A 57671-nucleotide genomic window follows, 5' to 3' on the forward strand; every position below is an offset into this window, starting at 1 on the left:
GGGTGGACTGCCACTGGCCCCGGTGGGGGCCCCCCCCCCCCCCCCCCCCCCGCGGGCCCCCGGGGCCCCCCCCGCGGGGCGCCCGCCCCCCAGGGGGGCCCCCCCCGCCGAGCTTCGTTCGGTTGCGGCCTTCGATGTCTCAGTGCCTCAGCGCCTCGGTCCCGCGGTGCGCCACGGCTGCCGCCGCCCGCTCCGCGGCGACCCCGTGCCGGCGGTCGCTGTCGAGTTCGACCCGTTCGTCCTCGGTGAGCCCGCCCCATACGCCATACGGCTCGCGCACCTTGAGGGCGTGCGTGGCGCACTGGCGACGGACCGGGCACCGCATGCAGACTTCCTTGGCCGAAGCCTCTCGGGCGACCCTGGCGGCGCCGCGCTCGCCTTCGGGATGGAAGAACAGTGCGCTGTCGACTCCGCGACAGGCTGCCGAGAGCTGCCAGTCCCACAGATCGGCGTTGGGGCCGGGGAGTCGCGAGAAATCAGCCATGACTCGTCCCTCTTGCTTATCGCGTACGAGTTGTCGGTGAGCAGGGTTGCCACCTCGGGTGCAGACCGTGCAGAACAGTCGTGATCAAGCGATCAGAAGTAGGTGCGACTGTGTCACGAATTGATCAGTTCCAATCCTAATTCCCACTTATGCACCTAAAGCAGAAAAAATTACTCACTCTGGTGGCGTATAGGGGCGTAGGGGGGCGTGAGTGGGCGCAAACCGGCGGGATTCGGAGCGAGGACGCCGTGGAATGTGACGGTGGGTGCGCGAGGGATCACCCCTGCGTGTCCTCGGGGTCGGTCGTGTCGTTGTCGTAACGGCGGAGCGGAACTCCCCCCGTAACCCTTTCGAGTGATGCTCGTTGGGGTGGGTGAAGCGGTTGGCGACGAAGGCGGTCGGGGTCGAACCCCGTGCCCCGTCCTTCGGGACCGCCGCAAAGGAAACGGTACGTACAGGCGTGGAGGCTCAACGTGACGCGGATCCACTGCGGAGGCCGGCGATGACGACCGTCCTGGTCTGCGACGATTCCCCGCTGGTCCGGGAGACCCTGCGGCGGGCGGTGGCCACGGTCCCCGGCGTCGAGAGGGTGACGACGGCCACGAGCGGCGAGGAGGTACTGCGGCGCTGGGGCGCGGAGCGGTCCGATCTCGTCCTCATGGACGTGCGGATGCCCGGGCTCGGCGGCGTCGAGGCGGTGCGCCGCCTCCTGGCCGGCGACCCCGGCGCACGGGTGATCATGCTGACGATGGCCGAGGACCTGGACGGTGTGGCCCTCGCGGTCGCCGCCGGGGCTCGGGGATATCTGCACAAGGACGCGTCGCGCGCGGAACTGCGCGCGACCGTCTCCCAGGCGCTCGCCGATCCGACCTGGCGGCTCGCACCCCGGCGACTGCGCTCGCCGGACATGGGCGTGGCGCCGACCCTGACGGCACGTGAGATCCAGGTGCTCGAAGGCATGAGCCACGGGCGCAGCAACGCCGAGATCGGGCGTGAGCTGTTCCTGTCGGAGGACACGGTCAAGACCCACGCACGCCGGCTGTTCAAGAAGCTGGGCGCATCCGACCGGGCCCATGCGGTCGCGCTCGGATTCCGGTGGGGACTCGTGCGATGACGCACGTACGCGAGGACTCCCCCGGCCGTGGTGGCCCGGGGAGTTGCTCCCCGGGTGGGCACGGTCGGTGGGGACTTGTGCGATGACGCGCGTGCCGGCGGGCCCCGACGGGCGAGGGTCCGTGCGGTGATTGCCGTTGCCCGGGGGGCCGGATGAGTCCCCCGGGTCGGCATGGCCGCGATTCGGTCGCCGATCCCTGCATACTGAATGGCATGGGTGGGACCCCCGAGCGAATGCCGGACGAGCCGTACGAAGCACACGCGCAGGCCGACGACGGCATGCGTGCCGTCGTGGTTCGCGCGGTTCGAGGGGACGTGCAGGCGACCGACGAACTGCTCGCGTACGTCCGACCACTGGTGTTGCGCTACTGCCGGGCCCGGCTGGGTCGGGTCTCCGGCGCCGAACACGCGGCGGACGACGCGGCGCAGGAGGTCTGCCTGGCGGTGTTGTCCGCACTGCCGCGCTATCGCGACGAGGGCCGTCCGTTCGAGGCGTTCGTGTTCGGCATCGCGGCACACAAGGTGGTCGACGTGCAGCGCGCCGCGATGCGCGGCGCGGTGCCCACGTGCGATCTGCCCGAGGCGGTGGACGACCATCCGGGCCCCGAGGATCAGGTGGTGCGGCGCAGTGACGCCGCCCACGCCCGGGCCCTGCTCGGTCGGCTGCCCGACAACCTGCGCGAACTGCTCGTGCTGCGGGTCGCCGTCGGGCTCTCCGCCGAGGAGACCGGGCGGGCGATGGGCATGTCGCCCGGTGCGGTGCGAGTCGCGCAGCATCGTGCGCTGACTCGCCTGAGGGCGTTGGCGGGCGAGGAGAAGACCGCGTGAGCGGCGGCGGTGTGCGGCTCGGCGGCCGATCCGGCACCGCCGACCTGGGCCTGCTGCGTCAGGACGACGAACTCGTCGAGCAGTTGCGCAGGCGCCGCCCCACCCCCGCCCAGGACCGGGTCGCTCGGCTGTTCGGCGCGCTGCTCGCCGAGGTCGACGGCACCGCGGCGAACCGCCGTCGGGCGGTGCCCGACCGCTGCTGAGGTGGGCCGGGAATGGCGCGGATGCGGTGGATGGTTGTGCTCAGCATCGGCAAGCGGGCTCGAAGCACCGCGCGGGGCCAGTAGCATGAACCCTCAATCCACCCATCCGCTTGCCGAGAGCGCGTTCCGCCGTACCCGGGGACCCGCCCCCCGTCTTTTCGAGGAGCGGGCCGGCGGGGAGCGGGCCGGCGGAGCGGTCCATCGGAATACCTTCGGAAGGTGTCATGAGTCTCACGGCCGACGGCGTACCCGAGAAGTTCGCGATGCTCGGGCTGACGTACGACGATGTCCTGCTGCTGCCGGGCGCGTCCGACGTCGTGCCGAGCGAGGTGGACACCTCCGCCCGGGTCACCCGCAACATTCGCGTCCGGATCCCGCTGCTGTCCTCCGCGATGGACACCGTGACCGAGGCCCGGATGGCGATCGCCATGGCCCGTCAGGGCGGCGTCGGCGTGCTGCACCGCAACCTCTCGATCGAGGACCAGGCCGCGCAGGCGGACACGGTCAAGCGCTCCGAGGCCGGCATGGTGCTGGACCCGATCACCATCGGCGCGGACGCCACGCTCCAGGAAGTCGACGCGCTGTGCGCGCGGTTCCGGATCAGCGGCGTCCCGGTCACCGACGACAGCGGTCGCCTGCTGGGCATCGTGACCAACCGCGACCTGCGCTTCGAGGTCGACCACTCGCGCCGGGTGCGCGACATCATGACCCCGATGCCGCTGGTCACCGGCAAGGTCGGCACCACCGGCGACCAGGCGATGGAACTGCTGCGCCGGCACAAGGTGGAGAAGCTGCCGCTGATCGACGACGCGGGCAAGCTGCGCGGGCTCATCACGGTCAAGGACTTCGTCAAGAGCGAGCAGTACCCGAACGCGACCAAGGACGCGGACGGCCGGCTCGTGGTCGGCGCCGCGATCGGCACCGGCGACGACAGCTACCGCCGGGCGCAGGCGCTGGTCGAGGCCGGCGTCGACTTCATCGTGGTGGACAGCGCGCACGGCCACTCGCGCAACGTCCTGGAGATGATCGCCAAGGTCAAGGCGAACACCAAGGTCGAGGTGATCGGCGGCAACATCGCCACCCGCGACGGCGCGCAGGCCCTGATCGACGCGGGCGTGGACGGCGTCAAGGTCGGCGTCGGCCCGGGCTCGATCTGCACCACCCGAGTGATCGCGGGCGTGGGCGCGCCGCAGGTCACCGCGATCTACGAGGCGGCCCAGGCGGCCCGCGCGGCGGGTGTGCCGGTGATCGGCGACGGCGGCCTGCAGTACTCCGGCGACATCGCCAAGGCGATCGCGGCCGGCGCCGACACGGTGATGCTCGGCAGCCTGCTCGCGGGCTGCGAGGAGAGCCCCGGCGACCTGATCTTCATCAACGGCAAGCAGTTCAAGTCCTACCGGGGCATGGGCTCGCTCGGCGCGATGCAGTCGCGCGGCCAGGCCAAGTCCTTCTCCAAGGACCGCTACTTCCAGGACGACGTGCTCTCCGAGGACAAGCTGGTCCCCGAGGGCATCGAGGGCCAGGTCCCCTACCGGGGTCCGCTCTCCGCCGTCGCGCACCAGCTGATCGGCGGCCTGCGCGCGTCGATGGGCTACGCCGGCGCCGCCACCGTCGCCGAGCTCCAGGACAAGGGCCGCTTCGTGCGGATCACCTCGGCCGGGCTCAAGGAGTCGCACCCGCACGACATCCACATGACCCAGGAAGCGCCGAACTACCACTCGCGCTAGTCCGGGTGCGATCCGCCGGACCGGGCCGGATCGCACCGCACCCCGAGGGGCTTCGTCCGTACCGCGGGCGGGGCCTCTCGGCGGTTTGCCCGCCCCGTACCCTGGGATACGGGTTTTCCCATCCACCGATTCCAGCAGGAGAGGCGCAACGTGACTGAGGTCGAAATCGGCCGGGGCAAGCGTGGCCGGCGTGCCTATCACTTCGACGACGTCGCCATCGTCCCCAGCCGGCGGACCCGGGACCCCGAAGAGGTCTCGATCGCGTGGCAGATCGACGCGTACAGGTTCGAGTTGCCGTTCCTGACGGCGCCGATGGACAGCGTCGTGTCGCCGCAGACCGCGATCGAGGTCGGTCGCATGGGCGGCCTGGGCGTGCTCAACCTCGAAGGGCTGTGGACGCGCTACGAGGACCCGACGCCGCTGATCGAGGAGATCGGCGCGCTGGACGAGGACGCGGCCACCCGGCGGATGCAGGAGATCTACGCCGAGCCGATCAAGGAGGAACTGATCGGCGCGCGGATCAAGCAGATCCGCGACTCGGGCGTGGTCACCGCCGCCGCGCTGTCGCCGCAGCGCACCGCGCAGTACCACAAGGCCGTGATCGACGCGGGCGTGGACGTGTTCGTGATCCGCGGCACCACGGTCTCGGCCGAGCACGTGTCCGGGCGGGCCGAGCCGCTGAACCTCAAGCAGTTCATCTACGACCTCGACGTGCCGGTGATCGTCGGCGGTTGTGCGACCTACCAGGGCGCCCTGCACCTGATGCGGGCCGGCGCGGCCGGTGTCCTGGTCGGCTTCGGCGGCGGCGCGGCGCACACCACCCGCCGCGTGCTCGGCGTCGCGGTGCCGATGGCGACCGCGGTGGCCGACGTGGCCGAGGCGCGCCGCGACTACCTCGACGAGTCGGGTGGTCGGTACGTGCACGTGGTCGCCGACGGCAGCGTGGGCCGCAGCGGCGACATCGCCAAGGCCGTCGCGTGCGGCGCGGACGCGGTGATGATCGGCTCGGCGCTGGCCCGGGCGAGCGATGCCCCCGGCGCCGGCCACCACTGGGGCTCGGAGGCGCACCACCCCGAGCTGCCGCGTGGTCGGCGGATGAACCTGGGCGCGGTGGGCACGTTGGAGGAGATCCTGCTCGGTCCCTCGCACGTGTCCGACGGCTCGATGAACCTGTTCGGCGCGCTGCGTCGGGCGATGGCCACCACGGGCTACTCGGAGCTGAAGAAGTTCCAGCAGGTCGAGGTCACGGTCTCGCCCGCGCACTGACCGAAGTCGAACGGCCCCGAACACCCTTGGTGTTCGGGGCCGTTCGCGGTTGCGGCGGAGATCCCGGTGGGCCGGCATCGACGCCCGAACGCACTCGGGACGACGGGGCGCGTGGTCCGGCCCACGGGCATTGGGTAGACGGGGGAGGGGCGAGTCGCCCGATCGGTGTGGTCCGGCAGGTGGGGATCGGTTTCGGAGGTGGCTGATGCGGACCACGGCGATGGGACCCGCGGAGCGTACGCGGGCGCTGCGACGGATGGCCGAACGCGAGTCGGACGTGGTCGTGGTGGGCGGCGGCGTGGTCGGTGCGGGTACCGCCCTCGACGCGGCCACGCGCGGCCTCTCGGTGGGCCTGCTGGAGGCGCGCGACTGGGCGTCCGGCACCTCCAGCCGGTCCAGCAAGCTGATCCACGGCGGCCTGCGCTACCTGGAGATGCTCGACTTCGCGCTCGTGCGCGAGGCGTTGCGCGAGCGCGGGCTGCTGCTGCAGACGCTCGCGCCGCACCTGGTCAAGCCGGTGTCGTTCCTGTATCCGCTGCGCGGGCGGGGCTGGGAACGGCCGTACGTCACCGCCGGGGTGACGCTCTACGACGCGATGGCGGCCTCCGCCGGACGCAGCCGCGGGCTGCCCCGGCACCGGCAGCTGACTCGACGTCAGGCGCTGCGCCTGGCCCCGGCGCTGCGCAAGGACTCGCTGGTGGGCGCGGTGCAGTACCACGACGCGCAGATGGACGACGCGCGCTACACGTTGACGCTCGTGCGCACCGCCGCCGGCTACGGCGCGCAGGTGGCCTCGCGCGCCGCGGTGACCGGATTCCTGCGCGAGGGCGAGCGGGTGGTCGGCGTGCACGTGCGCGACATGGAGACCGGCGGCACGTACGACATCCGGGCCGGGCAGGTGGTGAACGCGACCGGGGTGTGGACCGACGAGACGCAGGCGATGGTGGGCGAGCGCGGGCAGTTCCACGTGCGCGCGTCCAAGGGCATCCACCTGGTGGTGCCCAAGGATCGCATCCACTCCTCGACCGGCCTGATCCTGCGCACCGAGAAGAGTGTGCTGTTCGTGATCCCGTGGGGCCGGCACTGGATCGTGGGCACCACGGACACCCGTTGGGACCTGGACAAGGAGCACCCCGCGGCGAGCCGGGCGGACATCGAATACCTGTTGGAGCGCGTGAATCGGGTGCTGGCGGTGCCGCTCACCCGCGAGGACGTCGAGGGTGTGTACGCGGGCCTGCGCCCGCTGCTGGCGGGCGAGTCGGACGCCACGTCGCAACTCTCGCGCGAGCACACCGTGGCACACCCGGTGCCCGGCCTCGTGGTGGTCGCGGGCGGCAAGTACACGACGTATCGGGTGATGGCCTCGGACGCGGTGGACGCGGCCGTACACGGGTTGGACCGCAAGGTCCCGCCGAGTTGCACCGAGACGGTGCCGCTGGCGGGAGCGGAGGGGTATCCCGCGCTGTGGAACGCGCGGGCCTCGATCGCGGCCCGGGCCGGGTTGCACGTGGCCCGGGTGGAGCACCTGCTGAACCGGTACGGGTCGATGATCGAGGAACTGATCGCGCTGATCGCGGACGAGCCGGAGTTGGGCTACCCGCTGGACGGCGCGGACGACTATCTGGCCGCCGAGGTGGTCTACGCGTGCACCCACGAGGGCGCGCTGCACCTGGACGACGTGTTGGATCGACGGACCCGGGTGTCGATCGAGATGTTCGACCGCGGTGCCCGGGCCGCGCGCGCGTGTGCCGCGCTGATGGCCCGGGTGCTCGGGTGGGAGGAGGAGCAGCAGCGACGGGAAGTGCACTACTACCTCAAGCGGATCGAGGTGGAGCGCTCCTCGCAGGAGCAGATGGACGACCACACGGCGGACGCGGTGCGGCTGGGTGCGCAGGACATCGTGCCCGGGTGACGGCGCTGCTCCGGCCGGGAACCGCCCGGCCGGAGTCGGGTCCGACCGCGCTGCGGATCCGGGCGGTCGGGCCCGCCGCGGTTGATCGTCCGGCGGCGTGGGCACCTTCCCGGGCGTCGCCGCGTTCCACCGATACGCCGGCCAGGTGTCTTTCGGCGATGTTCGTCCCCGAACCGGTGGACCCCACCAGCCGCCGGACTGGAGTATGGGAAAGGCAACCACCCGATTGCGCGGCGGGGCCGCGGCTGCATGGGGAGCGAGAGATTTGACCGACCCGGAGGCACCGGAGCGTTTGGTCGCGGGGCGATACCGCCTGGGTGATCAACTGGGCCGGGGCGGGATGGGCACGGTCTGGCGGGCCGTGGACACCATGCTCGACCGCGACGTGGCGGTCAAGGAGATGCGGCTGCCCCGCTTTGTGGACGACGACGACCGCAGCACGCTGAGTGCGCGGATGTTGCGCGAGGCCCGGGCGGCGGCCCGGATCGACCACCCGAACGTGGTGACCATCTTCGACGTGGCCGAGGAGGACGGGCGGCCGTGGATCGTGATGGAGCTGGTCCGCGGTCTCTCGTTGGCCCAGGAGTTGGACAAGGAGGGGCCGATCCCGCCCGAGCAGGTCGCCGAGCTGGGTCTGCGGCTGCTCGCCGCGCTGGAGGCCGCGCACGAGGCCGGTGTGCTGCACCGCGACGTCAAGCCCGCCAACGTGCTGCTCGCCCGCAACGGCCGGGTCGTGCTCACCGACTTCGGGGTCGCCTCGGTCGAGGACAGCGCGACCCTCACCCAGGCCGGCGCGATGGTGGGATCGCCCGAATACCTGGCACCCGAGCAGATCGCCGGCGAGCCGCCCGGACCACAGGCCGACCTGTGGTCGCTGGGCGCCACCCTGTTCGAGGCGGTCGAGGGCCGTCCGGCGTTTCGCCGCAACACGCACGCGGCCACCCTCGCCGCGGTCGCCGCGGGCCGTTTCCCGGAGGTCTTCCTGGCCGGTCCGCTGACCCCGGTGCTCCGGGCGCTGATGGTCAAGGACCCCGCTCGTCGCGCGTCCCCGGAGCACGTGCGCGATCTGCTCGCGGAGGTCGCCGAGGGCGCGCCCACACCGGCCGGCGGCCTGATCGCGGAGCGCTTCGTACCGGACCGCTCCCGGCCCGGCCCGGTCCGTCGGCACGGCGTGCGGGTGTCCGGCCGACCGCAGACGGCGATTCGCTCGCAGACCCCCCGGCCGCCGGGCAAGGTCGGCACCGGCGCCTCGCGGCCGCACCGGGGCAGCCTGCACGAGACCTCGCCCAACGTGCGACTGCCCCGCGAGGGCGGCGTCTTCCGGGCCCGCTACCGGCGCTGGCCGCGCTGGTGGTTCCGGCACTGGACGACCATCCTGACCTCGGTGGGCATCGCCACCGCCGCCGGCGCGCGCTGGCTGGCCGCGTTCGGCAGCTGGACCGGGATGTACACGATCGTGCTGCTCGCGCTCGCGTTGAGCGTGTGGCTGGTGCTGCCGCACCGGCGGATCTCCCGGTCCGTGCCGGTCGCGATGTTGCTCGGAGTGATCGCCGGTGGTGCCCTGGAGGCCGCGAAAATCAATCCGAATCCGATCGTCGTGGGCGCCCTGATCGGCGGCTGCCTGGTGGTCGGCCCGCTCGTGGACAACAAGGTGATACCGCGACTGCGCCGTCGGCGACGCACCGATCTGGGCTTCGCGCTGCCCGTCCCGGAGGGCTGGACCTGCACGGACAGCCCCAGCGGCCTGACGGTGGCCGATCCGGACCGGCTGATCTCGGTGACCGTCACCGTCGACCGGGGCATCGTGATGGCCCCCGAGGAGTCGGTCGCGCACCGCGAGCACGGCAGTATCGGCGGCCGGGAACGGTTGGACGGCGAGGACTACGAACGCCTGCTCCTGCGGGTCACCGACTACCGCGGGCACGAGGCCGCGGAGTGGGAGTACGTCTGGCGCGGACAGGACCTGACCACCTATCACGGCAAGGACCTGGTGGTCCGCACCACGTCCGGCGTGCGCTACTGGCTGACCGTGCGCGGGCGGGACGACCTGTGGGGCACCGCCGGCGCGTACTACGAGCACGCGCGCGGACACCTGTCGATCGCGGGTTGAGTCGCGGGTTGATCCGGGGCGACCCGGGAAGGATCGGGTCGGCACGCGCGTTCGGGCGACCGTCGTCCGGGCCGGCCGCCGACCCCGGGGAGCACGCACCGCACGATCGACACATGCCCTTGTTCCGGGCCGGACCCGGGACTTCCGGATCGTTGGCCCGGACTCCGGTTCGGCGCCGGTGCGTTCGGTCCTCGTCACGGCCCGGAGCGATTTCGCCGGGTGGCCGAACACAATCCCTCGGGCGGAACCTTCGGAGCACGCCGGACGTCCTACACGTGACGCCAATGACGCGCCGACAAGGCGGATCGGGAGATGTCCACGGTCTTGGGGAGGACCACGTGGCACACGACAGCGACACGCACGGTCGCTTGGTGGACGGGCGCTATCGGTTGGGCGAACCGCTCGGTCGGGGCGGGATGGGCACGGTCTGGCTGGCCTTCGACGAGCTGCTGCGCCGGGACGTCGCGGTCAAGGAGGTCCGGATACCGGACGACCTGGACGAGATGGAGACCCAGGGGCGCTGCGAGCGCGCACTGCGCGAGGCCCGCGCGGCGGCCCGGATCACCCACCCGAACGTGGTCACCATCTTCGACGTCGCCGAGGACGACGGGCGCCCGTGGATCGTGATGGAGCTGGTCCGCGCGCCCTCGCTCACCGACGTGCTGGACGAGGGCCGGATGGCCCCGCACGAGGCGGCCGAGGTCGGCCTGGCGGTGCTTGCCGCGCTGCGCGCCGCGCGTGCCGCCGACGTGCTGCACCGGGACGTGAAGCCCAGCAACATCCTGATGGCGCCCGGCGGCCGGATCGTGCTGACCGACTTCGGCATCGCCACCGTGGCCGGCTCGGTCACCCTCACCGCGACCGGGATGCTGGTCGGGTCGCCCGAATACCTCGCGCCGGAACGTGTGCTCGGCCGTCGGCCCGGGCCCGCCTCGGACCTGTGGTCGCTCGGGGTGACGCTGTATCAGGCCGTGGAGGGCTTCTCGCCGTTCCGGCGCACCGGCGCGATGGACACGCTCACCGCCGTGCTCACCGACGAGCCCGCGCCGCCGCGCCGGTCCGGCGCGTTGTGGCCGGCGATCGAGGGTCTGCTGCGCAAGGACCCGCTGGAGCGCGCCGACGAGGACGAGACCGAACGACTGCTGATGGCGGCTCTGGTCAGCGGCGGTGTGCCGGCCTCCGAGGCGCGGGGTGTGGAGCTGCCGATCCCGCCGGGCACCGCGACGGTGGAGGACCCCGCCGGTGTGCGGGGCGTCACGCACTCGTCCCGGCAGCCCGCGCCGCAGCCGACGCCCACCCCGCAGACGCCGCGGGTGCCGCCGGCGCCGGTGTGGCAGCAGGAGCCGCCGGTGACCCCGGCGCCGCCGTTCGGCGCGGTGAGTCGGGCCGATCCGGACGGGCCGACCGGCGGCTACCCGACGACCGGGGAGCACGCCTACTCGCCCGCCGACGCGCTGCACGGTTCGGCCACCGCCGACGACCGGCCGAACCCGGTGCTGATCGGCGCGGCCGGCGGGTCCGGCGGCTCCGCCGGGTCCTCGGCGCCGAACGCCGCAGCCAGGAAGCGGCGCCGCACCATCGCGCTCGGAGCCATGGTCGTCGCCGCCGTGAGCGCGCTGGCGATCTGGGTGCCGTCCGCGCTGGGTAGGCAGGGCGACGGCGAAACCGGCTCGGACTCGCCCGGGAACGGCGGCGTGTCGCAGGGCGCCTCGGTCGCCCCGAACGCGCCGGGCAGCCAGGGTCGCAGCAACGTCCTGCACACCACCGGGACCTCCGGCGGCGCCGGGCAGAACGACACCGGGACCTCGGGCAACAGCAGCCAGGGCGGTGGATCGACCCGCACCGCGCGGCCGACCCACACCACCGACCCGGGCACGGCCCGCCCGTCCACCACGGCCCCGACCACGTCGCGCCCGCCGACCACCAGCCGGCCGCCGACCACCAGCCGGCCGCCGGTGACCACACGTCCGCCGACCGACGCGTCCAAGGGCGGCAGCGGTGGTGCGCAGAGCGGTGCGCCGCGCAACGAGGGCGGTGCGGGTACCACGAACTGACCCGGGAAAGGCACGTGCGAACCGCCTGTCGGCCGACCCGCCGGCTGTCGTGGGCCGGGTCGGCGCTCCGCCGGCGCGTACCCGGGCGGGCGATCGGCGCCCCCGAGGTTTCGATCCGCCCGCCGCACCCCGGGGCCGTCGCATCTAATGTGACGGGTTCTAGTCTGGAGATGGCCGGCGGGACAGTCGGTTGACGCGGGGAGGGTAAGTGGCACAGACCGGGGGCACGCGCGGCCGGATCGTCGGCGGGCGCTACCGGTTGGGCACCATGCTCGGCCGAGGCGGCATGGGCACGGTGTGGCGTGCCGTCGACGAGATGCTGCACCGAGACGTCGCGATCAAGGAGTTGCGGCTGCCGGACCACCTCGACGACGAGGAGAAGGAGCTCGCCCGCGAGCGCACGCTGCGCGAGGCGCGCGCGGCCGCCCGGATCGGTCACCCCAATGTGATCACCATCCACGACGTGGTCGAGGACGGCGGCATCCCGTGGATCGTGATGGAGCTGGTCGAGGCCCAGTCGCTCGCCGAGATCCTGGAGACCCAGGGCACGCTGACCCCGGCGGATGCCGCCGAACTCGGTCTCAAGGTGCTCGACGCGCTGCTCGCCGCCGACGAGAAGGGCGTGGTGCACCGCGACGTCAAGCCCGCGAACATCCTGGTCACCACGCACGGGCGGGTGGTGCTCACCGACTTCGGCATCGCCACCGCGACCGGCACCGCGACGCTGACCACGACCGGCATGCTGGTCGGCTCGCCGGACTTCCTGGCGCCCGAACGGGCCGAGGGCAGACGTCCGTTGCTCGCCGCCGACCTGTGGTCGCTGGCGGTCGTGCTCTACATGGCGGTGGAGGGCCGGAACCCGTTCCGCCGGGGCACGATGATCAGCACGTTGAACGCGATCCTGACCGACCAGGCCGATCCGCCCCGGCACGCGGGCGCCCTCGAAGCGGTGATCGACGGCTGGCTGATCAAGGACCCGGACCAGCGGATGGGCGCCGAGGAGGGGGCCCGGATCCTGCGCGAGGTGGCCGCCTCCACGCCGTCCCGGCAGTTCGACGCGGTACCGCCGCCGCCCACGCACAGCCTCGGGGCGCCGGAGCAGCCGACCACGCCGGCCGGGGCGTACGACCCGCACCAGCACGCGCAGCCGGGATCCGAGAGCGGCGCGGCCCAGCACCCGGGCGGCAACACCCCTCCCGGCGCGTGGTCGCAGCCGGGGTATTCGCCCGCCGACCCGGGAGCGTCGGCGACCCGCACCTCCTCGATGGCCGGCGCGCCGCCGCATCCGCCGCAGACCCCGCCGGAGCCGTATCGCCCGGTGCCCGAACCGCGTCGCCGCGGCACCGGTCGCGTCGTCGCGGTCGTCGCGCTCGTGGTCGCGCTGATCGTGGGCGGGGTGGTGGTGGGGATCCTGGTCACCAAGGACGACGGCAAGGACGACACGGCCGCGAATCCGACCGCGCCGCAGACGGGCGCGCCGAGCACGCCGGGCCAGTCCTCCGGCCCCACCACGTCCACCGGCGCGTCCGTGGTGCCACCGGCCCAGCCGCCGTCGCCGGGCAGTTCGAGCGGCGGCACGGCCGCGCCGGCCACGCTGCCGGGCTATGTGTGGACCAGGGACCAGATGGGCTTCAGCCTGTTCGTGCCGACCGGCGCCAAGCGTGAGGTGACCGGGGTGGAGAAGGACCAGATCGACTACCGCACCGCCGACGGCAAGGTGCTGATCCGGATCGGCCTGACCAAGGTCGGCGGGAACCCGCTCGCCAACTTCCGCACCAACGAGAAGAACTTCAAGGCCGCCTACTCGACGAGCTACAAGCAGATCCAGCTCGACGACTACGCCGGATATCGGCCGGGCTGGCAGGCGGCCGTCTGGGAGTTCACCTGGACCGGCGACCCGCTCGCCACCGGCACCAAGAAGCCGGCGCACGCGATGGACCTGGGCATCGTCACCGACAGGAACACCGACTACGCGATCTACGTCGCGTCGTACGAGACCGACTGGACCAAGGCTCACGACGCGTTCCAGAACGTCGCGAGCTACTTCCGGCAGAACTGAGCGGTTTCCGGCCGACCGAGCGGTTCGCCGGCGGAGCCGAGCCGGCGATCGGAACCAAGCGGTTTCCGGCCGACCGAACGGCAAGCCGGCGGAACCGAGCCGGCGATCCCGCACGGCGGCGGACGGGACCGACGGATCGACCCGACCGGGTGATCGGCGGAACCGGACGGCCGCCGGCACCCCGCGCGCGGCGCCGCTCGCCGAATCATCGGATCCGGCGGGGTACCGTGCGAATTACCCGACCCACCCGGAGGTACCCGTGAGCCCGCAGTCCCCCGACCCCATCGACGTCGACGTGATCGTGCTCGGTCTCGGCGTCGGCGGTGAGGCCGTCGCCGGCAACCTGGCCGCGGCCGGGCTGGAGGTGGTGGGCATCGAGGACGGCCTGGTCGGCGGCGAGTGTCCGTACTGGGGCTGCATCCCGTCCAAGGCGATGGTGCACGCGGCCGACCTGGCCCGGTTCGAGGCGCGGCCGGACTGGTCGAAGGTCGCCGCGCGGGTGCGCGAGCTCACCGCCGACTGGAACGATCGGGCCGCCGTGGACCGGCTCGTGGACAAGGGCATGACCTTCGTGCGCGGCGCCGGCCGGATCACCGACGTGGACACGGTCGAGGCGACCGACGCCGACGGCGTCGTGCGGCGCTTCCGGGCCCGGCACGCGATCGTGGTCGGCACCGGCACGAAGGCGTTCGTCCCGCCGATCGAGGGCCTGGCGGACACCCCGCTGTGGACCAATCGCGAGGCGATCGAGGCGGCTGCGGCACCGCGCTCGCTCGCGGTGCTCGGCGGCGGCGCGATCGGTCTGGAACTGGCCCAGGTGTTCGTCCGGTTCGGCACGGACGTGACGATCGTGGAGAACGGCGACCGGGTGCTGGCCGTCGAGGATCCCGAATCCTCGGACCTGGCCGCGTGGGCGCTGACCGAGGACGGCGTGCGGATCCACCTGGGGGTGCGGGCCGAGCAGGCCGCGCACGACGGCAGGACCTTCACGCTCTCGCTGTCCGACGGGCGCACGATCGAGGCGGAGAAGCTGCTGGTGGCCACCGGCCGCCGGGTGGACCTGGTCGCCCTCGGCGCCGAGGCGCTCGGCGTCGACCCGCACGCGCACGCGCTGCCGGTGGACGGGCAGTTGCGGGTGCAGCCCGGTGGCGAGCCGCCGGCGGTCTGGGCGGTCGGCGACGTCACCGGACAGGGCGCGTTCACCCACGTGGCGATGTACCAGTCGGCCATCGTGACCAAGGCGATCCTGCACACGACGGGCCGCGGTGCGGCGGGTCCCGACGCGGACCACAGCGCGCTGCCGCGGGTGACGTTCATCGACCCGGAGATCGGCGCGGTGGGCCTGACGGAGCATCAGGCCCGGGCCGCCGGCCTCACCGTGCGGGTCGGCATCGCCGATCTGGCCGCCTCCTCACGCGGGCACATCACCGGCGCGCGGGGTTTCGTGAAGGTGATCGAGGACGTCGACCGGGGTGTGCTCGTCGGTGCGACCGCCGCGGGTCCGGCCGGCGGCGAGATCCTGGGCGCACTCGCGGTGGCCGTGCGCGCGGCGGTCCCGGTCGCCACGCTGCGGGACATGATGTACGCGTATCCGACCTACCACCGCACGATCGAATCGGCGCTGGCGGACCTCGACACGGACTGAGTACGGACCGAGCACGGACCGAGCACGGCGGGGCGGGCGAGGGCTTTCGGCCGGTCGTTCGGGGCGGGTACGCGGATTGTGCCCGCCCTTGCGGCGAGCGGTCCTTGTTACCGGAAAGTAGTGCTGTCTACGCTGGCGCCATGACGGACATCGCAGCGCCCGCGCCCGCAGCAGCAGCACCCATCGACCTGCCGAGCCTGCCCGTCGAGCGGCTCGCCCGGCGCGTGGTGACCGGCCCCGTGCCGACCATGGTGACCACCAGGAGTCCGTTCGACGGATCGCCGATCGCCGAGCTCCCCGAGTCCACGCCGGAGAACGTCACCTCCGCCTTCGCCCGCGCGCGGCTCGCGCAGACCGCGTGGGCCAAACGTTCCGTGCGTGAGCGGACGGCGGTGTTCCTGCGCTTCCACGACAGGGTCCTGGAGCGTCAGTCGGAGATCCTGGACATCATCCAGACCGAGACCGGCAAGGCCCGCAAGCACGCGTTCGAGGAGGTCCTGGACGTCGCGCTGTGCTCGCGGCACTACGGCCGGCGGGCCGTGGGTTATCTGCGCGAGCGCCGTCGCGCCGGGGCGCTGCCGGTGCTGACGAAGGCGATCGAGGTGCGGCACCCCAAGGGCGTGGTCGGCCTGGTCTCGCCGTGGAACTATCCGCTGGCGCTGTCCATCGGCGACGCGATCCCGGCCTTCATCGCGGGCAACGCGGTGGTGATGAAGCCGGACACGCAGACCGCGCTCACCGCGCTGTGGGCTCAGGACGTGCTGATCGAATGCGGCCTGCCCGAGGACCTGTGGCAGATCGTGCTCGGCGACGGCCCGGTGGTCGGCACCGCGGTGGTCGAGGGTGCGGACTACGTCGGCTTCACCGGCTCCACCCGCACGGGCCGCGAGGTGGCCCAACGAGCCGCCGCACGCCTGGTCGGCGCGTCGCTGGAACTGGGCGGCAAGAACGCGATGATCGTGCTGGCGGACGCGGACCTGGACCGGGCCGCGGAGGGCGCGGTGCGCGCGTGCTTCTCCTCGGCCGGCCAACTGTGCATCTCGATCGAGCGGATGTACGTGCACGCCGACATCCACGACGCGTTCCTGGACCGCTTCCTGGCCCGGATCCAGACCATGCGGCTCGCGGCCGGCTACGCGTGGGACACCGACATGGGCTCGCTGGTCTCGCGCCGCCAGTTGCAGGCGGTCACGCGCCACGTGGACGAGGCCCGGGCGGCGGGTGCGCGGGTGCTGATCGGCGGCACCGCGCGACCGGACCTGGGGCCGCTGTTCTACGAGCCGACGGTGCTCGCGGACGTCACACCCGAGATGGCGGTCTGCGCCGAGGAGACGTTCGGCCCCGTGGTGTCGGTGTACCGGTTCACCGAGGAGGAAGAGGTCGTCACCCGCGCGAACGAGACCGCGTACGGGCTCAACGCGAGCGTGTGGACGCGGAACACCCGACACGGCGGCGCGCTCGCGCGGCGGCTGCGTGCGGGCACGGTGAACGTCAACGAGGGCTACGCGGCGGCCTACGGCAGCGCGGGTGCGCCGATGGGTGGCATGGGCGACTCCGGGCTCGGTCGGCGGCACGGCGCCGAGGGCATCATGAAGTTCACCGAGGCACAGACCGTTGCGACCCAGCGGCTGTTGCCGATCGCCGCGCCGTTCGGGATGAGCGACGAACAGTGGGCGCGGTCGCTGACCCTGTCGCTGCGGGTGATGAAGGTGCTTCGGGTGCGGTAGCGCTTCGCTTGGGGTGGGTTTTCGTGCCCACCCGCCCGACCGTCGCGTGAGGTGGGAAGGTTGCGGATTTCGGGCGGGGGTGGGCGGACCGGGGCCCCGTGGCCGGGGGCGGGGGTGCCTGTCCCCTTCGGGGCCGCGGTGGGCGGTCGCTTCGTGCCGGGTGCGGTCGGGGTGTGGGGGCGTGAGGTGCGGCTCGCGGGGCGTGCGGGTGCGGAAGGGTGAATTCCGGGCCGCGAGCGGGGGCGGAGTGGGTGACGCCAAGTCGGGACAAAGTGACATCTATCGACCGGTTAATGATCATCATTTGCGCTAACCGGACGCCTTTGGCTCGGGTTCGCGGTTCGGCGGAACCGCCGATGCGGGGCGGGAATCCCGCTACTCTTGGCGCTGCCGGCGGCAATGGCGTGAAAGATCCGCTTCGCGGTGAATGCTTTGCGGTGAATGAGGCACGTCGGAGTTCGGTGCGTTCGGGGCGATCCACGGATCGGCCCCAAGGCGCGGGGGGGGGGGGGGGGGGGGGGGGGGGGCGCGCGGGGGGCGGGGGCGGGGGGGGGGGGGGGGGGCGGCGCGCGGCCGCGCCCCCGGCCGGGGGGGGCGCGGGGCCCCCCCCCCCCCCCCCCCCCCCCCCCCCCCCCGGCGGGGTTGTGACCGGTTGCTGTCCCCTGCGTCCCGGTCACGACACCAACGCGAGGTCCCACGGCGCACTGGTCGAGCGCGCCTCATCGCGTCGGCGGCCTTGCGTGCCCGGCCCGCGCATCAAGCGGGCCGGCCATCAGTCACAACGACGGCCGACGCGGTGAGGTTACGCCTGCGGGCGGACCCGACCGCGACACAGTTCCAGAAGCGTCAGCGCCACGGTCGTCCCGGGCTTGCCCAACCCCTCGCGGTAGCGGGCGATGACCTCCATCTCGCGGGTCAACTGCACGCGTGCGCCGCCGGACGCGACGCGGATCCGCTGGATCTCCGCGGAGGTGTCCACCCGCTCGGTGATCAGCGCGATGATCCGTCGGTCGAGATCGTCGATGCGGGCCCGGCCGGCGCCGATCACGTCGTCGGGGGTCCGCGGGTTCGTGGTGGTGTCTTCCATCGATGGCCTGCTCTCCGGAGGGGGTCCGTGCTCCGGGGCGCCGAAGGAAAACGCGAAGACGCCCCGGGTACCGGACCCGAGACGTCTTCGTCTGCCTGTGGCTGTACTCGTTCAGGCGGTGACGGTGGCGCCGGGGATCCCGATGCCATAGGTAAAGCTGCGCGTCACGTCGAACGAGGACATGGTGCCAGTATGTCGAACCCGCCGGCGCGGACACCAGCCGGGGTCACCCGCGCGGCGCCGGTAGAATCGGCATCCACCCCTTTTTTTCGCTTCGCCGGAAGGCCCCTCGTGACCTTTGCCAGCCCGGACGGGGGCGGCACCGAGACCGTCCTCGTCGTCGACTTCGGTGCCCAGTACGCCCAGCTCATCGCCCGCCGGGTGCGCGAGGCGCGCGTGTACAGCGAGATCGTGCCGCACAGCATGCCCGTGGCGGACATGCTCGCGAAGCGGCCGGCCGCGATCATCCTGTCCGGCGGCCCCTCCTCGGTGTACGCGGACGAGGCGCCCAGCATCGACCCGGCGCTGTTCGAGGCCGGTGTCCCGGTGCTCGGCATCTGCTACGGCTTCCAGGCCATGGCGCAGGGTCTGGGCGGCGTGGTCGAGAAGACCGGTCTCGCCGAGTTCGGCGCGACGCCGCTGACGGTGACCGGCACGACGAGCACCTTGTTCGACGGGCTGCCCGCCGACCTGTCGGTGTGGATGTCGCACGGCGACTCGGTCTCCGGTGCGCCGGCCGGCTTCGCGGTCACCGCGACCAGCGCGGGCGCGCCGGTCGCCGCGATCGAGAACGACCGGGCGCGGCTGTACGGCGTGCAGTACCACCCCGAGGTGATGCACAGCGAGCACGGCCAGGCGATCCTGGAGCGCTTCCTGAAGGTGGGCGCCGGGCTCGCGGCGAACTGGACGATGGTCAACATCGTCGAGGAGCAGATCGAGCTGATCCGCGAGCAGGTCGGCGACAAGCACGTGATCTGCGGTCTGTCCGGCGGGGTGGACTCCGCGGTCGCCGCGGCGCTGGTGCAGCGCGCGGTCGGGGACAAGCTCACCTGCGTGTTCGTGGACCACGGTCTGCTGCGCAAGGACGAGCCCGAGCAGGTCGAGCGCGACTACGTCGCGGCCACCGGCGTCTCGCTCAAGGTGGTGAACGCGCAGGAGCGGTTCCTGACCGCGCTCGCCGGGGTCACCGACCCCGAGGAGAAGCGCAAGATCATCGGACGCGAGTTCATCCGCGTGTTCGAGCAGGCCGCGGCCGAGGTGGTCGCCGAGGCCGGCGCGCACGGCGAAGAGGTCGAGTTCCTGGTCCAGGGCACGCTGTACCCGGACGTGGTGGAGTCCGGCGGCGGCACCGGCACCGCGAACATCAAGTCGCACCACAACGTCGGCGGACTGCCCGAGGACCTCCAGTTCAAGCTGATCGAGCCGCTGCGCAAGCTGTTCAAGGACGAGGTGCGCGCGGTCGGCGAGCAACTGGGCCTGCCGTCCGAGATCGTCTGGCGCCAGCCGTTCCCGGGCCCGGGGTTGGGCATCCGGATCATCGGCGAGGTCACCGCCGACCGGCTGGAGATCCTGCGCGAGGCGGACGCGATCGCTCGCGAGGAGTTGTCCCGCGCGGGCATGGACCGGGAGATCTGGCAGTGCCCGGTCGTGCTGCTCGCCGACGTGCGCTCGGTGGGTGTGCAGGGTGACGGCCGCACCTACGGCCACCCGATCGTGTTGCGCCCGGTGTCCTCCGAGGACGCCATGACGGCCGACTGGTCGCGCCTGCCCTACGACCTGCTGGCCCGGATCTCCAACCGGATCACCAACGAGGTCCGGGAGATCAACCGGGTCACGCTGGACGTCACCAGCAAGCCCCCGGGCACCATCGAGTGGGAGTAGTCCCACCGACGGACCGCACGTGTTCGCCGCCGGCCCCCGCCCGATCCCGGGCGGGGGCCGGCGGCGTTCGCGGGGTTCGCCGAGACCCTGTCGAGGGGCCGGCGGGACGCCTTGTGCGGCACCGGGGTTGACGCCGCATCAGGTGTTCGGTCGACAAACCGTGCGATCCCTCGACCGGGCCCGTGCGACCCCCCTCGGATGCGGCACAATGTGCCGCTGAACGAGCTCGTTCGTATGTGGTGGTGGGGAGGGCGTGGCGAAGTGGCGCACGGTGTCGGTGTGCACGGACCGGACTGTCATTGCGTGGTCCGGGAGGAATACCGCAGGACCGTCGCCGATTTCGAGACGCTGAGGCGGGCCCTGGCCCGCAAGGAGGGCGTGCCCTCGGCCGTCGCCCACTCCGACGGCGGCGCACGCCAGTGGATCTCCGACGAACTGCGCGGCAAGGCACAGGAGTTGGCCGCCGTACGCCGGGCCCAGGGGCGGGCGTGGCTGCAAGTGCTGGGCGGGCGCGCGCTGATCGTGTTGTGGCTCCTGGTCGCCGTGCTCGTCCTGGTCCAGGCGCTCACCGCGATCGGCGCCGGTTGGACCGGCGCGCGCACCGCCGGGATCGTGGCCGCCGTGGTGGTCGCCGGAGCGCTCAGCGTGGTCGGGTGGGCGGCCCGGGCGAGTGGTGGCGTGTTCGCGCCCGTACGCGGCCTGGACGGCCGCCTGTCCACCTCCAAGGCGGTCGCGGCGCTGTGGATGGTGGCGCTGATGTACTGCTTCGCCTTCCTGGGCATGCGGCTCGCCTCGGCCTCCGGGGACGGCGAGCGGGACCGACTGCTGGATCGACTCGGCAACGTCGCCCTGGACCAGATCACCCTGGTGGCCGCGCCCCTGCTGGCCGCGGTCGCGGTCCGGCGCATCGTCGGCGACAAGGTCGGCCGGCGGGTGCTGCAGAAGCTGCGCGCCGACCAGGCCTCGCTGCGCGACCTGGTCACCGACGACGCGGGCCGGGCCTCCTTCGTGGACGCGCAGTACGTCCTGGTCAACCTGGTCGCGGTGGGCTTCGTGGTGGTCGGTCTGGCCCGCGACCCGGACCGGCTCCCGGACATCCCGGCCACGCTGGTCGCGCTCGCCGTGGTCTCGGTGGTCACCTACCTCGCGGGCAAGCTGGCCGAGAACGACCGCCCGGTGATCCTGTCCGTGGTCCGCGTGCGCTCCCGCGGCGACCTGGACTCCGCCGTCCGCCAGGGCGACGACATCGAGGTGCGCGGGATCAACCTCGCCGCGGGCGGCTCGCACGAGGCGGACCTGCTCGCGCGGGTGGTGGTCAAGTTCGGCGCGGTGCACGTACACGTCCCGCTGATCCCGGCCGACACCGGCTTCGCCAACCCGTCCGACGCGTGCGTGATCGTCCCGGTCCCGGTCGACGTCGAGCCCGGCCGGGTGGAGCTGTGCGTGGTCTCGGCATCCGGTGTGGAGTCGGCGCCCTACGAGATCCAGATCACGGCCTAGCCGTATTCACCGGTCCGGCGGTGCCGGGGGCGTGGGCCGCCGGGATCCGCCGACCGGGCAGGCCCGGTGGCGTGCCGACCGGATGTGGGGGGGGGGGGGGGGGGGGGGGGGGGGGGGGGGGCGCCGCCCCCCCCCCCCCCCCCCCCCCCCCCCCCCCCACATCCGAGGGGTCTCGCCGCTACAACTTCTGCACCGGCGCGTAACGCAGCAGCAGGGTCTTCTCGCCGCCGGCGCCGAAGTCGATCGTGGCCTTGGCCTTGTCGCCGGTCTCGGCCGTGGAGACCACCGTGCCCAGGCCGAACTTGTCGTGGGTGACCCGGTCGCCGGGGGACAGCGCGACGATCGGCCGTTCCTTGATCTGCGCGCCCTTGCCGAAGCCGCCGCGCGAGCCGACGGTCGACTTGGTCGCGGAGAGCGCCTTGGCCGCCGACGGGGACGTGCCGCGCCAGTCGACCAACTTCTCGGGCAACTCGCCCAGGAAGCGCGACGGCGGGTTGTACGACGGCGCGCCCCACGCGCTGCGCATCTTCGCGAGCGTGACGTAGAGCCGCTCACGGGCGCGGGTGATGCCGACATAGGCGAGCCGGCGCTCCTCCTCCAGCTCCTTCGCGTCGCCCAGCGAGCGCATGTGCGGGAAGACGCCGTCCTCCAGGCCGGTCAGGAACACCGTGGGGAACTCCAGGCCCTTGGCGGTGTGCAGGGTCATCAACGTGACCACACCGCCGTCGTCGCCGTCGGTGGGGATCTGGTCGGAGTCCGCCACCAGGGAGACCCGCTCAAGGAAGTCGGCCAGCGTGCCGCCACCGCCCTCCTGGGCCTGGGCCTGTTCGAACTCCAGCGCGACCGCCGCGAGTTCCTGGAGGTTCTCGATCCGGGTCTCGTCCTGCGGATCGCTGGACGCCTGCAACTCGGCCAGGTAGCCGGTCTGTTCCAGGATCGCCTCCAGCACGGTGGCCGGACCCGCGCCGCCGTCCACGACCGCGGTGAGGTCGTCCAACAGCTGGACGAAGCCCTTGACCGCGTTGGCGGAACGCTTGGCCAGGCCCGGCGCGTCCTCCGCGCGACGCAGCGCCTGGGCGAACGGGATCCGGTCGCGGGCGGCGAGCACGTCCAGGCATGCCTCGGCCCGATCGCCGATGCCGCGCTTGGGCACGTTCAGGATCCGTCGCAGCGAGACCGTGTCGTCCGGGTTGGCCAGCAGTCGCAGGTAGGCGAGCACGTCGCGGACCTCGCGGCGCTCGTAGAAGCGCACGCCGCCGACGACCTTGTACGGCAGCCCGACCCGGATGAAGACTTCCTCGAACACTCGGGACTGGGCGTTGGTCCGGTAGAACACCGCGACCTGCCCCGGCTTGGTCTTGCCCGCGTCGGTGAGCCGGTCCACCTCGTCCGCGACGAACTGGGCCTCGTCGTGCTCGTCGTCCGCGACGTAGCCGACGATCGGGGTGCCCGCGCCGGCGTCCGTCCACAGGTTCTTCGCGCGCCGGTTGCTGTTGCGCTCGATCACCGCGTTGGCCGCGCTCAGGATGGTCTGCGTGGAGCGGTAGTTCTGCTCCAGCAGGATGGTCTTGGCGTTCGGGTAGTCGGCCTCGAAGTCGAGGATGTTGCGGATGGTCGCGCCGCGGAACGCGTAGATCGACTGGTCCGCGTCACCCACCACGCACAACTCGGCGGGTTCGATCTCGGCGAGACCGGCCTCGGCCGGGTTGACCAGGTCGCCGTCGATCGTGCGCCGCGGACCGCTGCCCGCCGCGCCGCCGACCAGTTCGCGGACGAGCATGTACTGCGCGTGGTTGGTGTCCTGGTACTCGTCGACCAACACGTGCCGAAAGCGCCGCCGGTAGTGCTCCGCGACGTCGGGGAACGCCTGGAGCAGGTGCACCGTGGTCATGATCAGGTCGTCGAAGTCCAGGGCGTTGGCCTGGCGCAGCCGCTCCTGGTACATCGTGTACGCCTGCGCCAGTATGCGCTCGGTCTCGTTGATCGCCTTCGCGGCGAAGTCCTCGTGATCGATCAGCTCGTTCTTGAGGTTGGAGACCTGCGCGTTGAACTTGCGCGGCGGGAACTTCTTCGGGTCCAGGTCGAGGTCGCGACAGACCATCGCCATCAGCCGCTGCTGATCGGCCGAGTCGTAGATCGAGAACGACGAGCTCATGCCGAGCTTCTTGTACTGCTGCCGCAGGATGCGCACGCACGCCGAGTGGAACGTGGACACCCACATGGCCTTGGTACGCGGGCCGACCAACGCCTCGACCCGCTCGCGCATCTCGGCGGCGGCCTTGTTGGTGAAGGTGATCGCCAGGATCTCGCCGGGATGCGCACCGCGGGCGGCGAGCAGGTGGGCGATCCGGTGGGTCAGCACGCGGGTCTTGCCCGAGCCCGCTCCGGCCACGATGAGCAGCGGGGACCCTTCGTGCACGACCGCGGCGCGTTGTTGCGGGTTCATCCCGTCGAGCAGCCGCGCCGGATCCACGACCGGGCGCGGGGCGCCGTTGCGGTAGTAGGCGTCGCGCGGCTCGGGGGGCGGCGCGTACTGCCCCTCGTACAGGTCGTCCGGATAGTCCTCCGGCAGGCCGTACACGTGGTTGTCGTCCGGCTCGGGCGGCAGCGGGATGTCGTCCGCGGGGCTCGTGGGGGACTTCTTGGCCGCGGTCTCGAAACCGGGCAGGGGGATGTCGTCGAAGAGGCTGCTCATCGTTCCCCGAGTCTAGGTGGGTAACAAGCGAGTCGTGCTCGGCCCTTTGTACGGAGCGGAGATCATTGCGCCGGCGACGGGTTTTCCCGCCGTCGGATCGATCGGACCAAGGGAGTACATCGTGCTGGACGATCGCGACGTGGAGCGGGTCCTGGTGCTGGCCGCGCATCCGGACGACATCGACTACGGGGCGGCGGGGACGGTGGCGACCTGGACCGAGGCCGGCATCGAGGTGAGCTATTGCCTGGTCACCGACGGGGACGCGGGCGGCTTCGACCCGGCGGTGCCGCGATCCGAGATCGGCGGGATCCGGCGGGCCGAGCAGAGCGCGGCGGCGGCGCACGTGGGGGTGCGGCAGCTGTACTGGCTCGGCTACCCGGACGGGCGGCTGGCGGCGACCTTCGAGCTGCGGCGCGACATCACCCGGGTGATCCGGCAGGTGCGCCCGCAGCGCATGGTGATCCCGAGCCCGGAGCGGGACTGGGCCCGGCTCGCGCCCAGTCATCCGGATCACCTGGAGGCGGGCGAGGCGGCGATGCGGGCGATCTATCCGGACGCCCGGAACCCGTTCGCGCACCCCGAGCTGCTGGACGTGGAGGGGCTGAAGGAGTGGACCGTGCCGGAGACGTGGTTGTCGCCGACACCGGCGCCGGACCACGCGGTCGAGGTGAGCGCGGTGTTCGAGCGCAAGATGGCGGCCCTGCTGTCGCACGCGAGTCAGACGAGCCATCTGACCGGGCTGCGTGCGGAGGTCACGACGATGCTCACCCGCAATGCCGAGCGGTTCGGCCTGGGCGCGGGACGGATGGCCGAGGTGTTCCGGGTGGTCGACACCCGTTAGCAGAATGACCGGTTGGCGTCGATCCTGGCGTTGTCCGTGTCCTTGTCCGGGACTACTTGGACAGGTCAAATCAGAACGATCATCAGAAAACTTGCTCAAAATGGACTTTCCGGAATCCGCGCGCTTTTCCCGAGATACACGGAGAAGGAAACGGTGATTTCGGTAAAGTTTTGGCAATGCGGTGGCTGATGATGATGGTCCTGACACGCCTGTGACTAGTGTTCTGCGACAGGCGATCGGCTCGACGTCGGCCACCCGGTCGACACGATCACCTCCGCCGAATTCGGGGACGCGTTCAGGTGACGGTGGGTAACCATCGTCGACGATGCGAAGCCGGAACCGGGGACCCTTGCAGTCCCTGGGGTGAATCGGTGCCTCGGCACCGTAGGGCGCCTTCTTCCGCCCGAACCCGTCAGCTAACCCGGTAGGCGGCCGAGGAAGGAGACTCGCCACCAGTGGCGTCCCAACGTCGACCCGGGCAGCACCGCAAGCCCAAGCCGCGCACCGCCGTGCGTACCGCAGCGACCGTAGTGACGGCCGCCGCGACGATGACCGGCGTGATGACCTTTGCCGGCACCGCGAGCGCGGATCCCGCCGCATCCTTCGAGCAGGTCAAGCAGCAGGTCAACCAGCTGCACAGTGACGTGGTCAAGGTGACCGACGTCGCCAACGGCGTCGAAGATCAGCTGGAAAAGAAGCAGGTCACCGCGAATCAGACGCAGGCCCGCGTCACCGAGGAACAGATCGCGCTGAACGCTCTGCGTGATCAGATCGGTGTCCTGGCGGCGAACCAGTACCGCAGCGGTGGTCTGCCGCCGTCGTTGTCGCTGGCGCTCAGCGGCGACCCCGAGGGTTACCTGCAGAAGTCGCAGATGATGTCCCAGCTCGACGGTCAGCAGGCCGCCAAGCTGAAGCAGATCGCGGCGCAGGCCCGGGTTCTCCAGCAGGACCGCACCGAGGCCTCCTCGCAGCTGGCCGAGCTGGAGAAGCTGCGGACCGAGCTGAACAAGAACAAGACCGAGATCCAGGCCAAGCTCGCCGAGGCCCAGCGGCTGCTGAACACGCTCACCGAGCAGCAGAAGAAGGCAGTCCTCGACTCGGACGAGCACGAGGGCGACACCACGCGCGGCAACGACCGCAGCTCGCGGGACAAGGCGGAGACGCCGCCGGCGACCAACATCCCCGCGTCCGGCCGGGCCGCGGCCGCGATCGCGTTCGCGCGGGCCCAGATCGGCAAGGCGTACGTGTCGGGCGCCGAGGGGCCCAGCTCCTACGACTGCTCGGGGCTGACCCAGGCGTCGTGGAAGGCCGCGGGCGTCAGGCTGTCCCGGACCACCTGGACCCAGGTCAACGACGGTCCGCGCGTCGCCAAGGGTTCGCTCCAGCCGGGCGACCTGGTGTTCTTCTACTCGGACAACCGGCACGTGGGCCTCTACATCGGCGGCGGCAAGATCATCCACGCCCCGCGTCCCGGCAAGACCGTGACCGAGGCGCCGCTCGACTCGATGCCGTTCTACGCGGCGATTCGACCCGGGTAAATCCACCGGTCGCCCGAAAAACCTCGACGGCGCCCTCCCGCGGATTCGTTCCGCGTGGAGGGCGCCGTCGTGTGTACCGGGTGCGGCGTCGCTCGGACCGCCGACCTGCGTCGCTCGCCCGGGCGGTTCGGCTCGGGCCGGCGGTGGGCGGAGTTGTCGGCGGGGTCTCAGGTCCACATGACCGCGATGGCGATGTTCGCCACGGTCAGCAGTCCGATCGCGACGAGCACCTTGGAGGACACCCGGTCCGCGGCGCGGTTGCCCCAGACCAGCAGCAGGATGGCCAGCAGAATGACCAGCTTGGTGCCGATCTTGGCGTTGTCCACGTCCTCGTCCAGACCCGCCTGGACCACGCCGACCAGGGCCAGGCCGGTGACCAGCATGGTCAGCGCGCCGTGCGTCATCGCGGGCACGATCCGCCCGTCGCCGGTGCGCAGCGCGGACATCTGGGTGAGGAAGCCGCCGAGCAGGGACGCGATACCCACGATGTGCAGGACCAGCAGGATCTGCCGCAGAACGTCCACGTCGTACAACTCCTCGTCGACCGTCGCGCGGCACCGGGAAGCCGCGATTGTTGCCCGGCAGCCTAGCCGGCACGGGTCGATTACTCTCCGGCGGGCTATAAGCGATCAACAGTCGCCAAACCGGTCCAAGATCGACTTTCGGGAATCCAGGCGCCTTATCCCTTGATACACGGAGAAGGAAACGGCGAGATTGGTAAAGGTTTGGCAATGCGAAGGTTGGTGGTGATGATCGTGATACTTCTGTGACTAGTGTTCTGCGACAGGCGATCGGCTCGACGTCGGCCACCCGGTCGACACGATCGCCACCGCCGAATTCGGGGACGCATTTCGGTGACAGTGGGTGACCACAGTCATCGTGATGGGAAGCCGGAACCGGGGACCCTCGCAGTCCCTGGGGTGAATCGGTGCCTCGGCACCGTAGGGCGCCTTCTTCCGCCCGAACCCGTCAGCTAACCCGGTAGGCGGCCGAGGAAGGAGACTCGCCACCAGTGGCGTCCCAACGTCGACCCGGGCAGCACCGCAAGCCCAAGCCGCGCACCGCCGTGCGTACCGCAGCGACCGTGGTCACGGCCGCCGCGACGATGACCGGCGTGATGACCTTTGCCGGCACCGCGAGCGCGGATCCCGCGCAGTCGTTCCAGCAGACCAAGGAACGCGTCAACCGGCTGCACAGTGACGTGATCAAGGCCACCGACGCCGCCAACGGCGTCGAGGAGCAGATCACCAAGCAGCAGGGCACCGCGAACCAGACGCAGGCCCGGATCACCGAGGAACAAACCGCGCTGAACGCTCTGCGTGATCAGATCGGTGTCCTGGCGGCGAACCAGTACCGCAGCGGCGGTCTGCCGCCGTCATTGTCGCTGGCGCTCAGCGGCGACCCCGAGGGCTTCCTGCAGAAGTCGCAGATGATGTCCCAGCTCGACGGTCAGCAGGCCGCCAAGCTGAAGCAGATCGCGGCGCAGGCCCGGGTTCTCCAGCAGGACCGCACCGAGGCCTCCTCGCAGCTGGCCGAGCTGGAGAAGCTGCGGACCGAGCTGAACAAGAACAAGACCGAGATCCAGGCCAAGCTCGCCGAGGCCCAGCGGCTGCTGAACACGCTCACCGAGCAGCAGAAGAAGGAAGTGCTCGACTCCGACGAGCACGTGGGCAATACGGGTAACCCGGGTAATGCGGGCAGCACGGACACGACGCGCGCCGGCAACGACCGCAGCTCGCGGGACAAGCCGGACACACCGCCGCCGGCGACCAATGTCCCCGTGTCCGGTCGGGCGGCGGCCGCGGTCGCGTTCGCGAAGGCCCAGATCGGCAAGCCGTACTCGCCCCGGGCCGTGGGCCCCGACTCCTACGACTGCTCCGGGCTGACCCAGGCGTCGTGGAAGGCCGCGAACGTCAGCCTGACCCGGACCACCTGGACCCAGGTCAACGACGGTCCGCGGATCTCCAAGGACGCGCTCCAGCCGGGCGACCTGGTGTTCTACTACCCGGACAACTCGCACGTGGGCATCTACGTCGGCGGCGGGCAGATCGTGCACGCCCCGCGGCCGGGCAAGAACGTGACCTACGCACCGGTGGGCTCGATGCCGTTCTACGCGGCGGTTCGACCCGGTTAGACCCGTCGGTCGCGCGTAGAGACCTCGCCGGCGCCCTCCCCCGGACCCGTTCCGGGGGAGGACGCCGGCGTTTTTCGTGCTCCGCGTGCGCCGGGGTCAGACCAGTCGCCGGTCGGTCGCCCAGCGGGTCAGCTCGTGCCGGTTGGACAACTGCAACTTGCGTAGTACGGCGGACACATGGGTCTCCACGGTCTTGACCGAGATGACCAGGCGCCGGGCGATCTCCTTGTACGCGTAGCCGCGTGCGATCAGCCGCAGCACCTCGCGCTCGCGCTGGGTGAGTCGATCCAGATCCTCGTCGATCGGTGGCACGTCGGTGGCCGCGAACGCGTCCAGCACGAAGCCCGCCAGGCGCGGCGAGAACACCGCGTCGCCCTCGCCGACCCGGCCGATCGCCCGGATCAGCTCGTCGCCGGTGATCGACTTGGTCACGTAGCCCCGGGCCCCGCCGCGGATCACCCCGATCACGTCCTCGGCGGCGTCCGACACCGACAACGCGAGGAAGCGCACGGCCGGGATCAGCGACGCGCACCGGCGCAGCACCTCGACCCCGCCGCCACCGGGCAGGTGCACGTCCAGGAGCACCACCTCGGGGCGGGTCTCGGTGACCACCGCCACCGCGCTCGCGACGTCGTCGGCCTCGCCGACCACCTCGACCGCCTCGCCGATCTCGGCGCGCACGCCGGTCCGGAACATCCGGTGGTCGTCGACCAGGACCACCCGGGTACGGGCGGCCGTCCCCTCGGGGTACTCCGTGCTGCTCTCGGTGGCGTTCACGTGTTCGTCCTTCCCACAGCGGCCCGGCCGGCGTCGGCGCGGCGCATCTCCAGCTCGACCTCGGTGCCCTCACCGGGTTCGCTGCGGATGTGCGCGGCGCCCCCGTTGCGGCGCATGCGCCCGATCACGGACTCTCGCACACCCAGCCGGTCGGCGGGCACCGTCTCCGGGTCGAAACCGGGTCCGCGGTCGCGCACGAAGACCGTGACCGTGTCCTCGTCGGCCTCGCCGAACACCGCGATCGCCGCTCCGCCCGCGTACTTCGCCGCATTGACCATCGCCTCGCGGGCGGCGGCCACCAGCGCGGCCAGCTTGTCGTCCACCGGGCAATCGCCCACGCACACCACCTCGATCGACACCCCGTGCGCGTCCTCGACCTCGGCCGCGGTCGAGCGCAGCGCGGCGGCGAAGGTGCGGTCCGGCTCCTCGCCGTCGGGGCGGTACAACCACGCGCGCAACTCGCGCTCCTGGGCGCGGGCCAACCGGGCCACCTCGCGCGGGTCCTCGACCTGGCGCTGGATCAGGGTCAGCGTGTGCAGCACCGAGTCGTGCACGTGCGCGGCCACCTCGGCCCGCTCCTGGGCCCGGATCCGGGCCCGGCGCTCGACGCCCAGTTCGCGGGTCTGCCGGAGCAGATACGGGCCGAAGATGACCAGCAGGCCGACCAGGAGCAGCCCGGCCCCGCGCATCGCGGCCAGCGCGTCGCCGATGCCGCCCCGGCCGAACGAGAAGAACACCAGGCCGGCCAGTACCAGCACGGCGCCGACGACGGTGCGCAGCGCGCCGGCCACCCGGCTGCGGCCGTCGAGCGAGAACCACCGGTTGCGCTGCGACTCGTCGGCCTGGCGCCACAAGAGGATCACGCCGGGGCCGGCCACCAGCAGCGGCCAGATCCAGTCGCCGACCTTGGTCCCGCTCGTGGTCGCGCCCACGCCGGTGAGCATGGTCGCCGCGATCAGCACGATGATCATCGCGAGCGCCTGGTGCCGCTCCCGCCCGCGTTCGCGCACGGCCGGGGCCGCCCCGCCCTGCGGTACGAAGACCCAGAACGCCGCGTAGAGCGCGATCCCCATTCCCGCGAAGAAGGCCAGCGCGACGAAGGCGATCCGCAGCAGCAGCACCTCGACGCCGAGGTGTTCGGCGAGGCCGCGCGCGACGCCGCCGGCGAGCCGGTGGGAGGAGGCGCGGCGGAGCCGGGGAGTCGGTGGCGCGGGCCGGACGGGCGCGGCGGGCGGGGGGTAAACGGCGGTCACACGACCGATCGTCACACGCCGGCAAGAGCGTACGCATCAGGGCCCGACCCTGATTCGTCCTCAGGGTCGAACCAGGGGTGCGCCAGGGCGGAGCCCGATGGGAAGCGGGCTCCGCGGGCGCCACGATGGACCCATGAACGACGACACGAAACCCGGTATCTCGGCCGGCGACCGGGCCGGCGGCGCCCCGGGCGGCCCTGCGGGGTCGTCCGCGGCGCCCACGACGACGATTCGCCCCCCACTGCTGCGCAGCACCGAGGACCGGATGGTCTCGGGCGTGTGCGGTGGCCTCGGCGAACACTTCGGCCTCGACCCCGTGATCTTCCGCATCGTGTTCGCGGTGCTCTCGCTCTTCGGCGGGGTGGGCGTACTGGTGTACAGCCTGGGCTGGCTGTTGATCCCGGCCCGCGGGGAGGAGCAGCCGATGTTGCGCCGAATCCTCTCCGGGAAGTTCGACTACGGGGCGTCGGCAGCCACCGTGGTCGCCGTCATGGGGGTCGCCTTGTTCTTCACCTACCTGGACTCGGGCTTCGGCCGGTCCGTCCCGTTGCTGATGATCACCGCCGTGGTGCTGTTCATGGTGTGGTCCGACACGAAGAAGAAGCAGCAGGCCGCCGTCGGCGCGGCCGGGGCCGCGGCGATGGCGGCGGCCCCGGCCCCGGTGGACGTCCGGCCGGACGGCGCGACGGTGCCCGGGCCGCCGATGTGGTGGCAGGTGCCGGGTGCGAGTGCGGGGGCGGCGTCCGGGGGCGAGGATCGGCCCGTGCCGCCACCGGCTCCGCACCGGCCCAGGCGTCCGCGCTCGTACGTGTCCCTGGCCACGCTTTCGGTGGCCACGATGGCGGGCGGTCTGCTGTGGGTGCTCGACCACACCGGCGCCGTGGACGTGACGTTCACCGTCGCGCTCGCGATCCTGCTCGGCATCGTGGGCCTGGGTCTGCTCGCGGGCAGCTGGTTCGGCCGGGCGCGGTTGCTGATCCTGCCCGCGCTCGCCCTCACCGCGATGCTGGCCGCGATCACCGCGATCAGCGTGCCGTTGACCGGTCCGTCGGGCGAGCGCACCTACCGGCCCACCACGGTCGCCGCACTGCCGACCTCGTACCACCTGGGCGTGGGCGCGATGGACATCGACCTGCGCCGGCTCGACCTCGGGCCGGGCGGCAGCGCGACGGTCAAGGCCCGGATCGGCGCCGGACAGATCCAGGTCTGGGTGCCGGACGACGTCACGGTGGTGTTCAAGGGCGGCGTCGACCTCGGTCGGGTGCGCACGCCGACCGGCCGGGACGACGGCTACCGGCCGGAGCGCATCGAGACCACCGCCCCGCGGGTCGGGCCCGGCCGCGGCACGATCACGCTCGACCTGAAGGTCGGCGTCGGCGAGGTCGAGGTGCTGGACGGGGACGACGGGCGGGAGCCTCGATGAGCGCGTCGATCGACACCCCGACGACCCGGCGGACGACCGTGACCCGGATGGAGGGCGAGTCCCGATGAGGCCGAACAGGTACCGCTTCGACCCGATGGCGCTGATCGCGGGCACGGTCTTCGCCGGCATCGCGATCGCCTACCTGCTGCGCGCGTCCGGCACGCTGACGGTGCGCCCCGAGTGGACACTGGCCACCGCGGCGATCGGCGTGGGCCTGGCCGGCCTCGCGGGAGCGCTGTGGGCGATGTTGCCGTCGCGTGGACCCGCGCCGGCGGCGGCGATGGGTCGACCGGCGTCCGCGACCACGTTCGCGCCGACCGCGCCTCACCCGGCCGGGGAGGCCGTGGTCGGGTCGTACCCGGGCGGCGGTGCGGCGGGCGGGGACCGGCCCCGAGCGGGCGCGCCGGGTGCGGGCGAGGACGAAACCCGCCCGGGTGCGTCCAGTGCGGCCGAGGACGAGCCGTACGCGGTCGCGGTGGTCGAGGCCGAGGACGGCGTCGTCGCCGACCCGGTGGTCGAGGCCGACGACATGGTCGAGCCCGACCGGATGGTCGAGGCCGAGGCCCGCGTCGTGCCCGGCCCGGTGGTCGAGGACGAGCGCCCGAAGGACCCGGGGCCGCCGACCGTGGACCTGACCAAGTAGCCGCCGGGCGACGCACGGAGCGGGGGCGGGCCGTCGGCCCGCCCCCGCTCCGTGTCGTGCTCGCTTCAGCCGCGCCCGTGCGGCGTGTGCCACAGCGCCGGGTCCGGCCCCTTGGGCACGATGCCGGTCGGATTGATCCGGTCGTGCGTGACGTAGTAGTGCCGCTTGATGTGGTCGAAGTCGACCGTGTCGCCGAAGCCTTCGGTCTGGAACAGGTCGCGGGCGTAGGCCCACAGGACCGGGTACTCGGTCAGCTTGCGCAGGTTGGTCTTGAAGTGGCCGTGGTAGACCGCGTCGAACCGGACCAGCGTGGTGAACAGCCGGATGTCCGCCTCGGTGATCGTGTCGCCGACCAGGTAGCGCTGCCCGGCCAGCCGCTCCTCCAGCGCGTCCAGACGGGCGAACAGCGCGTCGAACGCGGCCTCGTACGCCTCCTGCGTGGTGGCGAACCCGCAGCGGTACACGCCGTTGTTCACGTCCCGGAACACGTCCGCGTTGATCGCGTCGATCTCGGCGCGCAGCCGCTCCGGATACAGGTCCGGCGCGCCGGCGCGGTGCAGCGAGGTCCAGCGGGTGGAGAGGTCGAGGGTGATCCGCGGGTAGTCGTTGGTGACGACGTGGCCGGAGCGCAGGTCGATGATCGCGGGCACCGTCACCCGGCCGCTGTAGGTCGGGTCACTGGCCCGATAGGCGTCGGCCAGGAACGCCAGACCGGTGACCGGATCGCGCCCGTCGGGGTGATTGGTGAACCGCCACCCGGCCTCGTCCCGGATCGGATCCACGATCGACAACCCGAGCGCCTCCTCCAGCCCGAGCAGACGCCGCACGATCACCGCCCGATGCGCCCACGGACACGCCAACGACACGACGAGCCGATACCGACCGGCCTCCGGCTCGGGTCGCCCGGTGAACCGATTGGCCTGCCGGACGAACTCTCCGCCCTTGCCCGACTCGGCCGTGAACTGCGCATCGGAAGTTGTCATGCGTCCACGGTAGATCGCCGAGCCCCGGATCGGGGGCCTCCGAGCCGACGCCGGCCCGACGCGCCCGCCGTCAGGTCGGGTCCAGGCCGTTCGCCCGGAGCCAGGGGAGGGGGTTGATCGGGGCGCCGCCGCCGGGGCGGACCTCGAAGTGCAGGTGCGGGCCGGTGCTGTTGCCGGTGTCGCCGCTGTAGGCGATCACGTCGCCGGCCTTGACCGGGCCGGAGCGGACCTTGGCCCGGGTCAGGTGGCAGTACCAGGTTTCGGTGCCGTCCTTGCCGGTCAGGATCACCATGTTGCCGTAGGCGGTGTTGAACTGGGTGCGGACCACGCCGTCCATCACCGCGACCACCGGGGTGTTCAGGTCGACCGGGAAGTCGATGCCGGTGTGCGTGTGCGCCCAGCGGGAGCCGGACGAGCCGAAATAGGCGCTGAGGCCGCGCTGAGCGACCGGAAGCACGTACTTGGGCCTGAGGGACTCCCGGCGCTTGCGCTCGACTTCCTGGGCCCGTTGTGTCTCTTCCTGGCGCTCTTGGAGCGAGATCCGGGTCTGCGCCCGGCCGGCGCGCTCGGCGAAGTCCTCGGCGCCGACCTGGAGGTCCATCAACTGCTTGTCCATCGGCGACATCAGCGGCAGGTCCTCGCCGCCCGCCACCGGGTCCGCGTCCTTGGTCTCGGCGCCCGCGGTGTGCAGGCCGCCGACCGCGGCGACGGCCATCGCGGCCGCGCCCATCACCGCGAGCGGTGCGCCGGCGGTCAGCGGGAACGCGCGTTTGCGCTTGATCCGGGTCTTGTCGGCGGTTTCCTTCGGCTTCGCGTCCTTGGCCGGCTTCTCCCGCCGCTCGACCCGCTCGACCCGTACCGGCTCGACCCGTGCGTCGTCCGCCTCGGCCTCGTTGTCGGTCGGGGCCGGCACGCTGTCGTCATGGTCACCGGGATCGAAGGCGGGCTCGACCGGCGCGCGGGTCGCGCCGTCGTCGAACAGGTCCGTCGTCGAGCGGTTGCCGCCGGACCACATGTCGGCGTCGTCGCGTGCCGGCACGGGGGAGAACCAGGTGTCGGATTCCCACGCGGCGGTGTCCGAAGCGGCGTACCACATACCGGTGTTCGAGCCGCCGTCCCAGGACGGGTCGACGTACGGCGTGGCCGGCGCGGTCTGGACCGCGGTGTCGGTGCCCGCCCAGGTCCGGGTCTGCGTGTCGGTGCCGTAGGCGTCGTACGCGCCGCTGTCGGCCACCGCCGCGTAGCCGTACGTGCCGGTCGCGTCGTAGCCGGTGCCGGTGGCGTATTCGCCCGTGACCGCGGTGTGCGCACCGCTGTCGTACCCGTCCGCTCGGCCGTACGCGTCGTAGGCCGGGACCGCGGTGTATCCCGAGGAGTCGTAGGCCGCGGAGTCGTAGCCCGGCGCGTCGTAGCCGACGGGGGCCTGGTTCGAGGAGGCGTAGTCGACGGCGGCGTAGGTCCCGCTCGCGTCGTACCCGTCGTACGTCGGGGTCGGCACGCCCCAACCGCCCGATGAGTCGACCGCCTGGTACCCGGAACCGGTCGCATACGCGTTCGCGTCGTAACCGGCGACCGGTCCGTACCCCTGGTCGTAGCCGCCCTGGATCGAACCGGACGGGCCGTAAGGGGAGTACGCACCCTCGGCGTCCGGGACGTAGCGACCCTGCTGATCCTCGCTCGGATAGCGAACGTCCGTCACCTACGTCGCCTTCGTCTCGGGGGCTGGTCGGAATCGGACTGTAGTGCTCTTGACGTTCACAGGACAATCCTCGCGATAAGAACCGCAGGTCAGGCCGCCGAGCGGGTGACACGATCCGGCACGGCCGAACCCGCTCGGGCGGGCCGCGGATCGGCGCCGCGGTCGGCCGGGGACACCGTTGCGCCCGCCCGATCGGGGTGCCGTCCCGGCGGTGCGGCGCCGGCCGCCGCGTCGGCGCGGACCGGGGCGGGGTCGATCGGGCGCGCGTGCGGGCGGGACTTCCCGGCGCGCGGTCGACCGGGGACCACCTTCGGCAGGCCGTCCCGGCAGCGGGTTACGCTCCGGGCGAGGGCTTCGCTACGTACATGGAGGCAGTGATGGGTGTTCCCGGACCGATCAGGATCGTGGTGGCCAAGCCCGGACTCGACGGGCACGATCGGGGCGTCAAGGTGGTCGCGCGCGCACTGCGCGACGCGGGCTTCGAGGTGGTGTACACCGGCCTGCACCAGACCCCGATCCAGATCGTCGAGACGGCCATCCAGGAGGACGCCGACGCGATCGGCCTGTCGGTGCTCTCCGGCGCGCACATGACGCTCTTCGCGAAGGTCATCGAACTGCTCAAGGAGCGCGAGGCCGAGGACATCCTGGTGTTCGGCGGCGGGATCATCCCGGAGGAGGACGTCCCGGAGCTGAAGCGGATCGGCGTCGCGGCGGTCTTCACCCCCGGCGCGCCGACCACGGACATCGTCGACTGGGTACGCGCACACGTGGCGACCACCGCTGCCTGACCGGGCACTTCACCCGGATCCGGACAACCGGCCGGCTCGTTCTCCCGGCCGGTGCACACGTGTCGGTGCGGGCCCGTACCGTGACCGTCATGCTGGAACGGTGGACCGCAGAACAGGTGCTGGCACTCGCGCCTGACGCCGCGTCACGCAAGGCCGGGAGCAGATTGGCGGTGCCGCGGCCATGGTCGGCCGCGGGCGCCGCGGAGTTCGCCAAAGGGGCAGGCGCGGTGTGGGGCGAGTGCGCCGGAAGCGGCGCGACGCCGTACCGCACGGTGGTCGATCTCGGCGGCCCGGCGTCGCAATGCTCGTGTCCCAGCCGCAAGTTCCCCTGCAAGCACGCACTCGGCCTGATGCTGCTGTGGGCGGCCGACCCCGTGGCCGTGCCGGCCGACGCGACCGCACCCGACTGGGCCGACGCGTGGCTGACCGGGCGCCGGGAGCGCGCCGGGAAGAGCGCGTCGGCCGGGTCCGCACCCGCCGACCCCGCCGCGGCCCGACGACGGGCCGACCAGCGCGCGGCCCAGGTCGCCGAGGGCGCCGAACGGTTGCGCCGCTGGCTGGCCGACCGGGTCCATCAGGGCCTGGCGGGCACCGAGCGCGAGGGATACGCCATGTGGGACGGCATCGCCGAACGCATGGTCGACGCCAAGGCGCCGGGGTTGGCGGCCCGGCTGCGGGCGGCCGGGGCGATACCGGCGTCCGGGGCGGAGGGTTGGCCCGGCCGACTCCTGGAGGACTACGCCGAGTTGTGGCTGCTCCTGCGCGCCCACGAACACGCCGACGACCTGGACCCGTCCCTGGTGGCCGGGTTGCGGGCGCGGATCGGCTGGACCGTGGACGCGGAGGACGTGCTGCGCAGGGCGCGCGATGCGGGCACGGTGGTGCACGACCGGTGGCTGGTGCTGGGCAGCCGGGACAGTACGGACGGCAATCTGACGGAGCGTCGGATCTGGCTGCGCGGCGAGCGGTCCGGTCGACCGGCGCTCGTGCTGGCCTTCGGGCCGCAGGGGCGCGCGCCGCAACTGGCCCTGCCGGTGGGCCGATCGATCGAGGCCGACGCGGCCTTCCACGACGACGCGGTGCCGTTGCGGGCCGCGCTCGGCGAGCGCGCCGGCGCGCCGGTGGCGGGCGCGGAGCCGGCGGGGGTCGGGCCGGAGGAGGCCACCGTGGGCTACGCCGAGGCGCTGCGCAGCGAACCGTGGCTGGAGGCGTGGCCGGTGGTGCTGGCCGACGTGGTCGCCGTGCCGGAGCCGATGGGGTGGCGGATCGCGGGCGCGGACGGGTTCTGGCTGCCGGTGGATCGGGCGCGCACCGGCGAGCAGGCGTTGTGGCGGTTGTCCGCGATGTCCGGAGGCGCGGGGCTGACCGTGTTCGGCGAGTACGGCGCGCGCGGGTTCGTCCCGGTGACCGCGTGGCACGAGGGGCAGGCCGTTCAGCTGTAGTCGGCCGTGCGGCTCGGCCCTGTGCCGCACGCCATGGCGCGAGTCGGGACCGGCCCCGCAGGGCCCGCAAAACCATCACCGGAGTCGGTCGACACCGTCGATCGGCCTGTGCGGAAGGGGAGTTCGGATGCGGGTGGCGGATCCGGTGTGGGACGACCTGGTGTCGGCGGCGTTGGTGGGCACCGGACGGCGGCCGGCCGCGGAGGTGCCCGCGCAGGACGCGCTCGGGGCGCTGGCCGCGCAGGTGGACCGGGCGGACGAGGCGGTGCGGCTGCTCGACCTGGCCGCGATCGTGATGGTGCACCGGCGTGCGGGCCGGCGGGCCCCGGCGGGTGCGCCGCCGGCGCCGTGCGCCGAGCTGGACACGCGGCCGTCGGTGCCGGAACGGGCCCGGGTGCGGCTGCGGATCCTGCTCGAGGGCGACGGCATGGACTTTCTGCCCGAATGGCTCACGCTGGCCCGCGCGGCCGGACTGCGCGCGCCCGAGTCCGAGTTGCCCGCGCTGTTGACGGCGGCGCGCTCGCGGACCGATCTGCGCGAGATCGTGGCCGACCTGGCCGGACCGCGCGGCCGCTGGCTGGCCGGGCTCAACCCGGAGTGGGCGTGGCTGACCCGGGTCGCGGTGCCGGACCCGGACGATCCGATCGAGCTGTGGCGGCACGGACGCTTCGGCGAGCGGCTCGCCGCGTTCGAGGCGCTGCGCACCGGTGACCCGGATGCCGCCCGGGGGCTGCTGGCCCGGGTCTGGAGCGCCGAGCCCGCGGAGGACCGGGCGGTGTGGGTGGCGGCGCTGCGCACCGGGTTGTCGGCGCGGGACGAGCCGTTCCTGGAGGACGCGCTGGACGATCGGGCCAAAGTGGTTCGGGTGGCCGCAGCGCGATTGCTCACCGAACTGCCCGGCTCGGCCTTCGCCGCCCGGATGCGCGAGCGCGCGCTGGCCTGCCTGCGGCCCGGTGGCGCGGGGCGGGTGCTGGTGGTGCCGCCGAGCAGCTGCGATGCGGCGATGCGGCGGGACGGCATCGCGGAGACGTCGCCGACCGGGCGCGAGGACCACTCGTGGTGGCTGGGCGAGATCGTCGCCGCCACGCCGCTCGCGGTGTGGCGGGAGGTGTTCGGGGCCGGCCCCGAGGAGATCGTGGCGCGGGCGCTGCCGCGTCGATTCGCGGAGGACGTCCGGGAGGGGTGGGCCCGTGCCGCGGTGCTGCAACGCGATGTCGACTGGGCCCGGGCGCTGGCCGGGCGCGGCGCGCCCACCCGGCTGCTGACCGTGCTGCCGGCGGCCGAGTGCGCCGAACACGTGGCCCGGCACATTGCCGCGCACGGGTTGTCCGAGGCGCTGCAACTGCTGACCAACTGCCCGCCACCGTGGCCGGCGGTGCTGGGTGACGCGGTCCTGGACGCGCTCGCGAGCGCCGCCGGGAGCGGCGGCTATCCGTGGAGCTTCAGCGGCGCCCGGGACGTGGCCGGCCGCGGCCTGGACCCGGCCGTGGTCGACCGCGTGGAGCAGTTGGCGCAGGGAGAGGGCGAATGGCCGAAGGCCTTCCGCGCCCTGGCCGACACCCTCCACTACCGGGCCACGATGCGCGCGGAACTCCTGGGCGGATGAACGCGAGTGCTCTCGCGCCGACCGGGTCGAATCATTCGTCCGGGTGGACGGTCGGGTGTTCCACACCCGGCGGACCTCGCCGCGAGACGATGAGCGAGTGACCGACGACGCGGAACAGATCGACCCACTGGCGAACATGCGCCTGACCGCCCTACGGATGCTGCGCGACTCGGGCGAGTTTCCCGAGAGCGTGCGGTGGGAGGCATCTCCGGCCGGTCTGGTCATGCAGGCGTCGCCGGATTGGGAGCATGCCCGGATCCTCACGGGTCTGCGCCACCTGCTGGAGCCGTCGCTTCCGGCCGAGATCCTGGTGCTGGAGGGCGTTGCCTTCGTGGTGGGCATCGGCACCGAGCGCACGCCCGACCTCGTCGTCCTCGACCCCCGTAAGAAGGCCGAATTCCGGGACGGGCACGCGACGTCCGCGTCCGGGGTCTGGATGTTCGTCGAGGTGACCTCGGACAGCACGCGCCGTGTCGATCTGCGGGAGAAGCCGAACGAGTATGCGCGGGCCGGGGTGCCGGTGATGCTGATCGTGGATCGGCAAAAGCACGAGGTGATCGTGCACTTCGAGCCGGTCGACGGGCGGTACACGTTCACCGAGCGGGTGCGGGCCGGTGCCCCCGTGCGTCTGCCCGACCCGTTCGAGGCGACGATCGAGAGCGGGTTTCTGCTCGATCACCTGTGAGGTCGGCGGCCTCGAAGGTGTCGGACCCGGGCGGCAGGATGGGGTCTGTTCGGGTTTGTTCGAGCCTTGGGGGAGCGCCGTGACTGTGTCCGCTGAACCGGTTGAGCAGAGTGTGCTTCGGGCCCATGCCGAGGACGCGTTCGCCGACGAACTCGCCGCGCTCGCCGCCACCGACGAGCGGCCCCGGCCACCGCGCTGGAAACTTTCGCCGTGGGCGGTGGCGACCTACCTGCTCGGCGGCACGCTGCCGGACGGGACGGTGATCTCGCCCAAGTACATCGGACCCCGGCGGATCATCGAGGTCGCCGTCACCACCTTGGCCACCGACCGCGCGCTGCTGCTCCTGGGCGTGCCGGGCACGGCCAAGACGTGGGTGTCCGAGCACCTGGCCGCCGCCGTGTGCGGCGACTCCACGCTGCTGGTCCAGGGCACCGCCGGCACCCCCGAGGAGGCCATCCGGTACGGGTGGAACTATGCCCGGCTGCTTGCCCACGGGCCCAGTCGCGCGGCCATGGTGGCCGGTCCGGTGATGCGCGCGATGAGCCACGGACTGGTCGCCCGGGTCGAGGAGTTGACCCGCATCCCGGCCGACGTACAGGACTCGTTGATCACCATCCTGTCCGAAAAGACGCTGCCGGTACCGGAGTTGAACGACGAGGTGCAGGCCGTGCGCGGGTTCAACCTGATCGCCACCGCCAACGACCGCGACCGCGGGGTCAACGACCTGTCCTCCGCGCTGCGCCGCCGATTCAACACCGTGGTGCTCCCGCTGCCGGCGACCGCCGACGCCGAGGTGGACATCGTCAGTCGCCGGGTGGCCCAGCTCGGCTCCTCGCTCGACCTGCCGCCGGTGGCCGCCGCCGAGGCCGAACTGCGGCGCGTGGTCACGGTGTTCCGCGAACTGCGGGCCGGCCTGACCGAGGACGGGCGGACCAAACTGAAGACCCCGTCCGGGACGTTGTCCACCGCGGAGGCGATCTCCGTGGTCACCGGTGGCCTCGCGCTGGCCGCACACTTCGGCGACGGCGTGCTGCGCTCGGCGGACGTGGCCGCGGGCATCCTGGGCGCGGTGGTCAAGGACCCGGCGGCGGACACCCTGGTCTGGCGCGAATACCTGGAGACGGCGGTGCGTCCGCGGGCCGACTGGCAGGACTTCTACCGGGCCTGCCGCGACGCGGACCGGGCCTGATGGCGAACCCGCCGGTCGACCCGCCGATCCTGCTCGGCGTGCGGCACCACGGGCCGGGTTCGGCCCGGGCGGTGGCCGCCGCACTCGCGCAGGTCGAGCCCGACATCGTGTTGATCGAGGGCCCGCCCGAGGCGGACGTGCTGCTGTCCTTCGCCGCCGACCCCGACATGCGCCCGCCCGTCGCACTGCTCGCGCACGCGGCCGACGATCCCGCGCAGGCGGGCTTTTGGCCGTACGCCGACTTCAGCCCCGAGTGGGTGGCGATCCGGTACGCCGGTACACACGGCGTGCCGATCCGCTTCGTCGACCTGCCGGTCGCGGTGTCCTTCACGCTCGACCGGGCCCGCAAGGAGCGCGCCGCGAGCGCCCCGCCCGAGGACGAGGAGGCCGCGCCCGCGCCGCCGCGCGTCGACCCGATCGCCGAACTCGCCCGGCTGGCCGGCCAGGACGACCCGGAGCGCTGGTGGGAGGACGTGATCGAGCACCGGCTGCCCACCGGCGGCGATGCGCTGACCCCGTTCGCGGCGCTCGCCGACGCGATGGCCGCGCTGCGCGAGGACGAACCCGAGCCCGACCCGACCACGGCACCGGGCGTCGAGCCCGACGTCGAGCGGCTGCGCGAGGCACACATGCGCCAGTGCATCCGGTCCGCCCGCCGCGCCGGCCACCGGCGGATCGCCGTGGTGTGCGGCGCCTGGCACCTGCCCGCCCTCTCCCGGCTCCCCTCGGCCGCCGCCGACCGGGCGCTGCTGGCGCCGCACCGGGCCAGGGTCAAGGTCGAGACCACCTGGGTGCCCTGGACGCACCGCCGGCTGGCGCAGAGCTCCGGCTACGGCGCGGGCGTCGCCTCGCCCGGGTGGTACCGACACCTGTACGCGAACACCGACGAACGCGAACTGTTGCCCCGCTGGTTCGTCCGGATCGCCTCGCTGTTGCGCGACGCGGGCCATCCGGTGTCCTCCGCACACGTGATCGAGGCCACCCGGCACGCGAGCGCCCTGGCCGCGCTGCGCGGTCGTCCGCTGGCCGGCCTGGACGAGACGATCGAGGCGGTCCGCGCGGTGATGTGCGACGGCGTCACCGGGCCGCTCGCACTGGTGCACGATGCCCTCGTGGTGGGCGACGTGATCGGCGAGGTGCCCGACACGGTGCCCGCCGTACCGCTCCAGCGCGACCTGTCCCGCGAGCAGCGCCGACTGCGCCTGAAGCCCGAGCCCTCGGCCCGCGAACTCGAACTCGACCTGCGCAAGGAGTCGCACGCCGACCGCAGCCGGCTGCTCAACCGACTCGCACTGCTGGACATCCCGTGGGGTGTGCCGGCCCGGGCCCGGGAGAGCAAGGGCACCTTCCGCGAGACCTGGCGCCTGGACTGGCAGCCCGAGTTGGCCATCCGGGTCGCCGAGGCCGGGGTGTGGGGGACCACCGTGCTCGCCGCCGCCGCGGCACGCACGGCCGATCTGGCGATCCGGGCCGAATCGCTCGCCGACGTCACCGACGTGGCCGAGCGCTGTCTGCGCGCCGACCTGCCCGACGCGCTGCCGCTGATCATGCGGGTCCTGGACCAACGCGCCGCGCTGGACACCGACGTGGGCAAGCTCGCCGAGGCGCTGCCGGGCCTGGTGCGCGCGCTGCGCTACGGCGACGTGCGCGGCACCGACACCTCCGCGCTGGGCACCGTGGTGGCCGGCCTGGCGGTCCGGATCTGCGTCGGGCTGCTGCCGGCCTGCGCGGGCCTGGACGACGACGGCGCCAAGGCGATGCGCCGACACCTGGACGCCGTGCACGCGGCCGTACAACTGCTCGGCGACGAGCAACAGCAGGACTGGTACGCGACCCTGGACCGGCTCGCCGACCGGGAGAATCTGCCCGGCCTGCTCACCGGCCGGGCCACCCGACTGCTGCTCGACCTGGGCCGACTCGACCCGCAGGCGGCCGCTCCGCGCCTGGCCCGAGCACTGACCCGGGGTGTCCCGCACCGCGAATCGGCGGCCTGGATCGAGGGGTTCCTGGCCGGCGGCGGCATGCTGCTCGTGCACGACGAGCGGCTGATGGCCCTGGTCGACGAGTGGATCACCGACACCCCGGCCGATCTGTTCACCGAGATCCTGCCGCTGCTGCGACGCACCTTCGCCACCTTCGCGGCGGCGGAGCGGCGCATGCTCGGTGAGCGGGTGCGCACCCCGGCACACCGCGCCGCCCCGGCCGCGAGCGCCGAGCTGTTCGACGCCGGGCGCGCGGACGCCACGCTGCCGTTGCTGGCCGGGATCCTCGGCCTCGAACGCCGAAAGGTGACCACCCGATGAGCGAGAGCACGGCCGACGAACGCCTGCGCCGCTGGCGTCTGGTCCTCGGCGGCGACGCGGACGGCACCGGCTACGGGCCCACCGGCGACGACATCCGGATCGACCGGGCCCTGGCCGCGCTGTACCGCCCGGAGACCCCGGCCCCGCGCGGCAGCGGACGCGGCAGTGGCCCGCGCGCGGCCGGTCTGGGTGCCTCCGCGCCTTCGGTGGCCCGCTGGCTCGGCGACATCCGCGAGCACTTCCCGGCGGGCGTCGTACAGATCCTCCAGCAGGACGCGATCGAGCGGCTCGACCTGACCCGGCTGCTCCTGGAGCCGGAGATGCTGGCCGCCGTCGAACCCGACGTACACCTGGTCGGTACCCTGCTCGCGCTCAACAAGCTGATGCCCGAGGCCACCAAGGAGGCCGCCCGCGCGGTGGTCCGCACGGTCGTCGACGACCTGGAGCGCCGGGTCGCGCAGCGCACCACGAGCCTGGTCCAGGGCGCGCTGGACCGGGCGACCCGGATCAACCGACCGCGTCACCACGACATCGACTGGAACGCCACGATCAAGGCCAACCTCAAGCACTACCAGGCCGAGCACCGCACGATCGTGCCGGAGCGCCTGGTCGGCTACGGGCGGCAGCGGCACGGGGTGCGGAAGGACGTGATCCTGTGCATCGACCAGTCCGGCTCGATGGCGGCCTCGGTGGTCTACGCGTCGGTCTTCGGCGCGGTGCTGGGCTCGATGCGCTCGCTCGAGACCTCGCTGGTCGTCTTCGACACGAACGTGGTGGACCTGACCGAACGACTGAGCGATCCGGTGGACGTGCTGTTCGGCACCCAGCTCGGCGGCGGCACCGACATCAACCGCGCGCTCGCCTACTGCCAATCGTTGATCACTCGCCCGGCGGAGACGATCGTGGTGCTGATCAGCGACCTGTACGAGGGTGGCGTGCGGGACGAGATGTTGCGCCGCGCGGCGAGCATGCAGGCCGCCGGGACCTCGTTCGTCACCCTGCTGGCCCTCTCCGACGAGGGCGCCCCCGCGTACGACCACACCAACGCCGCGGCACTGGCCGCTCTGGGCAGCCCGGCCTTCGCCTGCACCCCCGACCTGTTCCCGGAGGTGATGGCAGCGGCGATCCAGGGTCTGCCGCTTCCGGTGCCCGAGGTATGAGTCAGGTCAGTGCCGAAGTGTCGAGAACGGGGAGACCGCCGGGGAGGCTCAGTTTCAGACCGATTTCGACCGAGGCGGTAGTGCGGTAGTGCGATTTTCTTCCCAGGTCGACCGGGTCCGAGTATGCGATGGCCTCCCCTTTCTGACGATCGATCAACACATAGACGGGAATGCCCGCACGGGCGTAGGTGCGATATTTCCCCTCACGGTCGATCGATGCGTTGCCGGGTGAGGTCACCTCGCCGACGAGGCGGACCATGCTTACCGGATACCAACCGTCGTGGCTGCTTCGATACGCCTCGTCGCTTTCGCCGGCTCGCCTGTGTTGGACCGCGAAGTCGGGGATGAATGCGCCGGTGACGTGCTTGGAGCCCGCGGGTTCGACGCAGTAACCCATGCCGATGACCGCGAGATCCAGGCCGGCCGTTCGGAGTTGCCAGTGGATCTCGCTCGCCCAAAAGTTGTGTTGCTCATCGGCCGGCGGTGTCACGTGGTAGATCCCCTCGATGTACTCCGCTCGGATGCCCTGCGGCACCGGCAAGGCGGCGATGTACCGCGTCGGATGCGCGAACAGTTCTTCGAGCGAGGCCGACGTGGGCGCCTCTTGGACGAGCGTTGTCATCTCGGCTCCTTCGTCGGAATCGGATTGCACATCCATGGTGACTGTCCGTTCGTTCATACGCGGGGGTTCCGAACAAGTGTGATGATCGGCTGCATGGTGCGGGGGTGGGATCGGCCACATCCACGCTGTCACGGTCCGTTTCGATGTGTTCCCTGTGTCACGGTGGAACAGGCGTAAACGGGCGGATCTCGACGTGCGGCCGGGCCGTGGGCGAGGGTCTCCCGAGGGGCGTGCCCAAGACCCCGTTTCGGACCTAGCACTCCTGCCCGATAACCTGCAAGGCGGATCAGCTACGCGTGCGGACGCCGTCCACCAGAACTGGGGGCGAGCCTGCCGGACCTGCGCGACGACGGACGCGGCTGCGCATGTTCCGCATATCCGATCGCGATCACAAGGACGGACCCGCGTGGACCTGTTCGAGTACCAGGCGAGGGATCTCTTCGCTAAGCACGGTGTGCCGGTTCTGCCCGGTGAAGTCGTCTTCACGCCGGAGGAGGCACGCGCCGCCGCCGAGCGCATGGGCGGCAAGGCCGTCGTCAAGGCGCAGGTGAAGGTCGGTGGCCGCGGCAAGGCCGGTGGCGTGAAGCTGGCCTTCAGCACCGACGAGGTCGTCGAGAAGACCGAGCAGATCCTCGGCCTCGACATCAAGGGCCACATCGTCAAGAAGGTCATGCTGGCCGGTCTGGCCAAGCCGGTGGACGAGTACTACGTCTCGTTCCTGCTCGACCGCACCAACCGCACCTTCCTCGCGATGGCGTCCGTCGAGGGTGGCGTCGAGATCGAGGTCGTCGCGGAGGAGAACCCCGACGCGCTCGCCAAGATCCCGGTCGACGCGATCGAGGGTGTGACCGAGGCCAAGGCCCGCGAGATCGTCGAGGCGGCGAAGTTCCCCGCCGAGCTGCACGACCAGATCGTCGCGACCCTCAAGACGCTGTGGACCGTCTTCGTCGAAGAGGACGCCACGCTCGTCGAGGTCAACCCGCTGATCAAGTCCGAAGAGGGCAAGATCATCGCGCTGGACGGCAAGGTCTCGCTCGACGAGAACGCCGACTTCCGGCACCCCGACCACGAGGCGCTCGAGGACAAGGACGCGGCCGACCCGCTGGAGGCGGCGGCCAAGGCCAAGGGTCTGAACTACGTCAAGCTCGACGGCTCGGTCGGCATCATCGGCAACGGCGCGGGTCTGGTCATGTCCACGCTCGACGTGGTCGCGTACGCCGGGGAGAACCACGGCGGCGTGAAGCCGGCCAACTTCCTCGACATCGGCGGCGGCGCGTCCGCCGAGGTGATGGCGAACGGCCTGGAGATCATCCTGGGCGACGCCGACGTCAAGTCGGTGTTCGTCAACGTCTTCGGCGGCATCACCGCGTGCGACGCGGTCGCGAACGGCATCGTGCAGGCGCTCGAACTGCTGAAGCAGAAGGGCGAGGCGGTCACCAAGCCGCTCGTCGTGCGTCTGGACGGGAACAACGCGGAGCTGGGTCGTCAGATCCTCACCGACGCGAACCACCCGCTGGTCCAGCAGGTGGACACCATGGATGGCGCGGCCGAGCGGGCCGCCGAGCTCGCTGCCGCGAAGTAAGGGAGACCGACCCAACATGGCTATCTTCCTGACCAAGGACAGCAAGGTCATCGTCCAGGGCATGACCGGCTCCGAGGGGATGAAGCACACCCACCGGATGCTCGCCTCCGGGACGAACATCGTCGGTGGCGTGAACCCGCGCAAGGCCGGCACCACGGTCGACGTGGACGGCACCGAGGTACCGGTATTCGGCACCGTGGCGGAGGCCATGGAGGCCACCGGCGCGGACGTCACCGTGGTCTTCGTGCCGCCGAAGTTCACCAAGGACGCCGTGGTCGAGGCCATCGAGGCCGAGATCGGCCTCGCCGTGGTCATCACCGAGGGCGTGCCGGTGCACGACACCGCGCAGTTCTGGGCGCTCGCCGGCGCCAAGGGCAACAAGACCCGGATCATCGGCCCGAACTGTCCCGGCCTGATCACCCCCGGCCAGTCCAACGCGGGCATCATCCCGGCGAGCATCACCAAGCCGGGCCGGATCGGTCTGGTGTCCAAGTCGGGCACGCTGACCTACCAGATGATGTACGAGCTGGCCGACATCGGCTTCTCGACCGCCGTCGGCATCGGTGGCGACCCGATCATCGGCACCACGCACATCGACTGCCTCCAGGCGTTCCAGGACGACCCGGACACCGACGCGATCGTGATGATCGGCGAGATCGGCGGCGACGCCGAGGAGCGTGCCGCGGCCTACATCGCCGAGCACATCACCAAGCCGGTCGTCGGCTACGTCGCGGGCTTCACCGCCCCCGAGGGCAAGACCATGGGCCACGCCGGCGCCATCGTCTCGGGCTCCTCGGGCACCGCGCAGGCCAAGCAGGACGCGCTCGAGGCCGTCGGCGTCAAGGTCGGCAAGACGCCGTCCGAGACGGCGCGCCTGATGCGCGAGATCATGGCGGGCTGACCCACCGGTCACCCGTGACCCACGACGCCCCGCGAGCCGCCTTCCAGGCGGTGCGCGGGGCGTCGTGGTTTCCGGGCGGGTCCGAGCCACACGTCGTCCGGTCAGTGCTGCGGCGCGCGTCGCAGCCCGTTGTCCACGCAGCTCGTGTCCAGGGTGAACCCGGTCTCCGGAGCCAGTAGCGCGGCGGTGCCGCGCGAGGGCGGGGCGGGTGCGAACACCCGGGTCGGGGCCGGATCGGCCGGCCGCCCCGCGGTGGGCACCACGACGTGCAACCGCGGGGTGGTCTGTTCGGCCGCGCCGGCCGGCTCCGGCGTGGGCGACTGCTCGGCGGGGGTCGGCTCCGGCTCCGGCTCCGGCGCCGGAGCCGCGATCGTGGGCGCGGCGGGCTCCGGGGTGTCGGCCTCCGGGGCGGGCGGGGCGGCAGCGGGCGGCCGTGGGGCCGCGAGATCGGCGGGCACGGGCGGCAGCCTGCGGGCCGCCGCGGAGCCGGTGATCGCCGGGACCCGGTAGCCGCCCCGCGAGTCGCGTGAGGTGCCCGGAGCGAGCAGCGGCGGCAGCGAGGCGATCAGCAGCGCGAGGATCGCCGCCGCGACCACCGCGACGAGCAGCGAGGCCCGGGCCCTGCTACCCACCCGGGACGCGTGCGGACCGGGTACGCGGGGTTCGTGGCGGGCCGCGAGGTCACGGGTGATCGTGGTCAGGAAGTCGTGTGCCTCGGGGCAGTTCGGCGACGGGCCGGTCAGCGCGGGCACCAGCTCGGCGAGGTCCTCGTGCGCGTGCAGGAGCCGGATCCGGGTGGCCTCGGTGGTCGCCTCCGTCTCGACCGCGACCTGCTCCGGCGACATCCCGTACAGGTGACGCAGCACGAACACCCGCCGACGGTGGCTCGGCACCCGCTGGAGCGCGCGCAGGAGCGCGATGTCCCGGTCGCGATGCGCGTCGTCCTCGGCGTGCGGGACGACCCGGTCGGTGCGGTCCGGATGCGGTACCAGTCGCCAGAGGGCGCGCCGCAGCAGGAACCGGCGACCGAGCGCGAGGTCACCCGCGAGCGTGCGGACATGGGCGGCATCGGCGGGAGTGTTCTCGACGTCCGGCAGGTCCCGCCAGACCCGGGCGAACACGTGCCGGGTCACGTGCGCGGCCCGGGTGGGGCTCGCGGTCAGCAGATATGCGTAGCGCGCGATGTCGGGTGCGATCGCCGCATACAGGGCGTCGAAGCCCGGGGCGCGCTCGTGCGGCTCGGTCCGCTCGTTGTCGATGCCCATGAGGGCGTGAGGTACCCGAGGGTCGATCGATAATGCATATTAACCAACTTCAATCGATCAAATGGGGTGTTCTGTCACGCCTCGTGGTCATATGCGGCTCGGATCGCAGCCGCGTGGGCAGCATGGGGGGCGTGACCGAAACGCCGGAAACCGAGCACGGCCCGTCGGCGCCCTGGACGGTGGCCGGCTCCACTCCGTGGGCGGGCGTCGAGCACCTTTCGGCGCCGCCGCCCGGGTACCTCGGGGAGGCGCTCGGCCGGACACCCGAGACGACTCCGGACCCGACCCCCGAGCCGCTGCCGGAACCGCTCCCCGAGGGGGCGCCGGGCCCGACGCCGGAAACGGCACCGGACGTGGGGCCAAGGCCGCCCGTCGAGCCCGCGCGGGCATCCGGACCGCGGGAGTCGTCGGAAGCCGCCGCGCCGCCCGAAGCCGCCGACCCGCCGACCCCGCCGGACCTGGCGGAGTTGCCCGAGCCCGCCGAGGCCACCGATTCGGCCGAGGCAGACGGGCCCACGGAGGCCCCCGAGCCCACCGAGGCCGTCGACGCCCCCGGGCCCACCGAGGTCCCCGCGTCGCCGCCTCCGCCGCCCCGCCCCCAGGCGCCGCCGCTCGTCGCCCCGCCCAGGCCGGACCGTCCGCCCGGCGCGCTGCCGGTGTCGACCCCCGTGGAGGCCCCCGGCGAGTCCGCGGCGTTCGGAGCGCAACCGTGGGGCCCGCCGCCGCCCGGTCGGCCGCCGAGTGCCGTCCTCCTCGGCCTGCCGGGCGTGGCCGCGGTGGCCGGCTTCGCCCGCCGCCGCCCCGACACCGCCCGGATCGCGCAGGCCCTCGCCCGCGGGGTGGTGTCCGCGCTGCTCGCGGTCGGGGCGGGGCTCGGCACGGTGGGGGTGCTCGTGCTGATCGTGGCCATGTGCGGGGCCACCTCCGGCAGCTTCGATCACCCGCAGGCGCTGCTGCGCGTGATCGGCGGAATCTGGCTCGCGGCGCATCACGTCGGCTTCGAGTTCGTCGAGATCAGCCACACGGCGACCGGCTCGGTCGATCCGATCGTGACCGTCGTACCGCTGCGGCTGGCCCCGCTCGGCCTGACCGTGCCGCTGATCTGGCTGCTGTGTCGGCTGGGCCGCCGGCTTGCGGACGGCCTCGCCGGGACCGCGATCGTGCTGGCGTCCCAGGCGCTGGTGTACACCGGCTTGCTGTACGCGGTCGCCGCCGGCGTGGGTACGCCGAGCGTGCGGCCGGAGTCCGGCACCGTCGCGGTGGCCGCGCTCGGCGTCCTGGCGGCCGGACTGCTGGGCGCGTTCGGGCCCGCGTTGGTGCGGGTGCCGGCCGTGCGGGCCGGCCTGGCCTCGGCCGCCGTGCTCGCGGCGGGCGGCGCGCTCCTGGTGCTCGCGTGCCTGTTCGCGCACGCCGGCCAGGTCCGGATCGCGCTGGCGCTGACCACGCACGACGCGGTCGGCTTCGCGGCGCTGGCCGTGTTGTGCGCCGTGCTGGTGCCCAACGCGATCGTGTGGGCGGTGTCCTATGCGGCCGGCACCGGGTTCGCGCTCGGCGCGGCCACCACGCTCGCGCCCACCGGCAGCACCTTTGGCCCGCTGCCCACGCTGCCCCTGTTCGCCGCGCTGCCCGGCCCCACCACGGTGCCCTCCACCGCGTGGGCGCCCGCGGTGCTTCCGCTGCTCGCAGGCGTCGTGGCCGGCCTTTTCGCGGCCCGCGCCGAACCGCCGCGGGCCTGGCTCGCGGTCACCTCGCACGCTGCCGGGGCGGCCCTGGGCGTCGGCCTGCTCACCCTCGCCTCGACCCGACTGGCCTCCGGCACCGCGGGCCTGGCCAACCTCGCCGAACTGGGCCCGAACGTATGGCGCACCGCCGCCGCGCTGACCGTCGAGATCGCGCTGATCGCCGCCCCGACCGCACTGGTCACGACCTGGTGGCGCGGTCGGGAGAACCCGAAGGCCGCCCCCGCCGAAGCGGAGACGGCCTTCGGAACCGGCGGCCCGTCGTAGACCCGCCGACCAGCCCTGCGAGTCGACGCAGCCGGGTCACGCCCGGGCCGTCCCGGGCGGCGCGGCCCGACCGAGGTTCGCCGGACAGGGCAACCGCCTAGATCGTGCCGTCCACGAGGAAGTGGTAGCGCTCCGGCAGCTTGTCCAGGCAGCGCTGCTCGCCGGTCTTGGTGAGCGCGCTGTCCATGCAGTCGTAGTAGTCCTTGTTGACCGCCTCGAACGTCCACACGCCCAGCACGTAGACCACCGCGATCGCGCCGGTGACCAGGCCCGCGAGCGCGGCGCCGGAGCGGCTGCCCGCCGGTCGGCGCACCCGCGGCCGATGGGCGGGCCCGCCCGGGGCGTGCCCCGGGTGCCGAGCGGTGCCGCCCGGGCCCTCCTCGATCCGCGGCCCGGCCGTGGCCGGCGTCGTCCCGCGCACCGTCCGGATGCCGAGCACCAGGGCGACCACGCCCAGCACCACGCCGAGCACCAGGCCCAGGTCGGACGGCAGGAACAGCGCGAAGAACACCGCCCACACCCCCGACCACAGCGCCAGTCGGCCATTGCGGACCCGGATGTCCTTGGGGTCGGGCTGCTCGCGCGGTTCGCGCGGCGCCCGCTGCGGCCGGTCCTCGCGGCCGTGCCGATCGCCCCCGTTGCCGCCGTCCCCTCGCCCGTTGCCGGGCACGTTCCACGGGGCGGCCGGCGGGCGATCGGGCGTACCCTCCGGCGGCGGGGCGTAGGGATCCCGCTCGTCGGTCTCGTTGCCGGTACTCATCCTCTGCCTGCCCTCGTCGTGCCGGATCGCGGGATTCCCTTCCCAGGATCGTACGTGTGCGGGGTGCACCGTAGCCGGGCGGCGGCGCCGAGGGGCCCCAAGGCCCTGTCCCCGGCCCCGTCCTCGGCATCCCACCCCGCCGGTTCGGTACTGCCTACCCCCTGACGCTATCGTTGCCGACGTACGGGCGCCGCTCCGTGTTCCCGCCTCCTGTCGGGGAACGCCCGCCGGACCCGTGCGAGATCCCGGCGAGAGCCCGAATCCATTTGGTGCCCCTCCCGCCCTTCCCTTCCGGAAAGAGCCGAAAAGCAGTGGCCGTTCACGCCCCGCGCATCCCCGGGCCGGCCCGGCTCGTCGTTCTGGTCTCCGGCTCCGGCACCAACCTCCAGGCCCTGCTCGACGCGTGCGCGGATCCCGCGTACGGCGCGAGGGTGGTGGCCGTGGGCGCCGACCGCGAGCACATCGCGGGGCTGACCCGGGCCGAGCGGGCGGGTGTGCCCACCTTCGTCGAACGCGTCGCCGATCACCCGGACCGGGCGGGCTGGGACGCCGCGCTCGCCGACGCGGTCGCCGCGTACGAACCCGATCTGGTGGTCTCGGCCGGCTTCATGAAGATCCTGGGCCCGCGCTTCCTGGCCCGCTTCGAGGAACGCACCGTCAACACCCACCCCGCACTGCTGCCCTCGTTCCCCGGCGCGCACGGCGTCCGGGACGCGCTCGCGTACGGCGCCAAGGTGACCGGTTGCACGGTCCACCTCGTGGACGCCGGCGTGGACACCGGGCCGATCATCGCTCAGGGCGTCGTCGCGGTCGAGGACGGCGATCACGCCGACGGCGGCGAGGCGTTGCACGAGCGCATCAAGACTGTCGAGCGCACCCTGCTCGTCGAGGTCGTGGGCCGGCTGGCCCGCGAGGGCTACCGCATCGAAGGAAGAAAGGTCCGGATCCCCGCATGACTTCCGCCGCCCCCACCCCCACCGCCGGCACCGAGGACGAGGCACGCCGCCCGATCCGTCGCGCGTTGATCAGCGTGTACGACAAGACCGGTCTGGAGGAACTGGCCCAGGGCCTGCACGCGGCCGGCGTCGAACTGGTCTCCACCGGCTCCACCGCCGCCCGAATCGCCGCCGCGGGCGTGCCCGTGACCAAGGTCGAGGAACTGACCGGCTTCCCGGAGTGCCTGGACGGCCGGGTCAAGACGCTGCACCCGCGCGTGCACGCCGGCATCCTGGCCGACCTGCGCCTGGAGTCGCACCGCGCGCAGCTCGAAGAGCTGGACGTACGGCCGTTCGACCTGGTCGTGGTCAACCTGTACCCGTTCACGCAGACCGTCGAGTCGGGCGCGAGCGCGGACGAGTGCGTCGAGCAGATCGACATCGGCGGCCCCTCGATGGTCCGCGCCGCGGCCAAGAACCACCCCTCCGTCGCGGTGGTGACCAGCCCGGACCGCTACGCCGACGTGCTCGCCGCGCTCGGGGCGGGCGGCTTCGACCTCGCGCAGCGCAAGCGGCTCGCGGGCGAGGCGTTCGGGCACACCGCCGCGTACGACGTCGCGGTCGCCTCCTGGTTCTCGAACGGCTACGCGCCGGCCGACGAGGAGAGCTTCCCGGCCTTCCTCGGCTCGGTCCGCCGCCGGGAGAACGTGCTGCGCTACGGCGAGAACCCGCACCAGGCCGCGGCCCTGTACGTGGACGGCACCGGCGGCCTCGCGGGCGCCGAGCAGTTCCACGGCAAGGAGATGTCCTACAACAACTACATGGACACCGACGCGGCCCGGCGCGCCGCGTACGACCACGAGCAGCCCTGCGTGGCGATCATCAAGCACGCCAACCCGTGCGGGATCGCGATCGGCGAGAACGTCGCCGAGGCGCACCTGAAGGCGCACGCGAGCGACCCGGTGTCCGCCTACGGCGGCGTGATCGCGGTCAACCGGCCGGTGAGCGTGGCGATGGCGGAGCAGGTCGCGGAGATCTTCACCGAGGTGATCGTCGCGCCGGACTACGAGGACGGCGCGGTCGAGGTGCTCGCCCGCAAGAAGAACATCCGGGTGCTGCGCGCCCCCGAGGCGCCGCGCACGCCGGCCGAGTTCCGCCAGATCGACGGCGGGCTGCTGCTGCAGAACACCGACCGCTACCAGGCGCCCGGCGACGACGCGGCGGCCTGGACGCTGGCCACCGGTGAGCCCGCCGACGCCGAGACGCTGCGCGACCTGGTGTTCGCCTGGCGTTCGGTGCGCGCGGTCAAGTCCAACGCGATCCTGCTCGCCTCCGGCGGCGCGACCGTGGGCGTGGGCATGGGCCAGGTCAACCGGGTCGACTCGGCCAAGCTGGCCGTGCAGCGGGCCGGGGAGCGGGCGGCCGGCTCGGTGGCCGCGTCCGACGCGTTCTTCCCGTTCGCCGACGGCCTGGAGGTGCTGATCGCGGGCGGCGTGCGGGCGGTGGTCCAGCCCGGTGGCTCGGTCCGCGACGAACAGGTGGTCGAGGCGGCGCGTGCGGCCGGGATCACCATGTACTTCACCGGTACCCGGCACTTCTTCCACTGAGCAGGTCGCACCGACCGGCCGGAACACACACGAGGCGCGACCCCGGCGGGGTCGCGCCTCGTGCGCTCGGTGTGGGTGCCGCCCACACCTTGCTCCCGCTCAGACCTTGACCACGACCGTCGAGCAGACCTTGTCCGCGAACGTCTGCTTCTTGTCGTCCCACAACGGCCACAACCAGCCGACGTAGCACGCGATCGAGTCCAGGAAGTGTGCTATCTGGCGGACGAAGGCCATCCCGAAGCCGGTGGGCATCCCGTCGCTCTCGCGCAGCACCTTGATCCCGACCGCGCCCTTGCCGATGGTCTGGCCGGTCTTGCCCTGGCGGTAGAGCTGCCAGAGCCCGAAGCCGAGCAGCGCCAGGCCGCCGACGACCATCAGCACGATCGGGCCCGGCCCGCCGTCGTAGGTGGTCGTCTCGGTGCCGTCGAGGTGCTCGGTCACGGTGCTCTCGCTCCCGAACCACAGGAACCCACCGAGCATCGGGATCCCGACCAGTGCCCCGACCAGGCCGTCGAGCAGGGTCGCGCCCACGCGGCGGCCCCAACTCGCGCAGTAGTCGCCGATGTTCGGTGGCGGGCCGTAGCCGTAGGGCTGGCCGTAGCCGGCCTGCGGGCCGGGCTGACCGTACGCCGGTTGACCGTAGGCGGGCTGACCATAGCCCTGGCCCTCGGCGCCATAGCCGGGCGTCGGGCCGTACGGACCCGGAGGTTGGGACATGCGGAACTCTCCCCTGAGAACGCGCGCACACGCGGTACGCGACGCCGATGGCTCCGGGGTCGTCGACGCGCGAGCGCCGTGACGGGCCCGGCGTCGCCCCCACCACCCGGGAGCCTGTTGGAGGCGGCACGTTACACCGGGGCGGTTGGCGCCCGGTAGGTCTTTGTCGGCTCCGGTGATCGGGATCATGCGGTGGGACTTGGCATTCCCGGCGAAAGGTGCGTTGCATGGGAGCATGCAGGATCAGGCGACCCCCGGACCCCAGCCGCAACGCACACCACTCGCGTTGCCGCCCGGGCCCTCGGCGGCCTCCTCCGACCCGCCCACGCTGCCGCCGTTCCCGGCGCTGCACCCGCCCGAGCTGGGCCCACAGAACCAGATCAAGCCCCTCGTCACGCTCACCGGCAGAGGCTTCACCTGGGCGGCCGGGGCGCGCGCCGCGCTCGGCGTGGGCATCCCGTTCGCGATCGTCACCGCGGCCCTGGGCGTCGGCTACGGCACGTTCGCCGCGCTGGGCGGCTACACCGTGCTGTACGCGGCCAAGGAGCCGTATGCGCGCCGGGCGATCACCCTCGCGCTGGTCGGCCTGGGCCTGGCCCTGTCGCTGACCCTGGGCTCGCTCGCGGCCGGCACCGCGCTCCTGTACGTCCCGGTGATCACCCTGGTCGCCGCCGTCGCCACCTTCCTGTGCGGCGCGTTGCAGGTGGACCGCCCGGGCGGCTACATGTTCACCCTGGTCTGCGCGATGGGCGCCTTCCTGCCACACCAACCCGACATGATCCCCGAGCGGGCCGCGCTGGTGCTCGTGGGCGCCGCCGGGGCATGGCTGGTGTCGATGTCCGGCTGGCTGGTGCGTCCGCGCCACCCCGAGCACATGGCGCTCGCGGCCTGCTTCGACGCGCTCGCCGACTTCTTCGCCTCGATCGGCGACCAGCCCAGCGACGCCGCCCGACACCGCGCGTCCGAGACCGTGCACAGCGCGTGGGTGAGCGTGTTGCGCGCCGACACCAAGCGCAATCGGCGCACCGGCGAGGCCCGTCGGTTGCGGGTGTTGTGCCGGCGCGCGCTCGACCTGTTCCAGGCCGCCCAACTGCTCGCCGTCGAGCGCACCCGGCCGCTGCCGCCGGAGATCACGGACACCGTGCGCGCGCTGGCCGGCGCGGTCGGGCAGCCCAAGCTGGTCCCGGTGATGCCCGCGGTACTCGCCGACACCGAGACCGCCGCCGAACGCTACCTGCGCACGGTGCTCCGGGCGGCCGCCGCTGCGGCCGGCCAACCGGCGGTCAAGGAGGGCGAGATCATCCCCGGCCGGCGACCCACCGCCGGCGAGCGCATGCGCGCCGCGTTCGACCGCTCGTCCCTGGTCCCGCCGACCGCGCTGCGCACCGGACTGGGCGTCGGCTCGGCGACGCTGGCCGCCGCGCTGCTGCCGGTGGTGCACCCGGTATGGGTGGCCATCGCGGCCGGCGCCGCGCTCCAGGGCGGCAACGTCGTGCTGGACTTCGGCCGGGTGCTGCAACGGGCGATCGGCACGCTCGTGGGCGTCGCGGTGATCGCGCTGTTCTTCCACGACCTGATGCCCAACCGCTGGCTCGCGGTGATCGCCGTCGCGCTGCTGTTCGGCGCGACGCAGACCGTGATCGCCCGCAATCTGGCCGTGGGCGCCGCGTGCGTGACCCCGGTCGGCCTCTTCCTGGCCGCTACCGGCCAACCCGACGCGCACGTGGGCGACCTGGCCGCCACCCGGCTCATCGACACCGTCCTGGGCCTGGCCGTCGGCCTGACCGCGAGCCTGGTGTTGTGGCCGCGCGCGTCCGCGACCCGATTGCCGCGCCGACTCGGCCGGACCATCCGGGCCGAGTCGATGCTGCTGCGGGCCACGGTCACCGGGCAGATCGTGGACGATCGTGCCTGGGGCAGCACCCGGCGGGCGGCCCGGCGCGAACTGCTCGACCTGTGGAGCGTGTACGAGGCGGCACTGGGCGAGTTCACCGGCCGCCGGCTGGACGTCGAGCGGTTGTGGCCCGCGATCGTGACCGCCCAACGGCTCGGCTATCGACTGATGACCGCACCCGAGACCTACCGCACCGAGCCACCCGAGCCGATTCCCGCCGACGACCTCGACCGGCTGGACGCCTACCTGGCCGAACTGGCCTCCGCCGCCGAGGAGCGGCGCCCCCCGACGCTGCCCGACCAGCCGGATCTGTGGGGGTATCCGGTGCTGCGCCAACACCTGAAACGACTGGGTCGCACCATCGCCCGGGCGAACGAACCACTGCCCGCCCGGCAGCTGCCCGAGTTCGTCCAGCGACGCATTCTGGCCCCGCCCGCCCGGCTCCTGCACGGGGCCCGCCGCGCGACCGACGCGGATACGGGACAATCGCAGCGACCGGCCCCAAACCGCGGACCAGGAGACAGAACTTGAAGGCGCAGATCCTCGACGGCAAGGCCACCGCCACCGCCATCAAAGCCGAACTGGCCGTTCGGGCCGAGGCACTGAAGGCCCGAGGCATCACGCCGG

At 72.5% G+C, this 57671-nt stretch carries 44 protein-coding genes and 2 riboswitches (1 of these 46 cut by a window edge); of the genes, 32 read left to right on the forward strand and 12 right to left on the reverse strand.

All coding sequences use genetic code 11. The annotated features are described in order from the left end of the window. Positions 1-139 precede the first annotated feature (139 nt). Positions 140-484, reverse strand: coding sequence for a WhiB family transcriptional regulator (locus tag ACIBM5_RS28360; protein WP_396009354.1), 345 nt, complete (start codon positions 482-484; stop codon positions 140-142). 502 nt (positions 485-986) lie between these two features. Between ACIBM5_RS28360 and ACIBM5_RS28365 the strand changes: the two genes are divergently transcribed. From ACIBM5_RS28365 to ACIBM5_RS28415, 11 genes are all read left to right on the forward strand, one after another. Continuing rightward, a complete protein-coding gene (locus tag ACIBM5_RS28365) occupies positions 987-1598 on the forward strand; it encodes a response regulator transcription factor (protein ID WP_020549179.1) in 612 nt (203 codons plus the stop codon). Between the two features lie 233 nt (positions 1599-1831). After that, on the forward strand, positions 1832-2425 hold the full coding sequence (gene shbA, locus ACIBM5_RS28370) for an RNA polymerase sigma factor ShbA (protein WP_391585530.1): 594 nt from the start codon (positions 1832-1834) through the stop codon (positions 2423-2425). Next, the gene (locus tag ACIBM5_RS28375; protein ID WP_020549177.1) at positions 2422-2628 is read left to right on the forward strand and encodes a hypothetical protein; all 207 of its coding nucleotides are present in this window, start codon (positions 2422-2424) and stop codon (positions 2626-2628) included. Before shbA ends, ACIBM5_RS28375 begins: the two co-directional genes overlap by 4 nt. Before the next feature lie 224 nt (positions 2629-2852). Next, a complete protein-coding gene (gene guaB, locus ACIBM5_RS28380) occupies positions 2853-4355 on the forward strand; it encodes an IMP dehydrogenase (RefSeq protein ID WP_396009355.1) in 1503 nt (500 codons plus the stop codon). 150 nt (positions 4356-4505) lie between these two features. Next, positions 4506-5621, forward strand: a complete 1116-nt coding sequence (locus ACIBM5_RS28385; RefSeq protein WP_391585362.1) for a GuaB3 family IMP dehydrogenase-related protein — start codon at positions 4506-4508, stop codon at positions 5619-5621. 205 nt (positions 5622-5826) lie between these two features. Further along, entirely contained in the window at positions 5827-7533 is a 1707-nt protein-coding gene (locus tag ACIBM5_RS28390) for a glycerol-3-phosphate dehydrogenase/oxidase (protein WP_396009356.1), read from the forward strand. 265 nt (positions 7534-7798) lie between these two features. Further along, positions 7799-9643 carry a serine/threonine-protein kinase gene (locus ACIBM5_RS28395; protein WP_391585360.1) on the forward strand — a complete coding sequence of 615 codons (1845 nt, stop codon included), beginning with the start codon at positions 7799-7801 and terminating at the stop codon, positions 9641-9643. A gap of 338 nt (positions 9644-9981) precedes the next feature. Then, on the forward strand, positions 9982-11697 hold the full coding sequence (locus ACIBM5_RS28400; protein ID WP_396009357.1) for a serine/threonine-protein kinase: 1716 nt from the start codon (positions 9982-9984) through the stop codon (positions 11695-11697). Positions 11698-11905: 208 nt separating this feature from the next. Beyond that, the gene (locus tag ACIBM5_RS28405) at positions 11906-13756 is read left to right on the forward strand and encodes a protein kinase (RefSeq protein ID WP_396009358.1); all 1851 of its coding nucleotides are present in this window, start codon (positions 11906-11908) and stop codon (positions 13754-13756) included. Positions 13757-14015: 259 nt separating this feature from the next. Then, on the forward strand, positions 14016-15401 hold the full coding sequence (locus ACIBM5_RS28410) for a dihydrolipoyl dehydrogenase family protein (RefSeq protein ID WP_396009359.1): 1386 nt from the start codon (positions 14016-14018) through the stop codon (positions 15399-15401). Between the two features lie 140 nt (positions 15402-15541). Continuing rightward, a complete protein-coding gene (locus tag ACIBM5_RS28415) occupies positions 15542-17128 on the forward strand; it encodes a succinic semialdehyde dehydrogenase (RefSeq protein ID WP_396009360.1) in 1587 nt (528 codons plus the stop codon). 802 nt (positions 17129-17930) lie between these two features. On the opposite strand, the gene ACIBM5_RS28420 is transcribed toward ACIBM5_RS28415, so the two are convergent. Then, positions 17931-18215 (reverse strand): chorismate mutase, encoded by a 285-nt coding sequence (locus tag ACIBM5_RS28420; protein WP_396009361.1) that lies wholly within the window; start codon positions 18213-18215, stop codon positions 17931-17933. Positions 18216-18506: 291 nt separating this feature from the next. Between ACIBM5_RS28420 and guaA the strand changes: the two genes are divergently transcribed. Beyond that, complete coding sequence (guaA, locus tag ACIBM5_RS28425; RefSeq protein WP_391585354.1) at positions 18507-20096, forward strand: glutamine-hydrolyzing GMP synthase; 1590 nt, start codon at positions 18507-18509, stop codon at positions 20094-20096. A gap of 303 nt (positions 20097-20399) precedes the next feature. Continuing rightward, positions 20400-21596 carry a hypothetical protein gene (locus ACIBM5_RS28430; RefSeq protein ID WP_391585353.1) on the forward strand — a complete coding sequence of 399 codons (1197 nt, stop codon included), beginning with the start codon at positions 20400-20402 and terminating at the stop codon, positions 21594-21596. Positions 21597-21774: 178 nt separating this feature from the next. On the opposite strand, the gene pcrA is transcribed toward ACIBM5_RS28430, so the two are convergent. Further along, positions 21775-24291 carry a DNA helicase PcrA gene (gene pcrA / locus ACIBM5_RS28435; protein WP_391585352.1) on the reverse strand — a complete coding sequence of 839 codons (2517 nt, stop codon included), beginning with the start codon at positions 24289-24291 and terminating at the stop codon, positions 21775-21777. A gap of 121 nt (positions 24292-24412) precedes the next feature. Between pcrA and ACIBM5_RS28440 the strand changes: the two genes are divergently transcribed. Both ACIBM5_RS28440 and ACIBM5_RS28445 read left to right on the forward strand, forming a co-directional pair. Then, positions 24413-25132, forward strand: a complete 720-nt coding sequence (locus ACIBM5_RS28440) for a PIG-L deacetylase family protein (protein ID WP_391585351.1) — start codon at positions 24413-24415, stop codon at positions 25130-25132. Positions 25133-25439: 307 nt separating this feature from the next. Next, a riboswitch (cyclic di-AMP (ydaO/yuaA leader) is annotated at positions 25440-25578 on the forward strand. A gap of 9 nt (positions 25579-25587) precedes the next feature. Then, positions 25588-26670: an NlpC/P60 family protein gene (locus tag ACIBM5_RS28445; RefSeq protein WP_391585350.1), complete on the forward strand. Its 1083-nt coding sequence runs from the start codon at positions 25588-25590 to the stop codon at positions 26668-26670. 167 nt (positions 26671-26837) lie between these two features. On the opposite strand, the gene ACIBM5_RS28450 is transcribed toward ACIBM5_RS28445, so the two are convergent. Then, complete coding sequence (locus ACIBM5_RS28450; protein ID WP_396009362.1) at positions 26838-27194, reverse strand: hypothetical protein; 357 nt, start codon at positions 27192-27194, stop codon at positions 26838-26840. A gap of 298 nt (positions 27195-27492) precedes the next feature. Further along, a riboswitch (cyclic di-AMP (ydaO/yuaA leader) is annotated at positions 27493-27673 on the forward strand. Positions 27674-27682: 9 nt separating this feature from the next. Between ACIBM5_RS28450 and ACIBM5_RS28455 the strand changes: the two genes are divergently transcribed. Next, positions 27683-28804 (forward strand): NlpC/P60 family protein, encoded by a 1122-nt coding sequence (locus ACIBM5_RS28455; protein ID WP_396009363.1) that lies wholly within the window; start codon positions 27683-27685, stop codon positions 28802-28804. A gap of 96 nt (positions 28805-28900) precedes the next feature. On the opposite strand, the gene ACIBM5_RS28460 is transcribed toward ACIBM5_RS28455, so the two are convergent. Together ACIBM5_RS28460 and ACIBM5_RS28465 are read right to left on the reverse strand one after the other, a co-directional pair. Continuing rightward, positions 28901-29581 carry a LuxR C-terminal-related transcriptional regulator gene (locus tag ACIBM5_RS28460; protein WP_396009364.1) on the reverse strand — a complete coding sequence of 227 codons (681 nt, stop codon included), beginning with the start codon at positions 29579-29581 and terminating at the stop codon, positions 28901-28903. Further along, positions 29578-30834, reverse strand: coding sequence for a PspC domain-containing protein (locus ACIBM5_RS28465; protein WP_396009365.1), 1257 nt, complete (start codon positions 30832-30834; stop codon positions 29578-29580). The genes ACIBM5_RS28460 and ACIBM5_RS28465 overlap by 4 nt, the downstream gene beginning before the upstream one ends. A gap of 133 nt (positions 30835-30967) precedes the next feature. Here ACIBM5_RS28465 and ACIBM5_RS28470 point away from each other — a divergent pair, with 133 nt between their 5' ends. Both ACIBM5_RS28470 and ACIBM5_RS28475 read left to right on the forward strand, forming a co-directional pair. Then, entirely contained in the window at positions 30968-32257 is a 1290-nt protein-coding gene (locus tag ACIBM5_RS28470) for a PspC domain-containing protein (protein WP_396009367.1), read from the forward strand. Between the two features lie 64 nt (positions 32258-32321). Continuing rightward, the gene (locus ACIBM5_RS28475; protein WP_396009368.1) at positions 32322-32900 is read left to right on the forward strand and encodes a hypothetical protein; all 579 of its coding nucleotides are present in this window, start codon (positions 32322-32324) and stop codon (positions 32898-32900) included. Positions 32901-32965: 65 nt separating this feature from the next. Here ACIBM5_RS28475 and ACIBM5_RS28480 read toward each other — a convergent pair whose 3' ends face one another. Both ACIBM5_RS28480 and ACIBM5_RS28485 read right to left on the reverse strand, forming a co-directional pair. Next, positions 32966-33883, reverse strand: a complete 918-nt coding sequence (locus tag ACIBM5_RS28480) for a glutathione S-transferase family protein (RefSeq protein ID WP_396009369.1) — start codon at positions 33881-33883, stop codon at positions 32966-32968. Between the two features lie 70 nt (positions 33884-33953). Then, positions 33954-35582, reverse strand: a complete 1629-nt coding sequence (locus ACIBM5_RS28485; protein ID WP_396009370.1) for a M23 family metallopeptidase — start codon at positions 35580-35582, stop codon at positions 33954-33956. Between the two features lie 377 nt (positions 35583-35959). On the opposite strand from ACIBM5_RS28485, the gene ACIBM5_RS28490 reads away from it, so the two are divergent. The 7 genes from ACIBM5_RS28490 to ACIBM5_RS28520 all read left to right on the forward strand — a co-directional run bounded on the left by ACIBM5_RS28490 (position 35960) and on the right by ACIBM5_RS28520 (position 44755). After that, positions 35960-36370, forward strand: coding sequence for a cobalamin B12-binding domain-containing protein (locus tag ACIBM5_RS28490; protein ID WP_391585341.1), 411 nt, complete (start codon positions 35960-35962; stop codon positions 36368-36370). Between the two features lie 89 nt (positions 36371-36459). Next, positions 36460-37812 (forward strand): SWIM zinc finger family protein, encoded by a 1353-nt coding sequence (locus tag ACIBM5_RS28495; protein ID WP_396009371.1) that lies wholly within the window; start codon positions 36460-36462, stop codon positions 37810-37812. Positions 37813-37939: 127 nt separating this feature from the next. Further along, entirely contained in the window at positions 37940-39418 is a 1479-nt protein-coding gene (locus ACIBM5_RS28500) for a DUF5691 domain-containing protein (protein ID WP_396009372.1), read from the forward strand. A 97-nt stretch (positions 39419-39515) separates the two neighbouring features. After that, positions 39516-40103 (forward strand): Uma2 family endonuclease, encoded by a 588-nt coding sequence (locus tag ACIBM5_RS28505; protein ID WP_396009373.1) that lies wholly within the window; start codon positions 39516-39518, stop codon positions 40101-40103. 112 nt (positions 40104-40215) lie between these two features. Continuing rightward, complete coding sequence (locus ACIBM5_RS28510) at positions 40216-41292, forward strand: AAA family ATPase (RefSeq protein ID WP_396009390.1); 1077 nt, start codon at positions 40216-40218, stop codon at positions 41290-41292. Next, on the forward strand, positions 41292-43595 hold the full coding sequence (locus ACIBM5_RS28515) for a DUF5682 family protein (RefSeq protein ID WP_396009374.1): 2304 nt from the start codon (positions 41292-41294) through the stop codon (positions 43593-43595). Before ACIBM5_RS28510 ends, ACIBM5_RS28515 begins: the two co-directional genes overlap by 1 nt. Beyond that, positions 43592-44755: a VWA domain-containing protein gene (locus ACIBM5_RS28520; RefSeq protein WP_396009375.1), complete on the forward strand. Its 1164-nt coding sequence runs from the start codon at positions 43592-43594 to the stop codon at positions 44753-44755. The genes ACIBM5_RS28515 and ACIBM5_RS28520 overlap by 4 nt, the downstream gene beginning before the upstream one ends. A 1-nt stretch (position 44756) precedes the next feature. Here the strand turns inward: ACIBM5_RS28520 and ACIBM5_RS28525 are convergent, their stop codons facing one another. Continuing rightward, positions 44757-45377, reverse strand: a complete 621-nt coding sequence (locus ACIBM5_RS28525; protein ID WP_396009376.1) for a Uma2 family endonuclease — start codon at positions 45375-45377, stop codon at positions 44757-44759. 406 nt (positions 45378-45783) lie between these two features. Between ACIBM5_RS28525 and sucC the strand changes: the two genes are divergently transcribed. Further along, positions 45784-46959: an ADP-forming succinate--CoA ligase subunit beta gene (gene sucC, locus ACIBM5_RS28530; protein ID WP_078975664.1), complete on the forward strand. Its 1176-nt coding sequence runs from the start codon at positions 45784-45786 to the stop codon at positions 46957-46959. 16 nt (positions 46960-46975) lie between these two features. Then, the gene (gene sucD, locus ACIBM5_RS28535; protein ID WP_078975663.1) at positions 46976-47860 is read left to right on the forward strand and encodes a succinate--CoA ligase subunit alpha; all 885 of its coding nucleotides are present in this window, start codon (positions 46976-46978) and stop codon (positions 47858-47860) included. A 101-nt stretch (positions 47861-47961) separates the two neighbouring features. Here the strand turns inward: sucD and ACIBM5_RS28540 are convergent, their stop codons facing one another. After that, positions 47962-49125, reverse strand: a complete 1164-nt coding sequence (locus ACIBM5_RS28540) for an RNA polymerase sigma factor (RefSeq protein ID WP_396009377.1) — start codon at positions 49123-49125, stop codon at positions 47962-47964. A 908-nt stretch (positions 49126-50033) separates the two neighbouring features. On the opposite strand from ACIBM5_RS28540, the gene ACIBM5_RS28545 reads away from it, so the two are divergent. Beyond that, positions 50034-51131: a DUF6350 family protein gene (locus tag ACIBM5_RS28545; protein ID WP_396009391.1), complete on the forward strand. Its 1098-nt coding sequence runs from the start codon at positions 50034-50036 to the stop codon at positions 51129-51131. Between the two features lie 97 nt (positions 51132-51228). Here ACIBM5_RS28545 and ACIBM5_RS28550 read toward each other — a convergent pair whose 3' ends face one another. Next, the gene (locus tag ACIBM5_RS28550; RefSeq protein WP_391585331.1) at positions 51229-51891 is read right to left on the reverse strand and encodes a hypothetical protein; all 663 of its coding nucleotides are present in this window, start codon (positions 51889-51891) and stop codon (positions 51229-51231) included. A gap of 311 nt (positions 51892-52202) precedes the next feature. On the opposite strand from ACIBM5_RS28550, the gene purN reads away from it, so the two are divergent. Both purN and purH read left to right on the forward strand, forming a co-directional pair. Then, complete coding sequence (gene purN / locus ACIBM5_RS28555) at positions 52203-52847, forward strand: phosphoribosylglycinamide formyltransferase (protein WP_396009378.1); 645 nt, start codon at positions 52203-52205, stop codon at positions 52845-52847. Continuing rightward, positions 52844-54433 (forward strand): bifunctional phosphoribosylaminoimidazolecarboxamide formyltransferase/IMP cyclohydrolase, encoded by a 1590-nt coding sequence (gene purH / locus ACIBM5_RS28560; RefSeq protein ID WP_396009379.1) that lies wholly within the window; start codon positions 52844-52846, stop codon positions 54431-54433. Before purN ends, purH begins: the two co-directional genes overlap by 4 nt. A gap of 99 nt (positions 54434-54532) precedes the next feature. Here purH and ACIBM5_RS28565 read toward each other — a convergent pair whose 3' ends face one another. Then, positions 54533-55150, reverse strand: a complete 618-nt coding sequence (locus ACIBM5_RS28565) for an RDD family protein (RefSeq protein ID WP_391585328.1) — start codon at positions 55148-55150, stop codon at positions 54533-54535. 235 nt (positions 55151-55385) lie between these two features. Between ACIBM5_RS28565 and ACIBM5_RS28570 the strand changes: the two genes are divergently transcribed. Both ACIBM5_RS28570 and ACIBM5_RS28575 read left to right on the forward strand, forming a co-directional pair. After that, positions 55386-57575 carry an FUSC family protein gene (locus ACIBM5_RS28570; RefSeq protein ID WP_396009380.1) on the forward strand — a complete coding sequence of 730 codons (2190 nt, stop codon included), beginning with the start codon at positions 55386-55388 and terminating at the stop codon, positions 57573-57575. Further along, a protein-coding gene (locus tag ACIBM5_RS28575; protein WP_355536715.1) for a bifunctional methylenetetrahydrofolate dehydrogenase/methenyltetrahydrofolate cyclohydrolase crosses the window boundary here: on the forward strand, positions 57572-57671 show its beginning. 758 nt of this gene lie beyond the right edge of the window; only the first 100 of its 858 coding nucleotides appear in the window; its start codon is at positions 57572-57574; its stop codon lies beyond the right edge, outside the window. Before ACIBM5_RS28570 ends, ACIBM5_RS28575 begins: the two co-directional genes overlap by 4 nt.

The organism is Embleya sp. NPDC050493, from assembly GCF_044458105.1.
Taxonomy (GTDB): domain Bacteria; phylum Actinomycetota; class Actinomycetes; order Streptomycetales; family Streptomycetaceae; genus Embleya.

Coding starts and splice junctions, on each gene's coding strand:
- ACIBM5_RS28360 (WP_396009354.1), bottom strand. CDS start 484: ATGGCTGATTTCTCGCGACTCCCCGGCCCCAACGCCGATCTGTGGGAC.
- ACIBM5_RS28365 (WP_020549179.1), top strand. CDS start 987: ATGACGACCGTCCTGGTCTGCGACGATTCCCCGCTGGTCCGGGAGACC.
- shbA (WP_391585530.1), top strand. CDS start 1,832: ATGCCGGACGAGCCGTACGAAGCACACGCGCAGGCCGACGACGGCATG.
- guaB (WP_396009355.1), top strand. CDS start 2,853: ATGAGTCTCACGGCCGACGGCGTACCCGAGAAGTTCGCGATGCTCGGG.
- ACIBM5_RS28390 (WP_396009356.1), top strand. CDS start 5,827: ATGCGGACCACGGCGATGGGACCCGCGGAGCGTACGCGGGCGCTGCGA.
- ACIBM5_RS28415 (WP_396009360.1), top strand. CDS start 15,542: ATGACGGACATCGCAGCGCCCGCGCCCGCAGCAGCAGCACCCATCGAC.
- ACIBM5_RS28420 (WP_396009361.1), bottom strand. CDS start 18,215: ATGGAAGACACCACCACGAACCCGCGGACCCCCGACGACGTGATCGGC.
- pcrA (WP_391585352.1), bottom strand. CDS start 24,291: ATGAGCAGCCTCTTCGACGACATCCCCCTGCCCGGTTTCGAGACCGCG.
- ACIBM5_RS28470 (WP_396009367.1), top strand. CDS start 30,968: ATGAACGACGACACGAAACCCGGTATCTCGGCCGGCGACCGGGCCGGC.
- ACIBM5_RS28475 (WP_396009368.1), top strand. CDS start 32,322: ATGAGGCCGAACAGGTACCGCTTCGACCCGATGGCGCTGATCGCGGGC.
- ACIBM5_RS28480 (WP_396009369.1), bottom strand. CDS start 33,883: ATGACAACTTCCGATGCGCAGTTCACGGCCGAGTCGGGCAAGGGCGGA.
- ACIBM5_RS28490 (WP_391585341.1), top strand. CDS start 35,960: ATGGGTGTTCCCGGACCGATCAGGATCGTGGTGGCCAAGCCCGGACTC.
- ACIBM5_RS28495 (WP_396009371.1), top strand. CDS start 36,460: ATGCTGGAACGGTGGACCGCAGAACAGGTGCTGGCACTCGCGCCTGAC.
- ACIBM5_RS28500 (WP_396009372.1), top strand. CDS start 37,940: ATGCGGGTGGCGGATCCGGTGTGGGACGACCTGGTGTCGGCGGCGTTG.
- ACIBM5_RS28515 (WP_396009374.1), top strand. CDS start 41,292: ATGGCGAACCCGCCGGTCGACCCGCCGATCCTGCTCGGCGTGCGGCAC.
- ACIBM5_RS28520 (WP_396009375.1), top strand. CDS start 43,592: ATGAGCGAGAGCACGGCCGACGAACGCCTGCGCCGCTGGCGTCTGGTC.
- ACIBM5_RS28525 (WP_396009376.1), bottom strand. CDS start 45,377: ATGACAACGCTCGTCCAAGAGGCGCCCACGTCGGCCTCGCTCGAAGAA.
- sucD (WP_078975663.1), top strand. CDS start 46,976: ATGGCTATCTTCCTGACCAAGGACAGCAAGGTCATCGTCCAGGGCATG.
- ACIBM5_RS28540 (WP_396009377.1), bottom strand. CDS start 49,125: ATGGGCATCGACAACGAGCGGACCGAGCCGCACGAGCGCGCCCCGGGC.
- ACIBM5_RS28545 (WP_396009391.1), top strand. CDS start 50,034: ATGTGCGGGGCCACCTCCGGCAGCTTCGATCACCCGCAGGCGCTGCTG.
- ACIBM5_RS28550 (WP_391585331.1), bottom strand. CDS start 51,891: ATGAGTACCGGCAACGAGACCGACGAGCGGGATCCCTACGCCCCGCCG.
- purH (WP_396009379.1), top strand. CDS start 52,844: ATGACTTCCGCCGCCCCCACCCCCACCGCCGGCACCGAGGACGAGGCA.
- ACIBM5_RS28565 (WP_391585328.1), bottom strand. CDS start 55,150: ATGTCCCAACCTCCGGGTCCGTACGGCCCGACGCCCGGCTATGGCGCC.
- ACIBM5_RS28570 (WP_396009380.1), top strand. CDS start 55,386: ATGCAGGATCAGGCGACCCCCGGACCCCAGCCGCAACGCACACCACTC.